Consider the following 57,671-nt stretch of genomic DNA (forward strand, 5'->3'; position numbering starts at 1 on the left):
ATGGTAGCAGAGTCCGTAGATATCTATAATCAAATGAGGCCTCATACGGCTTTAAAATACAAAACGCCCGATGAAGTACATCGAGCGTTTTAGTTAAAAAGTGTCAACCCATATCAGGACGGGTCAAGCTGTGTGAGGTAACCGTTTTCTAAGGTGTGTAGTATGTTGCTGCGCCAGGGCCTACTGGTAAACCAAATACGAATACCCATAGGTAGAACAGCACACTCCAACCTACAATGAAGCAGATTGAGTAAGGTAGCATGGTCGCGATCAGCGTACCGATACCTAAGTTCTTCATGTAACGAGTCGCTACGGCAAGAATCAAACCAAAGTAGCTCATCATTGGAGTAATGATGTTTGTCGTCGAGTCACCAATTCGGTAAGCAGCCTGAATCGTTTCCGGTGCATAACCAACAAGCATCAACATAGGAACAAAAATCGGAGCCGTTACTGCCCACTGTGCCGATGCCGAACCAATCATTAGGTTGATAAATCCACACATCAGGATGAAGGCAAAGAACAACATTGGGCCAGTTAAGCCAATTTCTTGCAGGAAGCTAGCGCCAGCAACCGCGAATACCTGACCGAAGTTAGTCCATTTAAAGAAAGCAACGAACTGAGCCGCAAAGAAAACTAATACAATGTACATGCCCATAGAAGACATAGATTTCGCCATTGCATCAATTACATCGCGATCCGTCTTCATCGTGCCAACAACTTTACCAAACACAAAGCCTGGAATAGCAAAGAACACAAAGATGAATGCCACGATACTTTTCAGGAATGGTGAACCTGCAATTGTACCTGCATCAGAACGTAGAATGCCGTCTTCTGGAACAACCGTCCAAGCAAGCAGCGCTGAAACAACCAGTACAGCAACACCTGCTAGTTTTAGGCCTTTCTTCTCAATGTCTGTTAAGCCACCCATTTTGTCGTTCGACAAATCTTCTGAGGCTTCTTCTTCACTGTATTTGCCAAGCTTTGGCTCAACAATTTTTTCAGTAACAAACGCACCTGTGATTGCAATGAAGAATGTCGACACAAACATGAAGTACCAGTTAACTTCAGGACCAACAGTGTAAGTTGGGTCGATCATTTGCGCCGCCGTTTCAGTAATGCCTGACAACAGCGGGTCAACCGTACCAATAAGTAGGTTTGCTGAGTAACCACCAGATACACCAGCGAACGCCGCAGCAAGACCGGCAAGTGGGTGACGACCTAAAGAATGGAACAGCATTGCAGCCAGTGGAATAAGTACCACATAGCCAAGCTCTGATGCCGTATTTGAAATGATACCCGCGAAAACGACCGTCACTGTTACCATGCGTTGTGATGCACCCATGACTAAGCCACGCATTGCTGCAGATAGCAAGCCTGAGTATTCAGCAATAGCAACACCCAACATCGCAACCAATACCGTACCCAAAGGTGCAAAGCCGACAAAGTTTTTCACTAGATTGGTAACGATTAGTTCAAGGCCATCAGCGTTAAGCAAGCTAACGACATGAATCATGCCATCCGCGGCACGACCTTTTGCACCCTCAGGACGAGGATCAACTACGGAAACTTCGAAGTATCCTGCAATACCCGACATCACCAGAATGGCTAAACAGAAAATGGCAAATAGTGTGATCGGGTGGGGTAATAAGTTCCCCAAATATTCGACAGTATCCAAAAAGCGCGTAAACAGCGGCTTCTTAGGCGAGTTTTGTTTAATTGAATCAGATGAACTCATCTGTTCCCTCCTTGTTTTTATTCCTATGCAAATGTGACAAAAATGTCAAAAAGCGTGCGAAGGGTACTTGAGTAGAAGGTCAAATAAAAGCCCTAAATGTTACAAACTGTGACGAACAGAGGCATTTATAACCAACATCGAATAAAAATGTAGATATTTCATCCATGTAAGATAATTAACTCAACATTATCAATTAAACAAAACCATAAGTTAGACATATGCAGGCTGATTACTTTTGCACAGCTTTGAATCTCGGGTTCGTTTTACAAATGACATAAAGACGCCCTCTCCGTTTTACAATCTGACAATCCGGATGACGACTTTTTGCACTTTTTAATGATTTTACTACCTTCATGATTTATTCCTTTTCGCTCTTAAATTGACCAAAACGACGGTTGAAGTTCGCAATGCGACCTTCGGTTTGTACAACGCGCTGTTTACCGGTGTAGTACGGGTGAGAAGCTGACGACACATCTAACGTAAAGTAAGGGTAAGTTTTGCCATCTTTCCATTCGATGGTTCTCTCCGTTTTCAACGTAGAACCAACGACAAAGTACTTATCTACACTGGTGTCGTGGAACACCACAGGACGATATTCAGGATGGATTCCTGGTTTCATAATACTTTTCCTTTCAATTAAATCGTTATGTTATAACATTTTAATTAATAATCATTATCAACAAGAAAAGCAAGAGAAATTTGTGATACTTTCATCTCAATGAATTCTTAAAGATGTCCACCATGTATTCCATCGAACCCATCGGCGTCATTGAGACACCGTACAAAGAAAAGTTTGCAGTTCCGCGCCAACCACGCTTAGTACCAGAGGCTAAAGCACGCGTAAAACTGTTAGGTGCAGCAAATAGCCCTGAAGCAGTGCGTGGGCTAGAACAGTTCTCTCACGTTTGGTTGTTGTTTCTATTTGATCAGAATCTGGAAGCTGGTTGGAAACCAACTGTACGTCCGCCACGATTAGGCGGCAATGAACGAATTGGTGTCTTTGCCTCGCGCTCGACTTTCCGTCCAAACGGAATCGGAATGTCAGCCGTTGAAGTGAAAGGAGTCACTAAGCAAGGCGATCAAATCTATCTTGATTTAGGCAGTGTAGATCTCGTGGATGGGACACCGATTGTGGATATTAAGCCTTATATTCCCTATTCGGATTCTATTTCGGAAGCACAAGGCGGATACGCAGACCAAGAACCAGAAAAGTCACAAGTCACCTTTTCTGCTCAAGCATTAGCAACGATAGAACATCGATCCGATACTGACTATGTAAGATCAGTCATTGAACAAGTTCTGGCACAAGATCCTCGCCCTGCATATAAGAAAAACAAGCCGGACGACAAAGAATATGCGGTAAATTTGTTCGACTTGAACGTAAAGTTCACAGCAACAAGCAACTTAATAACGGTTACCGCTATTGAAAGCTTTTGACAAACGCAATTGGCTGATATTATAGACGGCTAACAAATTTCCCTTTAGGGAACTCCCATACTCCTGCTTATTCAAGCTTGAGTATCTAACTTAAATAAACGGATAAATTTAATGCGTACCAGTAATTATCTTCTTTCTACTCTGAAGGAGACTCCAAACGACGCAGAAGTAGTGAGCCACCAGCTCATGCTACGTGCAGGTATGATCCGTAAGCTGGCTTCAGGTTTATACACCTGGCTACCTACTGGTCTACGTGTACTGCGTAAAGTCGAAAACATCGTTCGTCAAGAAATCGACAATGCAGGCGCAGTCGAAACTTTGATGCCCGTTGTTCAGCCGTTTGAACTATGGGAAGAGACAGGCCGCAGCGAAAAGATGGGTCCTGAGCTACTTCGCTTTACTGACCGTCATGTTCGTCCGTTTGTACTTAGCCCAACCGCTGAAGAAGTGATCACTAGCCTTGTTCGCAATGAAGTGAGCTCTTACAAACAGCTTCCGCTAAACCTGTACCAAATCCAAACCAAATTCCGTGACGAACGTCGTCCACGCTTCGGTGTAATGCGTTCACGTGAATTCTCAATGATGGATGCGTACAGCTTTGACATTGATAAAGACGGCCTACAAAAATCATACGACGCAATGCATGATGCTTACTGTAAAGCATTCGATCGCATGGGTCTGGATTACCGTCCTGTACTTGCAGATAGCGGTGCTATCGGTGGTAGCGGCTCTCAAGAGTTCCACGTACTGGCTGAAAGCGGCGAGGATATCATCGCATTCTCTAGCGAGTCAGATTACGCGGCAAACATTGAAAAAGCAGAAGCACTAGCTCCAGCCTCTGAGGCTGCGGCACCAACACAAGAAATGACGTTGGTTGATACGCCAAACGCGAAAACAATCGCTGAATTGGTTGAGCAGTTCGAACTACCAATTGAAAAAACAGTGAAAACACTGTTTGTGAAAGCATCTGACGAAGTTGATGCGCCAATCATCGCGCTTATTATTCGTGGTGATCATGAACTGAACGAAGTGAAAGCAGAAAACCTTCCTCAGGTTGCAGCTCCATTGGAAATGGCATCTGAAGAAGAAATTCGTGAGCTTATAGGTGCAGGCCCTGGTTCACTAGGCCCTGTTGGCCTTAAACTGCCGTTCATTGTTGACCGCAGCGTTGCGGTAATGAGCGACTTCGGTGCGGGCGCGAACATCGATGGCAAACACTACTTCGGTATTAACTGGGGTCGTGATGTAGAGCTTGGCCAAGTTGAAGACCTACGTAACGTTGTGGAAGGTGACCCAAGCCCATGTGGCAAGGGCATTATCCAGCTTAAGCGTGGTATCGAAGTTGGCCATATCTTCCAACTAGGTAACGCTTACTCCGCAGCGATGAACTGTGGTGTACTGGGTCCTGATGGTAAGAACGTCATCCTAGAAATGGGTTGTTACGGTATCGGTATCACTCGCGTAGTAGCGGCTGCTATTGAACAAAACCACGACAAATACGGCATCATCTGGCCAGATGCAATCGCACCATTCCAGGTAGCGATCGTTCCAATGAACATGCACAAGTCAGAAGAAGTGAAAGAAGCCGCTGAGAAATTGTACGCTGAGCTAACGGCAATGGGCATCGAAGTGCTATTTGACGACCGTAAAGAACGCCCAGGCGTAATGTTCTCTGACATGGAGCTTATTGGTGTACCGCATACAATTATTATCGGTGACCGCTCAATGAAAGAAGGCAACTTCGAATACAAGAACCGTGCTACTGGTGAGAAAACAGCAGTCGCAATGACTGACATTGTTGAGCACGTAAAAGCTCAACTAAAGTAAGCACTCGACGAGTTCGTATTTGAAGTAGTTTCAAATAGTTAAAAAGGGTTGGCTTCGGTCAGCCCTTTTTTATTACAGCTCAACATCCTCCCTCCACCTTTTTCGAACTATTCACTTTGTTAATCTTTGGTTCAGCTTCTTGCTATTAAACTGATTTCATCATCTAAAGGAGGTCAGTTATGGATTTAAAAAGTCTTCTAAACCAAGCACTCAAATCAGACTTACTTAAGCAAGGTGCAGATGCATTGGGCAAACAAACCAACAACATCAAATCCTCATCAAATTCAAGTAGCCTAAAAACGCTAGGAGCAGGTGCTGTAGGCGGAGGCCTCATCGGTATGCTGATGGGCTCAAAGAAAAGTAAAAAAATGACTAAAAAAGTAGGGTCAAGCGCATTAAAAGTCGGTGGCGCAGCTGCGCTTGGAGCCTTGGCCTACAAAGTGTATAACGACTGGCAAGCCAAGCAATCCGGTCAAGGTGTTCAAGAAACCTTTGACCCCGATGACAGTAAACACAGTGTCTTAATTTTAAAAGCAATGATTGGAGCTGCAAAAGCTGATGGTCACGTTGATGAAGAGGAAATGGCGCGCATTGAACAAGCTCTCGCGGATATGGGCGCAGATGAGCACGTTCGTCACCTCGTTCAGCAAGAGTTAAACAAACCGCTTGATCCTGCTGAAATTGCTAATCAGGCGACCTCTCCTCAACAAGCGTCAGAAATTTACCTAGCGTCTTTGATCGTCGCTGATGAACAAAACTTTATGGAAAAAGCGTATCTGCAAGAACTAGCAAAACAACTTCAACTTTCACCAGAAGTCACTCAGCAGTTAGAAGCACAAATGCAGTGATTAAATCTCGCTCAAGCAAACCTTCAACTTGAGCCAAAACAACTCTGTACTTTGAGTTTCAAATCCGCTGTGTGTATATTGAGATAAGTTATCATTTAGTGGAAAGAAAACATGCAAGTATACGGCTGTTGTGAACTGGTTCGTGAGCTTTATGCTCAGATTGGTAGTGGCGATCAAGCTTATATTCCCCAAGCAATTTCATGTGCAGTTAAAGCACTGAACGATGTTGCAGCGGATGAGTCCCTGCCTAAAGAAGTGCGTGAAAAAGCGGCATTTGCTGCGGCAAACCTACTGATTTCAGATTTTGAGGATAAGTAATGAATCTAGCGAACTTTGAATCCATGGATCCTGTCATGCTGATGAGCATTGTGAATATGAAGCTACGCGACGACTTCGGTGGTGACTTAGATAAACTGGTGGCTTTCTTCGATATCGAACGCACAGCACTGGAGACAAAACTGGCTTCTGCTGGTTTTGACTTTCTTCCAGAAGCAGGACAATTCCGTTAATCAACACCATTCTTGGCGGATAACCGAAACGAGAATAACCAATATCAAAAAGGGCTTGATGAGTTACCATCAAGCCCTTTTCTTTTATTCGATAGGCGTCTCGGTTAGCCAAATGAAGCCCAGATGACTGTCGCCACAAGAATTGGACATACGAACTTCACATACGCAGGCCATAACTTACCAAACCAACCTTGCGTAAACTCCGGGCAACCTTGCTCAAGTTCTTTGATTTTTGAGTTGCGATTCCATACCCAACCACCAAATAAGCAGAATAAGAGCGCAGCGGTTGGTTGTAGATATTGAGTAGCAACCGTCGCGACCATACCAAACAGAGCGCCAAAGTTATAAACAATCACCACACTGAACAAGGCAATGAGACCACCTAAAACCCAGCTCGTTGCGCTGCGCTTAGTATTGAAGCGCTCACTCACTAAAGCCACTGGACACTCTAACATTGAAATGGAGGACGTTAGCGCCGCAATCGTCAGTAATAAGAAGAACACAATAGAGAACAATTGACCAAGCAAACCTAAGCTATCAAACATCAATGGCAATACGGTAAATACCAACGTATCAGAGCTTAATAGAGAGCCATCTTCTGCATAGATCTGAACGCCCTTTTGCATTGCCACAAACATCGCTGGCATCACCACTAATCCTGCAATGAAAGCAACGGCAGTATCTACCATGGTCACGTTCATCGCCATCTTTGGTAGGTTCTCTTTCTTACTCAAGTAAGAGCCATAAATCAGCATTGAACAGCCACCGATCGTAAGCGAGAAGAAGCCCTGCCCCATTGCGGCAAGAATCAACTTGCGGTCCCATACCTTTTCGAAATCCGGTACCAAGTAATGCTTTAGCCCTTCCATCGCACCGTTTTGCGTCATGATGTAAGCAAACAGTAGAGCAAACAAAACAAACAATGCTGGCATCAAACGTGTGGACCACTTCTCAATACCTTGTTTTACGCCACCTTGTACGATGAGAATCGTCAGTACATAAAAAGTAATGGTTCCGAACAAGTTACGTTCAACACTAAAGCCCTTTAGCCATTGAGTTGCAGCTTCTAACCCCATTAGATCTGTGATTGCACCCAGTAAAAAGCAGATCAACCAACCACCAACAATTGAATAAAACGCTAAGACAGCGCTTGGTACGCTTAAACCAATCCAACCCACAATGCCGCCGAGCTTTTTACCGGTAGGGTTATCTGTGATTGCACGCATACTGTCTACAGGGTTGGCTTGACCATGGCGACCAATCGCCATTTCAACCACCAGCATCGGAAATGCGACGATAAGAATCATCACCAAATAAACTAACAGGAAAGCACCGCCACCATTACTGGCTGCTTGAGTTGGGAAGCCCCAAATATTGCCAAGGCCAACTGCGGCACCTGCGGCAGCTAAGATGAACCCGAGACGAGAGCCAAAATGCTCGCGAGGCTGAGAAGAGGTTTGCTGTGTCATACTACTCACACAAAAATATCATTGAACTAGCTAACTAGTACACTATAGCAATATTCACTATTCAACAAGAGCACCTCGGTTAAATCCTCGACAGTTGAAACAATTTGTAGTCATTCAGCTTGTAAATTTTAACGTACATCTCATATTCATCGCTCAAAAGCCTCGCGACTGTTGTTCGTTTTACGTGGCTGAATTTTACCACTCCTTCTGCCGTGAAGTGAGCCGAAAAATAATGAGCTCTGGTGTAAGGGACGAACTGTTCCTCGTGATACTGTGTCGAAAAGCAGAATATTGTGCTTCGCTTTTTCCCCCTAATGTCTATTTATCAGCTAGTTATTACTCTGTTCTCATTTATACCCATGATTCAAGGAGAGGAAAATGAAGGTCACCCTACTTCACGGAGCGATGATTGTAGCACTCAGCGCCAGCTACCAAGCTCAAGCCTATAACTGTCAAAGTCTACTCGACTGGGACAGCACTGCGACTTATACATCGGGCGCTTTAGTAAAAACGCAAGGAGCCGCTTATGAGGCTGCATATTGGACGCAAGGCAATGACCCCGTGACCAACTCAGGATCTTGGGAAGCATGGAAAGCGTTAGGGCAATGCGATGGTGGAAGCAACAACTTATCACCAACGGTGTCGTTCTCCTCTCCAATAAACAACGCACAAATTCCCGAAGGCAGTGCGATCACTTTGTTAGCCAACGCAGCAGACGAAGATGGCCAAATCACACAAGTTGAGTTTGTTGCAGGCAACCAAACGGTTGCTGTGGTAACTCAAGCACCATTCGAAGCTTCTTGGACCGCTATTGAAGGGATCTCGCAATTGACGGCAATTGCGACCGATAATGAGGGAGCCGTTAGCACCACGACGATTTCTATCCAAGTTCAACCACAAGTCGAATTACCGCCACCAAGCATTTCATTGACAAGCCCAGTAGGCACAGAAGTGCTTAATGTAGGCGATAACCTAACCGTAGCCGCTCAAGCTGACGATATTGATGGTGTGGTCACACAAGTTGAGTTCTTCGTAAACAATCAATCTGTCGCCATTGATACTAGCGCACCTTACGAATATCAATGGACCGCGAGTCCAGGTACATACTCGTTCAAAGCACAAGCGACTGATGATACAAACCTCGCAACGATGAGCCAAGAAGTAGCGCTGGTTATTAGTAATGCAGAAACCGGAACAGGCGGATGTGCAGATGCAGTACCTTATGTGGCAGGCACAAGTTATCAAGCTGGCGACCTGGTTTCTCACTTCAACCAAAAATATCGTTGTGATGTTGCTGGTTGGTGCTCCTCGGATGCGACATGGGCTTACGAGCCTGGTGAAGGGCTATACTGGCAAGATGCTTGGAGTGGCCTAGGTGCTTGTTCGACACCACCGCAAGTTACCATTACGGCACCAACGGATGGACAAGTCGTGCTCGCTGGCAGCAATAACGAAATCACGGCAAATGCAAGCGATGCTGATGGCACAGTCACGCAAGTTGAGTTTTTTGCGAACAACACTAGCTTAGGGGTCACCACTCAAGCACCATATTCCGTTACTTGGAACGCCACACTTATTGGCGCTAACCAGCTTAAAGCCGTCGCAACCGATAATGATAACAACACGTCAGAGTCCCTGGTTGGTGTGGAAGTCAGCGATAAAGATTTGGTCGTCTCTCTGGCTTCACCAAGCAGCGGTCAAACCGTCGGATTAGGCGAAAGTCTCGCATTAAGCGCCGATGCAACGTCTTTAACTTCAGGTATTAAGCAAGTTGACTTTATGGTCAACGGCGCCGTTGTCGCCACAGATACGACTGCACCTTACTCTGCGAACTGGACACCAGCCGCAATCGGACAGTTTAACGTAAGCGCTCAAGCCGTCGATCTTGCTGGAAGCACCGCATTATCTGACGCAGCAGCGGTGACAGTTGTAGAGCAGACAGAAAAACGTCATAAACTGATTGGTTACTGGCACAACTTCGTGAACGGTGCGGGTTGCCCAATCAGACTGGCAGACATGGCTGATGCTTGGGATGTGATTGATATTGCCTTTGCTGAAAATGATCGCAACAGTGATGGCACCGTGCACTTTAATCTATATTCAGGCGATATTTACAGCGATTGTCCAGCACTCGATCCAACACAATTCAAGCAGGACATGGCAGCGCTTCAAGCTAAAGGTAAGAAGTTTGTTCTCTCTCTTGGCGGCGCAGAAGGCACGATTACGCTGAATACCGACCAAGATGAAGCCAACTTTGTCTCTAGCCTAACAGGTCTTATCGCTGAGTGGGGCTTTGATGGTCTAGATGTGGATTTAGAGAGTGGATCTAACCTAGTGCACGGTTCACAAATTCAAGCTCGTCTTGGTCGTGCTTTGCTGCAAATTGAGCAAAACATGGGGGGCGATATGTACCTAACCATGGCACCTGAACACCCTTATGTTCAAGGCGGTTACGTCGCTTACAGCGGAATTTGGGGAGCGTACATTCCAGTGATCAACGATACTCGCAGCACGCTCGACTTGCTTCATGTTCAGCTATACAACAACGGCGGTCTACCAAACCCGTACCTACCAGGTTCTGCACCAGAAGGCTCTGTTGATATGATGGTCGCTCAATCTAAGATGCTTATCGAAGGTTTTGAACTAGCCGACGGCACTCAGTTTGCGCCATTGCGTGATGATCAAGTCGCGATCGGTTTACCTTCAGGCCCAAGCTCGGCAAACTCAGGTCAGGCTCCGACACAAAATATTCTTAGTGCGCTAGACTGTTTAACAAAAGGCACATCCTGTGGCACCGTTAAACCAGCGTTCAACTACCCGAATTATGCTGGCGTAATGACGTGGTCTATCAACTGGGATCAGCATGATGGTTTTAACTTCTCAAAACCTGTTGGTGATAAGTTAACTCAGATGAACGCGCAATAAGCGCCTTTAAGCCGGTTAGGTGCGTTTGGTCAAACCCTCGCAACTCGACCAAAAGATGGAACCACTGAAACGAAAAGAGAGCGCCACACGGCGCTCTCTTTCTTTGTATTTTTAGATGTTGTTTCTACGCGAAGCGATTCATCAAATGGTAAAGACTCGATAGTCTTTCAACTCAGGGATTTTCTTCAACAGATCGTCTTCTTGCCCTGCCATGTCATCCAGCGAATCGCACAAGTCTTCTGCTTGTTGCTCTACCTCTTTCGAATGCTCGGCTAAACGCTCTTCTACTTTCGCGCTGAGTTCAGCCATACTCTCTGATAATGCAGTGAGGTTTATCCCTCCCTCTTCCTTCATTTTTTTCGATAAAGCATCCAACGAACTGGCTAAAAACTCTTTATTGAAGATCTCTTGTGCTTTTGCAAAGTCTGTAGTCCACCCTTGTGTCATAGACTCAAAACTCTCCGCCGGCAGGATGAAATCACCATCTTTGTAGTAACGTGATTCAACATCAGCGAAAAAGTCCTTTACTGCGACTTTTACATTATCAAACGCGCCAGGTGCGTCTAGGCTTTCCGCGACATCATCGATGATGTCATTTGCAAGCGCTAAACCATCACTCGCCAACTGCTTTGCTTGTGGAATATACGCGTTCATTTTTTCGCGATAGTCTTCAATTGCCGCTTTTTGGTCGGCATTGAGTTCAATTAACTCACCTTTGATGAATAGATTGTTATCTTCATCCACGACAGCTTTATCACCTGTCGTTTGGCGAATTTCCAAGCTTTGCCCATCCATACGGACTTCATTATTGATGTCCACACGACACTGCGCTGCATAACCAGTAGCACTGACCATCAGCAATGAGAGTGTAAAAAGCTTTTTCATGTCATTCTCTTTTATTTAACATTACTCGTGTTAAACATAACACTGAGTGATACATGAGATGTCAGCAAACCGTCACGACTTCGTAACAAGTTGTTTTATCTCCTATTTTCACGTCAACCTCATCACCTTCTTCTTTTCCGAACAACGCTCGACCCAGAGGAGATTTAGCTGTTAAGACAAAGACTTCCTGAGCCTGATATTGAACAGTCAAACCACCAGAGCAAGGGCCTACAAAGAAGTGCTTTTCAAGCAAATTCTCATCTGCGAGAACGACGTAAGCACCTACACCAACAGGTGCATTCTTAAAGTCGCGAGTCACTAAAGAACGATATTGACGCAATTCCTCTTCACTATCTTGGATTCGCATGGCTTGTCCATGAGCAAGATACGCGGCTTCAAGTGCCAATGTATCGTACTTGTGCTCGGGAACAGTTTCTTCATCTGTCGCGGCATCGATAGCTCGTTGAGCCGATGCATGGGCAACTTGAAGTTTTTCTTCCAGATGTTGGATGATAATTGGGACTAAGTCAGCTTTGTTCATACTTTTAGGACGCGCGTTTAGTATTCGGGGTGTGTTAATGTAGCCAAGTTTACCATCAAAGAAAGGTTTCCCTATTATGCAAAGTGACTCGCTGCATCAAACACTTCAATCTGTATTTGGTTTTGACTCATTACGCCAAGGTCAGCAACCCGTTATTGAAGCCGTTATGAATGGTTACTCTGCTGCGGCAATCTTTCCTACAGGCTCGGGGAAGTCACTCTGTTATCAACTACCTGCAACCATATTACCCAACCTTACGTTGGTGATCTCTCCGTTGTTGGCGTTAATGAAGGATCAACTGAGCTTTTTACAAAGTAAAGGAATCGCGGCCGCTTCTATCGATAGCAGTCAAAGTAGAGAAGAAGCACAACAGGTCATGGCTGGCGTGAAGAATGGACAAATCAAAATCTTGATGATTTCTGTTGAGCGACTAAAAAATGAGCGTTTTCGTGAATTCATTCGCCAAGTACCGATTTCTTTGATGGTCATTGATGAAGCGCACTGTATTTCCGAATGGGGGCATAACTTTCGTCCAGACTATCTCAAACTACCGCAATATCAACGTGAACTGAACATCCCACAGTCTTTACTTCTCACCGCAACGGCAACGCCTGCAGTTATTGAAGACATGCAAAAAAAGTTCGATATTGCCAGTGAACATATTACCGTTACAGGCTTCTACCGCCCCAATCTGGATATCTCGGTGATCCCGTGTGAGGAAACAAAGAAACAAGAACAGCTCAGTGAGATCATCGTCTCTTCACCTAAGCTTCCGACCATCGTATACGTGACGCAACAGCAAACAGCAGAGCGAGTAGCAAAGTCATTAATCCATATTGGCATTAACGCTCACGCATACCACGCTGGCATGAAAAGCGACGTTCGTGAACAAATCCAACAGCAGTTCATGGATGGCCAAATTGACTGTATTGTTGCAACGATTGCATTTGGTATGGGGGTCGATAAATCTGATATTCGCCGCGTCATTCACTTCGACTTACCCAAATCAATCGAGAACTACGCACAAGAGATTGGACGTGCAGGTAGGGACGGGCAACGCTCTGAGTGCATTCTGCTAGGCAATACGTCCGGATTAACGGTGTTGGAGAATTTTGTTTATGGTGACACACCAGAATTTACGTCAATTAACTATGTAGTCGAGCAAGCGAAAGAACATGCTCCACAATGGGAGGTAGTGCCACTGCGTTTGTCGCGTGAAAGTAATATCCGCCAATTGCCACTCAAAACCTTGTTGGTTTATTTGGAGCTACATAACGTCATTGAAGCAAAGTACAGTTACTTTGCGGAATATCGGTTTAAGTTTTTGCACGATCAGCAATTTATTGTGAATCAATTTCAAGGCGAGCGACGTCAATTTGTGGAGGCTATTTTTTCCTGCTCACAAAAAGCCAAAGTGTGGTGCCAAGTTGATCTAGAAGCGCTATGGATGAACTATCAATCGGAACGCAGCCGAGTTGTCGCAGCGCTCGACTATTTTCACCAGAACGGCTGGATAGAACTAGAGAGCAAACAACTGACGGACGTGTACTCAGTTATGCCAACCAAACAGAGCTCGGATGTTTTAATCCAACAACTGTATGAACTGTTCCAATCCAAAGAAAGCAAAGATATCGAAAGAATCCACACCATGCTGCACTTGTTCCAGTCCGAGCACTGTTTGAGCTCACAATTGGCGAACTACTTTGCGGATCACGATGCACCAAAGCAATGTGGTCACTGCTCCGTGTGTCGTGGTCACGTCGCCACATTCACAGCACCAGAACCTGAAGATATTGAACAATCTCAAGTATCGATATGGGCGCAGGAGTTTATTCAGCTTTCCCCATCGGCCATCAGTAATGATTCCGTTGCTCGCTTCTTGTGCGGAATCAGCACTCCTTTGATTAGCCAGCTAAAAGCCTCAAAGCTAGCAGGTTATGGTGCAATGGCAAACGTAAGTTTTGAGCAGGTATTAACGCAGGTAGAAACGGTAAGGGCCTAAAAAAAGCTCAATTGACGCGCTTGGTCTTCGGGCTTGAGCATCACGTTCAAGCCTAAAAGGCGAATTTCCCGTCCATTTTGGCGTTTAAGAATATCTCTTAGCAAGATCTTGAAGTCCTCAAGCTCTAATTGCGGATGGATGTGCTCAATTGTTGTCAGTTGAAAGTCGGCAAATTTGACTTTAATACCTTGTTTAATAATCGACTTATCTGGGCTTGCACGCTCTAAACGTTTCTCGAGTTCAGGATAAAGTTTCTCCTCAATCACTTGCCAACATTCATCATAGGTTGCGATGTTCTGGCTGAATGTCCTTTCCACACCGACGGACTTTCTCTCGCGCTCAACAACGACTTCTCGATTATCAATTCCATGGCTTCGCTGCCATAAGGAGGCACCTTGACGACCAAACTGCCTCAACAACTCTCGATAGTCACTGTTTTTAATGTCCTCACATCGATAAAAACCGGCTTGGTGGAGCTTCTCAAGACTCACCTTCCCCACGCCAGGAATATTCTCTAACGGAAGACTATCGATAACCTCTTGGACTTTCTCCGGCGGAATCACAAACTGACCGTTGGGCTTGTTCATGTCTGACGCGACCTTGGCAAGAAACTTAATCGGAGCAATGCCCGCCGATGCCGTCAACCCAAGTTCACTCCAGATATCGCGGCGAATTGACTCTGCGATCAACGTTGCGGAGCCACGGCAAGCTGTCGAGTCCGTGACATCGAGGTATGCTTCATCCAATGAGAGAGGTTCAATGATAGGCGTATAACGCTCAAAAATAGCACGAATCTGCTGAGAGACTTGCTTGTATACATGCATTCTACCGGGCACAACCAACAAATGAGGACAGAGTTGCAGCGCGCGCGCCGTTGACATTGCACTGCGAACACCATATTTACGCGCATCATAATTACAGGTGCTAATCACTCCACGCTGCTTTTCATGTCCGCCAACAGCGAGTGCAATGCCACGGTAACTGGGGTTATCTCTCATCTCTACGGCAGCATAAAAACAATCCATATCGACATGAATAATTTTTCTAATTCGATCTGACATAGCCATCAAAGCACTGTTCAAAAAAACAGTATAAATCAAATCTACCTGAAGAGAAATGGGCGTGTTTAAACGAACGTCAATCTCGAAGCATTACGTCCAATTGATCGACCAATTCGGCCCAATCTGCATCTTCTTCGATGGCTTGTTTTAGAAAGTTCGCCTGTGACATCGTCCAAAAGCTAGCTTCATGTAAAGGCGCAGAATCTCTTTTGTGTCGATGTTGATTAATAAAATCTTTCATTTCTTGAGGAGAGCTACCGAGGCCCAGTTGTTGAAATAGCTCAGCCATACCATGTTGATGCATTTCCATACTACTTTCTCCCTACGTTAGCTAAACATAATTATATAACTAAGACAGGAATAATGATGTGATGTTAACGGATGCGTGTCAAACATTTGAGTAGTTGTTCTACTTTTGGTTGACATGTGTTTTTTGATGGCGATAAGTTTAATTTTAGTTATCATTGATTTTAAACAATTAATTTTGGGGACTGCGCTTGAGTAATAAGATTCTGGTTGTTGAAGATAGTCGTGCATTTAAAAACTTTCTTTGCCAAACAATAAGCCAAGCTGGTTATGAGGTCATCGCAGCGGAAAGCTACGCGGAGGCAAAGAACTTGTTATCTTCAGCACAGGACCTCTTCTGTGCGGTTTTAGACTATTGTTTACCGGATGCTCAAGATGGCGAGATTATTGATCTCGTTTTGGAACATGGTCATCGTGTCATTGTTTTAACGGCTCGATTTCAAGAAGACACTCGCGAAAAGATGCTTGCAAAAGGTGTCCTCGACTATATTTTGAAAGACAGCATGGCGTCCGTTTCCTATCTATTACCACTCCTCAAGCGACTAACCAACAATCAACAACACAAATGCTTAGTCGTTGATGATTCTCACACCGTAAGAAGACACATCGCCCAACTTTTGGAGCATCAATATATTCAAACGTTGGAAGCTGACAATGGGCAAAAAGCCCTAGAGCTTGTCGAGCAAAATCCAGATATCACTCTCGTTTTAACCGACCATGACATGCCCGTTAAAGATGGCATTACTATGGTGCGTGAATTACGTCGGAAGTGGGATAAAAATCAATTAGCCATTCTCGGCTTGTCGGGTAGTAACTCTAAGACCATGACGGCTAGGTTTCTAAAAGCAGGGGCCAATGACTTTTTATACAAGCCATTTAATCAAGAAGAATTTTTTTGCCGTATTCACCAACTGTTAGATATCAAAGACGCAACATCTGAACTGTTTAAAATGGCAAATCAAGATGCGCTAACGGGCTTATGGAACCGCCGCTTTCTGTTTGAGCAGCCCCATGTAGAAAACGCTCAAAGAAACATCGCGATGCTTGATATCGATTTCTTTAAGCAAGTAAATGATACACACGGACATGAGGGCGGCGATGCCGTGCTAGTCATGATAGCGAATATTCTAAAAATCTATTTTCCAAATGATATTGTCGCTAGGCTTGGTGGCGAGGAGTTTTGTATTCAAGCCAGTGGCGACTATGACGGCTTTCTAACACGCTTAGAACAAATGAGACAGCGCATAGAAAAAACGCCAATAACTTATTTGGACAAAAACATTCTTGTGACCGCGAGTATTGGTGTAAGCAACATCGAGGGGGAGCTAGAACAACAAATAAAAGTGGCGGATGAGCGACTTTACATAGCCAAAGAGAACGGACGCAACCAAATCATTTCTTCGTTCTAATGATTATCGGTGTGGTCTTGCTTTCTAACATGAGAGAAAGAAACAACAAAACACGGTATTGGGCTCTTTCTCGGACATTTGAGTTTTGGTTAGCCGCCTAAAAATAAAGCTCAGCAGATCGCTGAGCTTTATCACTTTCTTAGTACGATTAACCAATACTAAGCAATTCTATCTTTTTCCCACGCCGCCAATTTCTCAGCACGCGCAGCCTCGCGCGCTTCACGTTTTTTACGCGCATCGCAGGGTTCTGGACAATTACACACTTTTTCGATGCCAACTGCCCCTAAGCCACCACAGCTACCTTTCACGACTTTCTTTTGGAAAATGTATCCGACAGCCATTGCAGTGATTACCGCGACAAACACAGCAAAGGTAATTAGAAATGTATTCATAAAAACATGCTCACTTCTGTTGTTATTTCTTCATGAATGGCTTGTATGCTTCCGAAGCCAACTCTTTAAAACCATCTTCCGTTTTCACAATCATGAAAACAGGAATATTATTTTCGTTCGCAATTGCCATGCCTTTGTCTTCACCTAGCACCATAAGACCAGTTGCAAGACCATCAGCAGTCATCGACGATTTATCTAATACCGTTACAGACACCACTTTATGATGAATTGGTTTGCCTGTTCGTGGATTAATAATATGAGAGTATCTCACACCATTACTCTCAAAGTAATTACGATAGTCACCACTTGTTGCAATTGCCATGTCGCCTGGTTCAATAATTTCTTGAATTGAACGTTCATCAACGGTCGGTTTTTCAATTGCGATACGCCAAGGCACACCTTCACGATTGACACCTTTGAGACGCATTTCACCGCCAACTTCGACCATAAAGTTCTGTACCCCTTCAGATTGAAGGTAGTCAGCAACCACATCAACCCCCCAACCTTTCGCAATCGTCGATAGGTCGACGTACAAGTTAGGAAGATCTTTGGACAGTGTATTACCATCAACAGATAGGTGGTGAATACCGGTATTTGCTTTGCGAGCAGCGAGTTCTTCATCGGTTGGAACTACATCTGGACGAGCTTCTGGACCAAACCCCCACAGGTTAACTAGAGGGCCGACCGTCACATCCAATGCACCTAAAGTAAGACCGTTAAGGCGAATTGCTTCTTTCACTACCGTTGCAGTTTGTGTCGAAACTGTAAATGGCTCGCTCGTTTGATGCTGGTTAAAACGACTTAACTCTGAGTCGTCACGATAGGTCGACATTTGATCATTAACCTCTTCCAATAAGCGATCAATTTCTGTCTGCATCGCTTTTGGCGTTGGAATACCATCTTGCTCGATATACTTGATGTTGTAAGAAGTCCCCATGGTAGGGCCACTTAAATGAATTTGATCGGCAGGCTGCTCACAGCCAGCCAAAATCAATAGAGAAGCGAATGCAACAAGCCACTTTTTCACTTGTTAACTCCCAATGTTGTTGAATTGATATGGGAAATAGGACCAATCCTTTCAATCCGATTACCTATATCAACTGTTGAATATCAGTTTTATGTCTATAAAAAATAATGGCTAGCTCTCTTGGAGAGCTAGCCATAGATTCAATCACTTGGAGGAATTAACCACCGAAGTCATCTAGTAGGATGTTTTCATCCTCTACACCTAGATCTTTTAGCATGCCGATTACAGCAGCGTTCATCATAGGTGGACCACACATGTAGTATTCACAGTCTTCTGGCGCTTCGTGATCACGTAGGTAGTTCTCGTAAAGAACGTTGTGAATAAAGCCAGTGTAACCATCCCAGTTATCTTCTGGAAGTGGATCAGACAGTGCACAGTGCCATACGAAGTTGTCATTCTCAGCTTGTAGCATATCGAAGTCTTCTACGTAGAACATTTCACGCTTAGAACGTGCGCCGTACCAGAAAGACATCTTACGCTTAGAGTGCAGACGCTTAAGTTGGTCGAAGATGTGTGAGCGCATTGGAGCCATACCAGCACCACCACCAACGAATACCATTTCTGCATCTGTATCTTTCGCAAAGAACTCACCAAATGGACCAGAAATAGTACACTTGTCGCCTTCTTTTAGAGACCAGATGTACGAAGACATGATGCCTGGTGGTACGTCTGGGTTGTTCGGCGGCGGAGTTGCGATACGAACGTTAAGCATGATGATACCGTGCTCTTCTGGGTAGTTAGCCATAGAGTATGCACGAATGGTCTCTTCATTAACTTTAGACTCGTAACGGAAAAGGTTGAACTTCTCCCAGTCTTCACGGTATTCCTCAGGAATATCGTAGTCTGCGTATTTCACGTGGTGAGCAGGAGCTTCAATCTGGATGTAACCACCAGCACGGAAAGGTACTGATTCGCCATCTGGAATTTGTAGCTTAAGCTCTTTGATGAATGTCGCTTTGTTATCGTTAGAGATAACAGTACATTCCCACTTCTTAACGCCGAAGATTTCTTCAGGAAGCTCGATATCCATGTCAGTTTTCATTGCAACCTGACACGCTAGACGCTCACCTTCACGCGCTTCACCTTTAGTAATGTGGTCAAGCTCGGTTGGTAGGATGTCGCCACCACCTGATTTAACTTTTACGCGACACTGACCACATGAGCCACCGCCACCACAAGCAGAAGATACGAATACACCAGCACCGGCTAGAGCACTCAGTAGCTTACCACCTGGTTGTGTAACGATCGCCAGAGAAGGGTCATCGTTCACAGAAATTGTAATGTCACCTGTTGGTACAAGCTTAGACTTAGCGAAAAGAATCACTAGTACTAGTGCAAGTACGATCAGAGTAAACATCACTACACCAAGAATAATGTCCATTGACTATTCCTTAATTGTTGCGGTTTACCCGACTTACAGTTGAACACCAGAGAAAGACATAAAGCCTAACGCCATAAGACCTACAGTGATAAATGTGATACCAAGACCACGTAGACCTGGAGGTACGTCAGAGTACTTCATCTTCTCACGGATACCTGCAAGAGCAACGATTGCTAGCATCCAGCCCACACCAGAGCCGAAACCGTAAACGATCGATTCAGCAAAGTTGTAGTCACGTTGTACCATGAAAGATACACCACCAAAGATTGCACAGTTTACTGTGATCAGCGGTAGGAAGATGCCTAGCGCGTTGTACAAAGGTGGGAAGAAACGGTCTAGGACCATCTCTAGAATCTGTACAAGTGCTGCAATTACACCGATAAAGGTGATGAAGTTTAGGAAGCTAAGGTCCACGCCCTCAACTAACGCGTTCTCTCTCAGAACTAGGTTGTATACCAGGTTGTTCACAGGAACAGCGATAGTCAGTACTACCACAACTGCAACACCTAGGCCGAAAGAGGTCTTAACCTTCTTAGATACGGCAAGGAAAGTACACATACCTAGGAAGAAAGACAGAGCCATGTTTTCGATGAAAATCGATTTAACTAACAGACTAATGTAATGTTCCATGACGTCCTTACTCCTTCGCTTCTACTTGTTCTGGTTTCAGAATACGGATTACCCAGATAAGGAAGCCGATTAGGAAGAATGCTGATGGTGCTAGTAGCATTAGGCCGTTAGGCTGGTACCAACCACCGTTGCTCACTAGAGGTAGAACTTCTAGACCAAATAGTTTGCCTGAGCCAAATAGCTCACGGAAGAAACCTACAGTGATAAGAACGAAGCCGTAACCTAGACCGTTACCAATACCGTCAATAAGAGATGGTACTGGCGCAGACTTCATTGCGAATGCTTCAGCACGACCCATTACGATACAGTTAGTGATAATCAGACCAACGAATACAGATAGCTGTTTAGAGATATCGTATAGGTAAGCTTTTAGCACTTGGTCTACCACGATTACTAACGATGCGATGATTGCCATCTGAACGATGATACGCACACTGTTAGGAATGTGGTTACGGATCAATGAAACAGAGAAGTTAGACAACGCAGTTACAAATGTTACCGCTAGTGTCATTACAAAAGCTGTTTCTAGTTTAGTTGTTACTGCAAGAGCAGAACATACACCAAGAACTTGTAGCGCGATTGGGTTGTTATCCAATACTGGCGCTAGAATGCTCTTTTTAACGTTTTGTGCACTAGACATTAGTTAAGTTCTCCGTCACGAACTTTTGCTAGGAAAGGACCAAAGCCCATATCACCTAACCAGAAGTCAAATGTGTGTTGAACACCATTACTAGTGAGCGTCGCTCCTGATAGGCCATCAACACCGTGCTCAGAACCTTGCGGTGCGCCGCCTTTCACGACCTTAATCGCTGGCTGGTGATCTTCATTGTACAATTTCTTGCCAATGAATTGATCGCGCCATGAAGGGTTCTCTACTTCACCACCAAGTCCAGGAGTTTCACCTTGCTCGTAGTAAGTAATAGCAGACACAGTGTTACCATCAGTTTCAACGGCTACAAAGGCATACATCATCGACCATAGTCCTTTACCGTGCATAGGCAGGATAACTTTTTGGACTTCATCTTGATCTTTTACAAGGTACACCACTGCTGTATTCGCGCGACGACGGATATCAGCTACGTCTTCTTCTGGTGTCAATGCGATTGAACGTTCTGCATCTTTTGATGCTTCACGTTGATCGTACGTAGATGCATTACCCTCAGTAAAGTTACCTGTTTCAAGGTCTACTAGACGAGGTTCGATGTACTCAGCAAATAGCTCTGGTACTTTCTTACCGTTTGCGTCAATGCCTGCAACTTCAACGATCTTTGATTGCTTATCTAGGACAGCGTTAGCTTTTTGCTTATCACGCAGACCTACTGCTGCTGTTGATACGATGATTGAACAAACAAGGCTCAACCCGATAACAACACCCAGCGTCTTTTTAATGCTGTCGTTATTACTTGCCATAGCGTGCTAGTCTCCGCTTGATGTTCTTCTCAATCACTACATGGTCGAACAGAGGTGCGAATAGGTTCGCGAATAGAATCGCCAGCATCATACCTTCTGGGTACGCTGGGTTAACTACACGGATCATCACACACATTGCACCAATCAGGATGCCGTACCACCATTTACCTTTGCTAGTAAATGACGCTGATACTGGGTCCGTTGCCATGAAGAACATACCGAATGCAAAACCACCTAGAACTAGGTGCCAGTGCCATGGCATATTAAACATTGGATTAGTGTCAGAACCGATCACGTTAAACAGAGTCGATACTGCGATCATACCGATCATTACCCCCGCAATGATGCGCCATGAAGCGATTCGCATGTAAACGATCATCGCTGCACCGATCATTAGAGCTAGAGTCGATACTTCACCAATTGAACCAGGGATGTTACCGATGAACGCGTCCATCCAAGTGATAGGAGCGCCAGTTACTGTGTTAACTAGAGCACCGTTACCACCTTGAGCCCATTGGCTAAGAGCAGTAGCACCAGAGAAGCCGTCAGCTGCAGTCCATACTACGTCACCCGAAATTTGCGCTGGGTAAGCGAAGAATAGAAATGCACGACCTGCAAGTGCAGGGTTAAGGAAGTTACGACCTGTACCACCGAAGATCTCTTTTGCTACAACAACACCAAATGTGATACCTAGCGCCGCTTGCCATAGAGGTAGCGTTGGTGGAACGATAAGTGCGAATAAGATAGAAGTTACAAAGAAACCTTCGTTAACTTCGTGCTTACGCACCATACAGAACAACACTTCCCAGAAACCACCAACAATAAATACTGTTGCGTAGATTGGCAGGAAGTAAGTCGCACCTAGTAGCATCTTACTGCCAACACCCGCTTCCGCACCGATAGTGCCGCCAAGCATTTCTGTTAGCCAGTAGTGCCAGTTACCTGCGATAACTGTCGCTAGTTGGTCACCAGCGTACATGTGGTTAAGTGCTGCAATAGCTTGGCCACCTGCGTTGTACATACCCCAGAACATTGCTGGGAATACCGCAAACCAAACCATGATCATGATACGTTTTAGGTCAACGCTATCACGAACGTGCGAGCTTTTATTTGTTACGATACCTGGCGTGTAAAAAACTGTTGCTACAGCTTCGTACAGGGCAAACCATTTTTCGTGTTTGCCACCAGGCTCAAAATGATGCTCGATGTCTTCAAGAAACTTTTTAAGAGCCATGAAAATTACCCTTCCTTCTCGATAGTATCTAGGCATTCACGAAGTAACGTTCCGTACTCGTACTTACCTGGACATACAAAGGTACACAATGCTAGATCTTCTTCATCCAGTTCAAGCGCACCCAGTGCTTGAGCACTGTCTGTGTCGCCGGCACATAGATCACGAAGCAGCAAAGTAGGCTCCATATCTAGAGGCATTACGCGTTCGTAGTTGCCAATTGGAACCATTGAACGATCACTACCATTGGTCGTCGTTGTCATATTGAACAACTGACCTTTGAATACGTGACCAAGGAAAGATCGAGTTACCGAGAACTTATTCTTACCAGGCATTGCCCAGCCAAATAGTTCTTTTTCACGGCCTTCACGTAATACAGAAACCTGTTGATGGTAACGGCCAAGGTATGCGTGTGGACCAGTTGCATGTGTACCTGTTAGTACTGAACCAGAGATCACACGAACTTCGCCAGGCATCAGCTCGTTATCTGTTAGGTCATCTAAGCTTGCACCCATTACGGTACGAACTAGACGAGGGTTATTCACAACTGGGCCAGCTAGAGACACAACACGATCTGTGCATAGCTCACCAGTTAGGAACAGCTTACCGAACGCGATAACGTCTTGGTAGTTGATGCTCCATGCCACATTCTCTGCATTTACTGGGTATAGGAAATGCATGTGGGTGCCAGCAAGACCTGCTGGGTGAGGGCCATCGAAGACGTGTTCTTCTACGTTAGACTGTGAAGAGCGTGGCAAGCTAGTGCCAGATTTACATACGTAAACCTTGCCTTCTGTCAGGGCTGAAAGAATGTCTAGACCAGCAATGAATGCTTCTTGTTGCTCATTAATGATCAACTCAGGCTTAGCTGCTAGTGGATTAGTATCCATTGCAGTTACGAAAATAGCCTTAGTAGAAGACTCGATTGCAGGAACCTTGCTAAACGGACGAGTACGTAAAGCGGTCCATAAGCCAGAGTCAACCAACTGAGTCTTGATCACTTCACGATCTAGACCTGAAAGTTGAGCGGCTTCGAACTTATCAAATGTCACCTGCTCTTCACCTGCCACTTCAATCACTACAGATTGAAGGACACGTTTAGCGCCACGGTTAACTTCGATCACTTTACCGGCTGCTGGTGCAGTAAATTTCACGCCTGGGTTCTTTTTATCTTCAAAAAGAACTTGCGCTTTTTTCACTTCATCACCAACGCGGACATGCATGGTAGGTCGCATGCCAACGTACTCTTCGCCAAGCAAGGCGACTTTTTTGATGGTCTTACCATCATTAATCACCTGGGATGGAGTTCCTGCGATAGGAAGATCCAAGCCCTTCTTTATTGTAATCATACGCACTTGCACTACTTTTATCGGGAAAAAGATTCTTTTGATTGCGTAACTTTTAGACACGACATCAGTGTCCGGTTTTGATGTTGTTTTAAACATCAAAATCGCAACATCCTATTAAAAATCTCGTCACAAGGAATACGCGAGATTTATCAGGTGCCGTAGTCTAGCATTTTTTAGGAACTTGATGCCATGATCAATCATTAGAATAGAGGGGTTATTTCGGTAGAATCAGGTCTAAAAGGTCAAAGAATAGTCATAACTTTGACCCATCGCACAAATGCCATATTCCATACATATCTTATGGAAAAGTGATATTCATCGCCTGAAATATTCTGCAATTTCCATTCATTTGTTGAAACACTGTTAACACATTTTTTAACCAGAATTTGTGCCACGTTAACGTCCCTAAAGAATGTAAAACGAAAAAAGATGGCCTTAAGCCACCTTTCTCTGCACCTTTATATCTTGCGTTTTTAGTGACCGCCACCCATACACATCGGGCTATCAGGGGCGCCATCTTGTTCACGCTTCCACTCTTCATCAGTGTATGTATGAATAGCTAATGCATGAATGTGGTTATCCAGTTCATCTGCCAAAATTTGATGAACTTGACGATGGCGCCCAATCAAACGCTGTCCCGCGAACGAATCACTCACAACAATCACTTTGAAATGACTCTCTGAGCCTGGTGGCACATTATGCATGTAGCTCTCATTAATGACTTTGAGATAGCTGGGTTGCAGCTCACTGTGTAGTTTCTTCTCTATGATTTCTTGGATCATATTCGTTCCTCATTGATGCGAATTCCATAAGTATATACCTAAGTAAAGCAGACATGCATCACTCAAACGTCACTCTCATTATTGACGCACTTTGTAGACATATTGTCTCAAGGCGCTCGACTCCATGAACTGCCTAAAGAGCAGCCATCACTGAACTCGTAAAATTTGACAGCTTTTTGTATCTCGACACGTCATCATTTGCGACAATAACACTTAATTTCTAAATCAACTTACATTTAGCTATGAAAACCGAACTGAACCTTCACGAGCGAAGCTTAACACTTCATCGTTTCCCAAAACGTAGTAACGAAACGCTACAAGCGTGGGATGCCGGTGATGAGTATCTTATTAATCATGTTGAAGAGCTTGCTTTGCCAGACAATCAAAACATCCTCGTGATTAATGACAGCTTTGGTGCCCTCTCCTGCTGGTTTTCGGAAAAGCACCATGTAACGCTAATGAGTGATTCATTCATCTCACATAAAGGTGCACAGCAAAATCTCGAGCAAAACCAGTGCAATAAAGTAGCATTTGCCACCACGATGGCCCCTGTTCCTGCCAATATTGATCTCGTCTTGCTGCAACTGCCCAAAAGTAACCGCCATCTAGTGTGGATACTAAGCCAATTAAGAAAGGCGCTACCGGCTTCCTGCCCCGTCATTGCAGTCAATAAAGCGAAAGACATTCATACTTCGACGCTAAAACTGTTTGAAAAATACTTAGGCGAAACAAAAACATCTTTGGCCTGGAAAAAGCACAGATTGGTGTTTTCTCAAGCAACAGTTGAGCCTCCGATTGAAGTAATGCCTTTCACGACTTGGCGCGTTGATGGCGAAGATATCGAACTCAAGAACATGCCAAATGTCTATTCAGGAGAAAGTTTAGATTTAGGTGCACGCTTTATGCTGCAGCACCTGCCTCAAGACCCTTCGATAGACAATGTCATCGACCTCGGCTGCGGCAATGGTGTTCTGTCTGTTAAATTTGGTCAGTTGAATCCAAATGCTCGGCTAACATGTGTTGATGAAAGTTTTATGGCGCTTGAATCAGCAAAACAGAACCTACGCGACAACCTTGGTGAAAATAGAGACATACAGTGCATAGCGAACAATTGCTTGGACGGTTTTAAACACAGCAGCAGCTCTATGGTTATGTGTAATCCACCGTTTCATCAACAACAGGCAATCACCGATCATATTGCTTGGCAAATGTTCTGCGATGCTAAACAAGTATTAAGTGAAAATGGCCGTTTACTGGTTATCGGAAATCGTCACCTCGGGTACGACGCAAAACTCAAACGTCTGTTTGGCGATAAAAATGTGAAACTTATCGCTTCCAACAATAAGTTTGTGATTTTACAGGCTACAAAAAATCCTGCTAAATTAAGCGCAATATAAGCTTTAGCAAAATAGTTAAAAGGAATAATAAAATGAGAAAATTGGTACTTGCGGCTTCGGTTGCGTTGCTTGCTGCGTGTTCAGCCCCTCAACAACCTCAGCTGAACCTGATGCCAGAAAGCACATTGAGCACCAATCCAATTGTTCAAGGCAAGACTTACAGTTTGACCAGCAAAGATGTACGTGCAGCGCAGTACGTGGCGTTGGTGGATAACGGCCGTTCGAACATTCTTCCTCTTCATGCTAAACAGAATTTACGTATTGCGTTAGAAGAAGCATTAGAGAAGCAATTCTCATCTCAAGGTTTCCATGCGGATCTAAACAGCAACAACGCGATTGAATTGAGCGTTCAAGAAGCGTTGGTCAACGTGAAGCATTCGGTGATGGAAAATGAGATGGATGCTAAAGTTGTGCTGGAAATCACAGCAGAGACACCTGAGGGCAAGCTAGTCAAAACTTATACGGGTACAGCAAAGCGATCTGGCACATTGAGTGCTTCTGATGCCGATATTGAAGAGACATTGAATGATGTGGTGACATTGACGCTTAAAGAAATTGCCAATGACCCTGAGCTTCGTCAATACATGCAGGAGCGTTTCTAATGTTACGCAAAGCGATTCTGTCTTTAGCATTACTCAGCTGCAGCGTTTGGGCTGGACCAAAAGTAGCGTTTGAAACGACACTTGGCTCATTTACGGTTGAGTTAAACGAAGAGAAAGCACCTATCACTGTCGCTAATTTTCTGAAATATGTAGAAGATGGGAGCTACGAAGGTACTATTTTTCATCGTATTATCCCAGGCTTCATGGCACAAGGTGGCGGCTTTAACCAAGATATGCAGATGGTGAAAACATACGCGCCAATCAAAAACGAAGGAAATAATGGTCTAAACAATGACCGTGCTACCATCGCCATGGCACGAACTAATCCACCAAACTCTGCAACTCGTCAGTTTTTCGTCAACTTAGTCGACAATAACTTTCTCAACTATGGCGCTCGACCACCAGGTTATGCTGTATTTGGTGAGGTTACTGAGGGGTTCGACGTTATCCAGAAAATGGCTCAGCAGCCGACCACGACAGTAGGCCGAATGCGTGATGTACCAGAGACGCAAATCGTCATCACCAAAGCTACACTACTTAAATAGCCAAAACGATAAGCCCTTTGAATAATCGAAGGGCTTTCTCTTTCAACGGCTTCATTTTATTGGATTGATTTATGTCTTCATTACCTTCCATCACTTGGTTGGATACGGTAAAAAGTTACCTCGATAAACGACTCATGTGGGTTTTCATGCTGGGCTGCTCTAGCGGCTTTCCGTGGGTTCTTATCGGTTCAAACATGTCAGGTTGGCTAAAAGATGCCGGCTTGACCCTCTCCGCAATTGGCTATTTTGGTAGCGTTTTTGCGGTCTATGCGATCAACTTTCTGTGGGCACCTCTGGTTGACCGCGTGAAGCTGCCAGTCCTCTTTAGACTGCTGGGGCAAAGACGTAGCTGGATTTTCTTTTGCCAAAGTATCGTACTCGTCGCTACCCTATTTATTGCCGGCGTTAATCCAGCGGAAAACTTGGTGTTTGCGTCACTACTCGCCTTGTGTATTGCAACGGCTTCAGCGACACAAGACATCGCAATTGATGCTTTTCGTATTGATACTTTCCCAAAGTCAGAAGAGTCTAAACTGCCTCAAGCTTCTGCAATGGCGGTCATTGGCTGGTGGACAGGTTATTCACTACCGGGTTATTTAGCGTTTGTTAATGCTGACAGTGTCGGTTGGAATGGTGTGTATTACGGGATGGCGGTGATAGTCGGCATTCTAATGGTCTTTACGATTTTAGTCGGTGAACCGAAGACTCAACGCGAACAACTTCAGTCTGCCGCTGAACAACGCCACAAAGAAGTGGTTGGTTCAAAAGTCGTAGCTTGGTTTACCGTGACTGTTGTAGAACCTTTCCTTGATTTCTTTAATCGCAATGGCGTCCGTGTTGCGATTACTCTGTTGCTGTTCGTTTTCCTATTTAAAATTGGCGAAGCGTTTTTGGGCAGGATGTCGATCGCGTTCTATAAAGATATTGGTTTTAGCAATGAACAAATTGGCTATTACTCCAAACTGATCGGTTGGGGAGCCACCATCTTCTTTACTTTTGTCGGAAGCATGTTCAACGTTAGGTTTGGTATTGTACGTGGATTAATGATCGGTGGTATTGCTATGTCTGCCAGCAACTTGATGTTTGCTTGGATTGCTTCGGTAGGCCCAAACGAGCACTTGTACTTAGCCACGATTATTGTCGATAACTTTACGACTGCTTTCTCAACTGTCGCTTTTGTTTCATTTTTGACGATTCTAACCGGACAAGCATTTTCGGCAACTCAGTATGCGTTGCTTGCCTCTCTAGGAAACTTCGGACGGACGACTCTTGCTTCTTTCAGTGGCGAGCTAGTGGATTATCTTAATGATTGGAGCACATTCTTCGTGCTTACCGCTGTCATGGTCGTGCCAAGCTTGATTATGTTGTACTCGCTACGACATTACTTTGATGCTCTATTGGAAAAAGCACGTCACAAGCATTAACGAAACATATAAAAAACCACCGAATTCGGTGGTTTTTGTTTTGCGAGATATAAGATAAGAGGTCTATGGGTATAACCCTTTACCAAACATATTAAATATACGTGCCACGCCTTGAGTAAAGATCATCGGCTCAGTCAATACGGTTAAACACAAGCAGTCTTCTCCGGCCTTAGTGTAAGGGCTGTGCTTCACTGATGCGTCTCTAATCATCAAATCGCCCTCTTCATATTGGCCATCCTCGTCACTAAATCCACCATGTAGGATCAATGTAGACTCCAGGCCTTTGTGCGTATGTTGAGGAATTTGCACATCTTCCCCGATGTACATTAAGCTGACACGAGCGTCTTCCCCTAGGTCAATCTGAGCACTGAAAACCTTGCCTCCGTAACTTCTCCATGACCCTACGAGGTCAGAGAAACGCGCTAGAGTTTTAGGAAGAGCGAAACTTTTTCCTGCCACATTAACAGCAGCAGAGTCGCGGATCATGATGTTATCAGTCGCTGGCTCCGCGTTGATGATGTCATTGAACATGTCGTCAAATTCAGAAACATACTCAGAAGGTATGTCACTTACGATGTTCGCTTGACTTGCTTCGACTTGGTTCACATAAGCTCGGCACTTGGTGCATGTTTCTAAATGGGTTGCGACCACAAGACCAGAAACTGCATCAATGCTTCCCGAAGCGTATGCTTCTAACAAGCTGTTATCTGGGTGTTTGTTCATAGTTGCTCCGTATGCATTGAATGCCTTAGCTTTTCTACTGCAAGCCTCAGCCTGGATTTTACGGTACCGAGGGGTATATCAAATAATTCCGCGACCTGTTGATGAGGTAGCTCTTCAAGATATACCGCTTGTAAAACATCTCTCTGGTTTTTCGGTAATATATCTAAAAACTTAACCACCTGTTCTTTCAACATATCTTGCTCTGGTGAATAGTGATCAACAAGATCTGGTGGATAATACTCTGACGGCCAAATGTCATCAGAATGAATGTGTAATTCCTTGCCTTTCTGTTTTCTCAGCAAATCAAAACAAAGGTTTCGGATTATGGTATATATCCAAGTCGATAACGCGCTCTTTTCCCCATCATAGAGGTGCGCTTTCTGCCAAACTGTCGCCATGGTCTCTTGCACCATCTCCATAGCAACTTGCTCATTACCAACATGTTTGTAAGCGAATTGCTTCAGCTTGGGTGCGTAAAAACGGAATACAATAGCGAACGCGTCTTTGTCTCGAGCCTTCACTTTATCCATGTAATCGTTCCAATCACTGCGCCCCAGTTTTTTCGGGCTATCACTCATCATAATCGGCCTTAATTTGTGGGAGGAGTCTCCTCCTCCCATTCTTCCTAATCGGTCACGTCATCGACCAACAAGTTGAAACCACCGTTGTTCCCATCATCAATGGCAACGACTTGGTACACAACACCGTTCATTACATTGACTGGTGCTGAGTCAACCGCAACAATACTTGGGTTACCAGCCACTGTTACCGTTACATAATATGTACCTTCAGCGACATATAATCCTTGTACGCTATCTTTATACGCAAAATTAGCAATAGTTGGATCACTTCCATCTATTCCTGCACTCGTAGTGAGGTAAATATCCACCATTTCCGCTATAGGATTAGCCGCCGCGTGTGTCACATTCAACGTCGCGCTAGTCGCCACAGCGCGTCTCATATCTTCAACAACCAGAGCTTCGATATCAATCGCTGGGCTAACAACACCGACTGCGTAAACACTGTAATCCATTCCACCCGCAACCATTAAACCGTCAACATCTATGATCGGATTAGTTGTTGTGCCATCCACGTAAACGTCAATATCGTAAGCGCCAGCAGCAAGATCCAAATAACCACGAATCTCTTTGAACGCTAAGTCGGCAAGAGGAGCGAAGGCCGCCCCGTTAACGTTAACATCGACGACTGGCGCTCCATCAACAAGGTGTCCGACTCTTACTTCAGCTTGGCTGCCCATATCTTCAATTATAGAAGAGCCCGAACCGTCCAACACCAAGAGTTTGACAGGTGACGTGCTATTCGAATCTCCTGTGCCGATAGCGGCAATCGTCAAGTTGGAATTAGCCGCAAGAGATACTGTGCCCGAGTCAAAAGCAACGCTGTCTCCTACGGCAAGTCGAACTTGATACTCACCAGCTGGGATGTTCAATACGTCGGTAGAAGCTTTGTAAGCAAGGTTAGTTATTGGAGTCGCGCTAGCAAGAGCAACACCTGGCTCAGTGACATAAAGATCAACAGCAGGAACGCCTGAAGCTGCATGAACAACTTGAACATCTAAACTATTGGCATCAGCCATTGAATCGGCGCTGCGAGTCACAACTAAAGGCTCAACTGGGTTTGGCGAACCATCGGCATCGCCAACAACGAACACGTTATAATTGAGGTCGGAATCAAGGTCTAGTTCTGTTTTAGGTATTACGGTCGCGGTTTCATTACCTGGGAGCTGAACATCGACCTGAATCGAATTCATCCCCTCTCGCAATTTAACGTAGCCAGATCCCACACCATAATCAACATTCGTTAATGATGGTTTATCGTTTATCCACACATTTGCAAGCGGCGCATCAGAAGACGCATGTACTGCTTGCAAATTGGAATACTCGATGGTGTCGCTGTCGGAGCCACACGCCGCCAGTCCTAATGCCGCAACAATAGTTAGCGCAGCTTTATTAAATCCTTTCATATCCTTGCCTCTTTGTTAGTCGGGGCTTCTATGGCTTCTGTCAGAAATTGCAACGCAGGAATGCAGTTCTCTGCGCCAACGAGCTGTTCGAACAGATTGCAGTCTAAAGGAAGTAATTCAAGCCAGCGCTGGGTCACCCAAGCTGAGTCATCGTAAAAACGATGCTGGTAGAGGTTTCCAAGTTGAGGAAACTCTTCATAAACATGGGATAACTGCTGGCTTAAATAGAAGAAATCTGGTGAGTTGTCTGGATGTTGCCAATTGTCTAACCATTCGACCTCTGCATGGCGTAAGCCGTCCGCATCTGCACGAACTCGTTTGACAACAAAGCGTTTCTCACCAGCGACTGTAATACCAAGAAGACCATCACTGAGCGTTTCAAAATCAACGATCCTGACCAAAGTTCCGATAGATGAAACATTTCCCACGTCTTTAGGGTCACCTTCACTACCTACTAGGCAAACTCCAAAACCCACATTTTGTAGGCTGCATTCCTTTACCATTCGCTTATATCGTGGCTCAAAAATGCGCAGATTCATTTTACCTTCAGGGAGTACAACTGAAGTGAGTGGGAATAACATGACTTCTTTCATTCAAACGTCCTCTTTGATTCACGGATACATACGAATCCCTTATCACTCCGATCACTAACGATTTATGTTGGTTAATCGACTGGCTTAAAAAGTCATAAAATCGCTTACGCAAACGATCCAAATCACATATTTATTGCAATCAAATGCAACAAACAAAAAGTTCCGTAAATAAAGATAATTTCGTGACACAACTCACCAAAAACGTTCAATTTTGCACCCTTTATCACTTTCATTTGGGATTTTTATCGCTATTATTCCCGCCAATTGGAAAGCGCAGCATAGATTGCGTGTTCTGAATCATTACAAACATAGAGAGTCCCCTTATGCGTAAATCACTTTTAGCTCTTAGCCTTCTAGCGGCTACTTCAGCTCCAGTTATGGCGGCAGATTACTCTGACGGCGATATCCACAAAAACGATTACAAGTGGATGCAGTTCAACTACATGTACTCAATTGATGAAATGCCACGAGTTAAAGGCGCTGACGACAACGCTCACGATTACCTAGAAATGGAATTTGGCGGTCGCTCTGGTATTTTCGACCTATACGGTTACGTAGACGTATTTAACCTAGCGACTAAAGATAACCAAGATAAGTCAATTGAGAACGGCGCTCCTGACAAGATGTTCATGAAATTTGCACCACGTATGTCTCTAGATGCAGTAACTGGTAAAGACCTATCTTTCGGTCCAGTTCAAGAGCTATACATTGCATCTCTAATGGAATGGGGCGGTAACAACGGTGGTGTAAACAACCAGAAAATCGGTTTAGGTTCTGATGTAATGGTTCCTTGGTTAGGTAAAATCGGCCTAAACCTGTACAGCACTTACGATGGCAACAACAAAGGTTGGAACGGTTTCCAAATCTCGACTAACTGGTTCAAACCATTCTACTTCTTCGACAATGGTTCATTCATTTCTTACCAAGGTTACATTGATTACCAATTCGGTATGGATGATGATGCTGGTAACAAATTTGGTACTACCGCGTCAAACGGTGGTGCAATGTTCAACGGCATTTACTGGCACTCAGATCGCTTCGCGGTTGGTTACGGCCTGAAAGCATACAAAGAAGTATATGGCGTAAAAGACGGTCTACAAGTCGCTCCAGGTGTTGAGCTAGAATCGACTGGTGTAAGCCACTACCTAGCTGTAACTTACAAGTTCTAATTGAACCACTAAGTTTGCTCAAAAATGGCGCCTTTCGGCGCCATTTTTATTTGCTTTCCTTTTTTCCCTCATTATCCTTGCAGCAAACCTTTTTAATGAGAGCGTTTGGTGAATATCCTTATCCTCGGTCCAGGTGCGGTCGGCTCACTCTGGGCAACAAAATTTAAGCTTGCCGGGCACAATGTTTCATTGTGGGGAAGAAGTTCAGAGAGACAACAATCACTTCAGTTGGATGACACACCCGCAATCGTATTCAGTAATCAAGATATTTCTTCCGTAAATAAAGCAGATCTCATTTTGATCACGGTAAAAGCTTGGCAAATGGAAGACGCCATTCAGCCTTTACTGCCTCATATCAACGCAGACACGATTATCATGCTGATGCACAATGGTATGGGTACCGCCTCTGGCGTGGAGAAGGCTCTGCCAAACAATCCTATCGTGCTCGCCACAACGACGCACGGCGCATACAAACCAGATAACCAACACGTACTGCATACCGGTCACGGAACAACGCAAGTGGGTGGTTATAATGACAAAGGAATGCAGTGCGCTTTTCTGCAAGATGTTATGCATCATGCTCTTCCAGAGGCCATTTGGAATCCACAGATCCAATCTGCGTTATGGACTAAGTTAGCAATTAACTGCGCGATTAACCCACTGACTGCGATTCAGCAGTGTAAGAATGGTGAGCTTGCGCAGCCCGAGTTTAAGATACAACTCGAAAGCATCACTCAAGAACTGGTTGAAGTAATGAGTAAAGAAGGTATTGCTATCGAGTTTCGCTCTCTTTTCGATACGGTCATGCAAGTGGTGAACGCCACAGCTGAGAACTATTCTTCAATGAGACAAGACGTATTCCATCAGCGTCGAACGGAAATTGATTTTATAACCGGATACTTGTTAAAGGCTGCCGAGAAACATCGCATCAATACGCCTGAGAATTTAAAACTTTACCAACGCATCAAACAAATAGAACAAAGCTGGACAGAACAATGAGTAAGAAAATCTTAGTGCCAATCGCTCCGGGCACCGAAGAAATGGAAGCCGTCACCGTTATCGACATGATGGTTCGCGCGGGTTATGACGTTACGGTAGCGAGTGCTGCTTTTGATGGCTCATTGACGATGAAAGCTTCTCGCGGAGTCACACTAACAGCCGATTGTAAACTGGTCGATATCGCTGATGATGAGTTTGACGCCATAGCGCTTTCTGGTGGTGTTGGTGGTGCAGAAATTTTTCGTGATAGCACGGTGATGATAGAAATCCTTAAGCAGCACATCTACGAGGGAAAATTGGTCGCTGCTATCTGCGCAGCACCGGCGTTGGTATTGCAACACCATGATCTTTTCCCACAATCACTGATGACCTGTCACCCGAGCTTTCAGTCACATATCCCGGAAGAGAAGTGGCGCAGCAAACGCGTGACCTTTGATATCAACCACAACCTGATCACTAGTCAAGGTCCGGGTACAGCTTTAGAGTTCGCGATGGAAGTAATCATTCAACTCTCAGGTAAAAAACACGCATGGTCAGTTGCTGAACCAATGCTCCCTCTGCCTACTCTACACTACCACAAGCTTGGTGAAGAATAATGTTTGACGTAAATGTTGTACGTGAGCAATTTCCCGCTCTAAATCAATCCGTCAACGATACGCCCTTAGTGTATCTAGATAGCGCAGCGACAACGCAAAAACCGCAATGTGTGATTGATGTCATCAGTCATTACTACAGTGCGCAAAATGCCAATGTTCACCGTGGCAGTCATAGTTTAACGGCTAATGCCACCAGCCAATTTGAAGCGGCACGAGAACGAGTGGCAAACTTTATTGGTGCAAACAGCTCTAAAGAGATCATTTGGACACGGGGCGCAACCGAAGCACTGAACTTAATTGCTCAGACTTACGCCCGCAGCACGTTACAACCGGGTGATGAGATCTTGATTAGCGAGATGGAGCACCACGCTAACATCGTGCCTTGGCAAATCGTGGCAGAGCAAACGGGCGCCAAAGTCATAAAAGTTCCAATGACATCAGATTGCCAGTTCGACATCAGCGCATTTAAGGTGCTTCTGTCTGACCGCTGTAAAATTGTTGCTTGCGCACAAATAACCAACGTAACAGGCACACGCCAACCTATCGAAAAAATCACTGAACTGGCGCACAACGTTGGCGCGGTTATTGTAGTTGATGGCGCGCAAGGCATCGTACATGAGCAACTTGATTTATCGGCATCAGATATCGATTTCTACGTTTTCTCAGGTCACAAACTTTATGCACCAGCAGGCATTGGGGTTTTATACGGCAAGCTTGAACTTTTGGAAGCTATGCCACCATGGCACGGCGGCGGTAAAATGGTTGAACGTGTTTCTTTCGAGAAAACGACGTTTTCTGCACTTCCTGGTAAATTTGAAGCGGGCACACCAAACGTTGCGGGCGCGATTGCTCTAGCGAAAGCCATTGAGTGGTACCAAGGTTTTGACCATCACGAAGTAGAGGATCATCTCCATGTGCTTCAGGATAAGGTCTACCAAGCACTAAGCGCGTTGGATGACATCCATATTCTAGGCTATCAACCGAATGCCTCTGTACTGACGTTCGTCATGGACGGCGTTCATCACCAAGATATTGCGACGCTGCTCGATCAACAAGGCATTGCGGTACGAGCAGGACACCACTGCGCTCACCCATTGATGGATGCACTAAATGTGAAAGGCACGGTACGCGTTTCTTTTGGTATTTATAACACGGCTGAAGATGTGGATAAACTCATCGCCGCCGTAGAGAAAGCCGTCGACATGCTATAACGCCAACGGTTTGATTTGGAGTAACCAACAAGGTTACTCCATCTGCCTATCCAGAGTCGCCACGCAATTTCTGCCATTTCTTTTCGCAGCATAAAGCGCTTGATCTGCATGCGCATACAAGCGTTTGGTGGTTTCATTTCTGCCTATTTCCACCACGCCTACACTCACCGTGACCGGAATTTCAATCTTTTCAAATTCGAACTGACAATTTTGAATGTGGGAACGTACTTCCTCTCCTACCTCTTTCGCCGCCGACATAGAAGTTTCAGGCAAAATAATCGCAAACTCCTCCCCTCCGACTCTTGCAAAAATTTCGTCTTTGACGAGTAAGTGAGAAACCAAATCAGCTAAGGTCTCTAAGACATAATCCCCCGCATCATGACCACGTTTATCATTGATGACTTTAAAAAAGTCCAAATCAAACAATAACAACGCGGAGTGATAATTCGGCTCTTGAGCTTTAATGACCTCTTCTGTGAGCTTTTCGAAAAAGACACGTCGATTGTAGATGTTGGTAAGAGCATCAATTTGGCTTTGATGGCGAAGAAGGGTTTCAACTCGGTGGCGATTGGAGATGTTGCGTGTAAGAATAAGGACAACGCGACGACCCCGGTATTTTATAGCGAGTGGGCAGATCTTGCCTTCGTAGTATAGGTCGCCTTTTGGCCCACTGTTCGCATCTATTCCCTGAATGCTGTCGGCGCACATCTTGTACTCGATCGTCACAATACTGTCTTGATTGAGTGACCGATTGATCTGTTCGATAAACCAGTCGGCTTGCTCTTTCTCAAGTACACTGTGCAGCGTCTTACCTATCAAATTGCTTCCATCGTGATAGGCTTTTTTGTCTGTTCCTCCAAAAACATCAATATAGATACCATCTTCACTCAGAATAAAAGTGGGGTCTGGCATTCCGGATAACACGTCTTGCGCATGTTCCAAGGTGAATTGCATACAGGGAGGTTCCTAGCGTTTGTATCTAAGTAACCCAATCGCCTCCAAATGTGTTTCAACATTGGGGAATAGGAGCGGATGGGGCATATGTCTATTATCTAATATAGACATATTTTAAATACAATTGAGTTTATAAAAACCAAGTGGGCAATATAATGAACCAGGATCAATAGAATGGTTAATTAACGCTAAAATAGTCGACCATTTGCATACTTTTTATCCATATGCAAAAAATATCTCAACTCAGATACAAAAAACGCCAAACAGTTAGGCTATTCGGCGTTTTTTAAGAATTGGGAAAATGACTCGTTACACGGCGGTTTGCTTAATCTGCTCTACAATAGCTTTCAAGCCATTACCACGTGACGGGCTTAAATGGGAGACAAGCCCCAGCTGATCAAAATAAGCATCAATATCAAATGCTTGAATTTGATCGGCCGTTTTTCCGTCATAAGCCGCCATCACCAAGGCAATCAATCCACGGACGATACGCGCATCGGAGTCCGCACAAAAATGCCAAACGCCATCTTGCTCTTGGCTCACTAACCACACCAAGCTTTCACAACCCGAAACGGTAACTTGTTCTGATTTCAGCTCTTCTGGCATTTGTGGCAGCTTTTTACCCCACTGAATAACCTGACGGTAGCGATCTTCCCAGCCTTGAAATTGTTGCATAGTCGCTACAATATCTTCGCTGGTGATATCTGTACCAAATGGAGAAACGGGAAAATCTGTCATGATGCGCTCTTCTTCTAGTTTACTTCTTATATTTTGAAATCAACTTCTCAACGATTCGCGATACCGCGACAAAGCCAAACGTTGCAGTTACAACAGTCGCCGCACCAAAACCGCTAGCACAATCCATACGTTTTGGGCCTTCCGCTGTCGACTTCACACCACACACTGAACCGTCTGCTTGAGGATACTTCAGCTGCTCGGTTGAAAACACGCAATCAATACCAAACTTACGAGCCGGATTCTTAGGGAAGTTATGATGACGACGCAAAGTGTCTTTGATTTTCTTCGCTAGAGGATCTTGGATCGTTTTCGTTAAATCAGCGACCATGATCTGCGTTGGGTCAACCTGACCACCAGCGCCCCCCGTAGTGATCACTTTGATCTTGTTGCTGCGGCAATACGCCAACAAAGACGCCTTCGCTCTTACGCTGTCAATCGCATCTAGCACGTAATCAAACTCTTTGCTTAAGTACTCATGTTGATTGTCTGGCGTGATGAAATCATCAATCAGATTGACTTTACACTCTGGGTTGATCAATTTGACACGCTCGGCCATCACTTCAATTTTGCTTTGGCCAACGGTGCCCGTCATCGCATGAATTTGGCGGTTAATATTCGTGACACAAACATCATCCATATCAATCAGAGTCAACTCACCGATCCCAGTACGGGCCAGCGCTTCGACCGCCCATGAACCCACGCCACCAATACCAATAACACAAACGTGTGCAGCGCGAAGAATGTCCACTTCACTGTTGCCATAAAGACGACGAGTGCCGCCAAAGCGTTGATTGTAGCTGTCAGATGCTGGGGTATCGAGTTCACGCATATTGAAGTCCAGATGATCGATAGAAAAACAAAGAGTGCGATTTATACGCACTCTTTGATGAAATGTCTAGATAAGAGGCGGTTCCTCTTTCTTGGGTCGCTATTGTAGCTTTTCTGGCGGTAAAGCCCAAGGCGCTTGAGTTGGTGAGTTTTCCAGCCCAAGTTTCCACACTCGACCAAAATGCTTGTAGTGCCCTGCTTCCGTTCCCGCTCTCGCACCAATACCATGATACAGATCCAAATGGTTCTGTTTTACCGCACCACCAGTGTCTAAAACGATCAGCATTCGCAGTTGATGCGCACCGCTCCACGTACCATCCGCATTCAGCAATGGTACTTCCGCCAAGATTGGTGTGCCCATTGGTAAGATAGAACGGTCACCCGCGACCGCGGCCATTGGCAACAAAGGAATACCAGCCGACCCCGTTACTGGCGCTTCCGCTTTTGGCGCAAAGAAGACGTAAGAAGGGTTTTGCTCCAACAACTCGCGTACTGTTGCGTCGTCGTTGTCCATTACCCATTCTTTAATCGCTTTGAGAGACATTTTTTCACGCGGCACTTCACCACGTTCAATCAAAATGCGGCCAATACTAACGTAAGCTTTATTATTTTTCCCTGCGTACGCGAAGTACTCCAACGTATCATCATCTTCAAAATGCACATAGCCACTGCCCTGCACTTCCATCATAAACGGGTCAATACGGTTAGGCGCATAACCTAGCACTAAACCTTGGCCATCTAATGCCCCGTTGTAGATCTCCGCACGAGTCGGACAATCTGATGAGCAGTTTGGCTTGCCATAAACTGGGTACTTAAAAATGTCGTTTGGTGTATGACGCAGCTCCATCACGGGAGAAAAGTATCCGGTAAACAGCACATTACCTTTTTTATCACCACCACCCAATTGCGCGGCTTGAATGCCAAACGCACTCAACGCACTGGTATCTCCGCTCTGTTGCGCCCACTCACTTAATCGTTGATATAGCGGTTGGTACATCTTCGCCATGGATGGTGACTTTATCACCACTTGCTCAGCTTGCTTGTTAAATTCAGTAAAATCGCGTGGTTTGTTAGACTCAACCACATCCACTTGATTGAGGATCTGAGGAAACTCACCATCAAGATATTGCTGAGCACGATCATTTTGTTGAGCACAGCCAAAGAGTAGGCTCAAAGAGATAATAGGAAGGAGTTTTTTTAACACGTGTCTTTTCCGTAAAAGAGAATAGCAAAAGGATGGCAAACAAATGCTTACGGTGCAATTGAAAAGCAACGACAAAATGTTTCAACGCTAAGCCAATCCGTTTACTCGTTGTAAATTCATTCAGTTAATGCAACATGATAACAGCGGAAGAATTACGGAATTGTCCGGATTATGTTTGGAAGTAAAATTTACTGATTGAGAGATGAAATTGTGATCATCCATATGGCTCACAGACGCAAGAGAGCTCTGCTTAAAAGACAATAATAAAAACGACTATCTTACCGCTATCCTTGCACGCCCCTCTAAACGGAATACAGGTAGATAATGAGCATTGGCATCCAGCTTCATTTCTGCATGCTGCTTACCCACAAAATTGAAGTGCCGCTCATTTGAACCCACTCGATACGAAAACGAATCCCCATCGAATTCAAAACTGGTCGCCACTGTAGAACCATTTACGGTAACACCGCGCTCACTCAACACAAATTCTTCACGAGCATAAGGCGCAACATCTTGCTCAACCCAGCGACCATAAATTGTCGATTTGGGAATGGGCGGATTAATGGTTCGAGTAATCAAATCACTATACAGCATGCACACGACAACGGTTCCAACTATCGCTATAAGCATGAGAGAACGCTCTAGCCACTTACGAAGCATTGATTTAGATGACGTTTTTGACAGATTTGAAGCAGTGATCGCAGCATTCTTATTAACAGCAGAAGACATGAGGTTCACGTATTGAGGAAAGACGCCACCATTGTAACCTTCCCTCTTAACGGGACCAAGAACCTACCTCAATATGTTTGTGCTTTATTCCAAAATTTCACCTTGCCACCAAGTGAATAAAAAGGCATTATTTTGACATAATTAAACAAAGGAATGGCTGTAGTGAAAATTCGTAGTACTGCTCTCGTAAAAGGATTCCGTCAATCAACACCTTATGTCAATGCTCACCGCGGAAAAACCATGGTGATCATGCTGGGCGGAGAAGCCGTCGCACACAAAAATTTTGGCAATATTATAAATGATATCGCACTCATGCACAGCCTCGGAATCAAAGTCGTTGTGGTGTATGGTGCACGTCCTCAAATTAATCAGCTGCTAGAAAAACAAGACCTCACTACGCCTTACCACAAAAATATCCGCATTACGGATGAATCGGCTTTATCTGTTGTTATGCAAGCTGCCGGACAACTTCAGCTTGCAATTACTGCGCGCCTATCAATGAGCCTCAACAATACTCCGATGGCAGGTACCCAGCTCAATGTCGTTAGCGGAAACTACATCATTGCTCAGCCACTCGGCGTTGATGATGGTGTGGACTATTGCCATAGTGGACGCATTCGCCGCATTGACACCGATGCTATCAACCGCACTCTTGATCAAGGTTCAATTGTTCTGCTAGGTCCCATTGCTAGCTCTGTGACTGGCGAGTGCTTTAACTTACTTTCTGAAGAAGTCGCCACCCAACTAGCGATAAAGCTGGGTGCGGATAAGCTGATTGGTTTTTGCTCCGAACAAGGTGTCATTGATGACAACGGCAATGCTGTCGCCGAGTTACTGCCAATTGAGGCGGAGCATGTCATCAAAACGCTCTCTGAAAATACGTCTCCTGATCTAGATTACAACACAGGAACACTGCGCTTTCTTAAAGGCTCTATTGCAGCTTGCCGTGCCGGAGTACCTCGTAGCCACTTGATCAGTTATAAAGTAGATGGCGCCTTAATTCAGGAGTTGTTCTCTTTCGACGGTATCGGAACCCAAGTCGTTATGGCGAGCGCTGAACAAGTGAGGCAAGCTAATATTGACGATATTGGCGGTATCTTAGACCTCATTCGTCCTTTAGAAGAACAAGGTGTACTCGTTAGGCGCTCTCGAGAGCAGCTAGAGCAAGAGATTGGAAAATTTACCATCATCGAAAAAGACGGTTTGATTATTGGCTGTGCTGCCCTTTATCCATACCCAGAAGAGCGTAAAGCTGAGATGGCTTGCGTAGCGATTCACCCTGACTATCGTGATGGAAACCGAGGTTTGTTACTGCTCAACTACATGAAACATCGTTCTAAATCCGAAACCATTGATCAAATTTTTGTCCTCACGACACACAGTTTGCATTGGTTCAGAGAGCAAGGTTTTTACGAAGTCAGTGTCGACTATTTGCCTGGAGCCAAACAAGGGTTATATAACTTCCAGCGTAAGTCCAAAATCTTAGCGTTAGATTTATAGCTTAACCTTAAATCAGGGAGCGAAACTTAACGTTCCACTATACCAACTAACCTCAAAGGGCAGGATTCAGTTCATTGACGCTCAACCCTGCACATCGAGCTTGTTTAGGAACGAGTTTGTTTAGGAGTAAGGCCACACATAAACCCTATTCCGGACTAGCGGGTCATCATGTAAACCCAACTTAGAAATGCGCAAACCATTGCTTGATTTTTGTTCCAATTTTATCTTTTAAATATACATTTGGTTGGCTATACTCTGCTCGCTAGTGATTGGTTTTTAACCAACACGAATGGATCTAGGTGATGTTATGTAGCCTTCACCCTAAAATACTGGGCAATTAAAAAACTAGTTAGCTCCGTATTGCACACCAAGGACAGTTGTTAATCTGACTTTAAATAAGCCGAGACGAGCACTGTTATGAGAACAATCATTTGTAATTCGCTTCAAAGCTTCTGGGATATGGCTGACAATCAGTTTTTAGAAGGCCTAGACGTCCACTGTGTTTTCCCCGTAAATGACGCTATCCGAGATTTTATTCTTGCTTATCAACAGCAATACAAAATACGCAGCGTGTCTTTTACCAATGCGTTTGCAAAACATGCATAAAAGAAGACCGAGCCATAAGCTCGGTCTTCTTGTTTTAGTTAGTAAGCCGCTGTACTAACCCACTCGCACGAGTGGTTTTCACCTTAATGCCTCGCTTCAGAACATTAAGTTCGGCGTAAAGAGCTAAACGCTTTTTCGCGCGGGTAATGCCTGTGTAAATCAACTCACGGGTTAATATCGGGCTAAAGTCTGGTGGCAAAATCATCAGGGTGTAATCAAATTCACTGCCTTGCGATTTATGGATGGTCATGGCGTAAGCCGTTTCATGTTCAGGTACTCGGCTCGGTAAGACCGATTTCACACTGCCGTCAGGTAACTCAAAAAAGACTTTCAAACGCGGTTCTTCTTCACTGTCATCTCGCATGCAAATACCAATATCACCGTTATACAAACCTAAACCGTGATCATTACGCGTAACCATGACGGGTCTGCCGTGATACCAAATTTCATCCTGAACTTGAATGAACTTGCGCGCCGCGAGCGCTTTCTCGATGCGCTGGTTTAGCCCAGCCACACCAAAGTCACCTTCACGGATCGCGCACAGCAGTCGGCATTGGTTGAAAGTATCTAACACCGCTTTGGCTTTGTGCGTTAGCGACTCTGGCTTTCCGGTTTTAGGATCAGTTTCCTGTTGTCCAATGCGTTTGAGGTAACGACCGTATTCCTGCACCAACGTCTGCATCATTTGGTTGTAATGTTGACTACTTAGCGCGAAATGTTCGATGTCAGAAAAGTCACGCGCCCAGACGTTATCTACGCTCGCAGCAGAACCTGAGTTAACCGCTTTTGCCAACTGACCAATGCCTGAGCGAGCATCAAATCGGTAGCTCTTTTGCAGCATACATAAGCTATCGGCAATGCTGGAGGCACTGTTCCCCGTATGGGCTAAAGTATCGAAACCCGTCAGTTTTGCGATGGCTGACGCCTGCTCTTTGCCATAACCCAATGCATGGAACGAACAGATATCACCCAACACTGCCCCTGCTTCAACTGAGGCAAGTTGGTCTTTATCACCTAGCAAAATCAGCCGCGCATGTTTCGGTAAGGCATCGACCACTTTGTACATCATTGGCAAATCGACCATCGACGCTTCGTCGATAACCAAAATATCCAAATGCAGTGGATTTTGCTTGTTGTGACGAAATTCTGCGCTATTAGGAATCGCGCCCAGCAACCTATGTAAGGTACTAGATTCAGTCGGAATTTTGGCTTTTAGCTCCGGAGAAACTGGCAGTTCTTGCACTGCTTTACCAATGGACTCGGTTAATCGCGCCGCCGCTTTCCCCGTCGGGGCCACCAGCTTGATGGTTAGATTTTTCTCGTGCGTCGCCTGTTCAATCAAAGCAGCAAGCAATTTGGTTACTGTCGTCGTTTTACCCGTACCAGGGCCACCAGAAATCACAGCAAATCGACGGGTTAACGCAACTGCCGCCGCGACTTTTTGCCAGTTCACGCAAGCCGTGAGTGGTACGAATTCATCCAGTATTTGCAAATCCTGAACCTTGCGCGCATTGCTAAGCACGGAATCAATGGCGTGCCAATCCAACGATTCGCTTGCGACCACATCAAGGTGGTCACACACCAATTGTTGACGCAACACTTGGTTGCTGCTTCCCGCTTCTACTGCTTTGCCTAACGCGTTAAACAGAAAATGGTATTGACGTGCAAACAAATGGTTGAGTAACTCGGATAATCGCGCAAACTCTTGTGGTTGCAAGTTAACTGCGGCGCCCAACTGATTGAGCTTTTCCGCCAGTGTCACTTCATAATGCCAATAGCGGTGCAGATACAGACGCTCGCCATCGAACATCAGCGGTAAGGCTTCTCCTTGCGCGCCGACCACTGTGGAATTTTTTAATACTTGAATCCAGTCTATGCCTTGCAACTGTGTGTTGAGGGCCAATGCCGACTCACCAAACAGCCCTAGCTTACTGGCTAAATCCGTAGATTGCCCTTGTGCATCGCACAGAGACAGACAGATATGTCCTTTACCAAGCTCACTACTGACAACACCAGCGATAAACGCCAGTGCTTGGCTGTCCGACTGTTCATCATGCGTTTGAGAATCAATAAAACAGGCGAATTGGTAGTCGAGCTGACGAATAGCACCTTTGTGCGCCAAGCGTTCCAGCACTACCAATAGGCTATCTTGGTCAGCATGAAGATTGTGATTTGTCGTCATTATAGTAGCTCCATCTGCCCGGCTTGAGTTGAGCGCGTTTCAAGTGCTTGACCATCAATCAAACGATCCATCTCTTGTAAGAACTCTAAGGTTGGTTTCGCGGCAAAAATGCCGTGGTCACTCTGCCCGTCCATGCCGCGCAAGAACAAGTAATACACGCCACCGAAGTGCTGTTCATAATCATAATTGGCCAATCGGCTACGTAGGAAACGATGCAGGGCTAACGCATAAATCTGGTACTGCAAATCGTAGCGGTGATCTGCCATCGCCGATTTCAGAGCCTCACCATGGTAGCTCGTTACGTCGTCGCCAAGATGATTCGATTTCCAGTCAAGTACGTAGTATTTACCTTGATGTTCAAACACCAAGTCGATAAAACCTTTGAGCATGCCTTGCACGGTTTGGAAACCTAAATCCCCCGCTTTCGCCGACAACGGATCGTGACGTTGAATGACTCGGTTTAACGCCGGTGCAGACAAAACTTCAATCGGCAACAAAAATTCCATCTCCACCAAACGTTGCGACGGTGCTTTTTGATTCAGCAGCAAAGACTTACCATCCAACGGCGTTGCGAGTACGGTATCAATCAATTGCTGTAAAATGGGTAACCACTCTTCATCGAGCTGTTCGCTTTCCATCAAACCAAGGATGATTTGTGTATTCTCTTCCGTCGTGGCTGGCTGAGTAAATTCAATTTCCTCAAACAGGCTGTGCAGGAACGTACCCGGACGCGCACCACGAGGGAAGGTAAAAATCGAACGCTCTGGCTCCACCAAATCCGCTTCGTCTTGTTCTTCAGATGAGTCGATATCGAAACCTGTAATCTCAATCGTGGCATCATGCTCGGCGTGATGGGAGCCTTGCTTGACCAAGCCAGAGTAACTGGTGATGCGCCAGTTTCTGTCGATAGGGTTTTGCAGTTCTTTCGCACTAAGATCGTGTACTTCTTCTTGTGGCGCTACGTACTTGTCTTCGAGTTGCTGCGGCGGATCGGCCACAACGACACAATCAAGCTCGTCTTGTTGCTTTGTTAAACCTTGGTGCAAATCGTTAATGCCACCTTCTTGACCATTCTGAATCAAATAGCCAATCGCACTGCGGTGTACGCCAGTTGGCTCTTTGGTCGAACGACCATTGCGCAAAGGCGAGGCTCCAATAAAACACGCATACACAGCACGCGTTAGTGCCACGTATATCAAGCGTAAGTCTTCCGCCAAACGCTCTTTATCCGCTTGCTTCATGGACGCATCGTTGCCAGTGATATCCAGTACCGTGCGGTCATTGGCTGCATCGTAATATTTGGCTTCACTGGCTTCTCGATAGCTGAACACAAACGGCAGAAATACGAGGTCATACTCCAAGCCTTTTGATTTGTGAATAGTTACGATCTGCACTAAGTTACGTTCCGATTCTAAACGTTGGATTTGGTCATCACTGCCACCCAAACCGTTTTCCGCATCACTGATGGACTGAGCGAGCCAACGCAGCAGACCGTGGTCGCTATCCAGTTCATTACTGGCTTGTTGAAGCAGTTCACCGATGTGCATTAAATCGGTAAGTACTCGCTCACCATTCTCACCCTGTGAACTCGCGCCTTCTTCTAGTAATCGCTCGGCGATATGGCGTTTGCTGATCACCGCGCGCAACATCGGCAGCACACCACGTTGAACCCAAAGTTTGCGATATTCTTTGAATTCGTTTACGGCGTTTTCCCACACAATTTCATCGTTATTAAGTGCATCCAAACTTGCTGCGTCGAGGGCAAACAGCTCAGAAGCAAGACTTGCACGCAGCGCACGGTCATTTTCTGGCGTCAGCACCGCTTGCAGCAGACGCTGTAGATCCTGCGCCACCGAACTGGTAAACACACTGTCTCGGTTAGACAGGTACACGCTGGCAATACCTTGGTCTGCCAACGCTTGTTTGATCATTCGACCTTCGCTACCTGTTCGAACCAACACCGCAATATCGCCCGCTTGAACCGCTTTCTGTTTTTCGCCATTCACCAGACACGCTTGCCCCTGTTGAGCCTGCGTCAAAATGGTTTGGATTTGGCTTGCGGTCGCCTCTGCCATTCGAGTCAAATACTCGCCTTTTGGTAGCGGTTTATCGTCCGCTTCTTGCAACCAATAAGTCAGCGCCGGTTGCTTTTGGCCACCCATAGTCCAAATGCGTTTTTCGGCATTGGGACTGTACTTAACGGGTAAGAACGGAATATCCGAATCGTAGATAAATGGACTATCAGGCAAGGCAAATACTTGGTTTACCGCCTGCACCATATCTGCGCTAGAACGCCAGTTGGTCCCAAGCGTGTAGTGGGCACTTACTTGGTTACGCGCTTTGATATAGGTGAAAATGTCTGCGCCACGAAAGCCATAAATCGCCTGCTTGGGGTCACCGATCATAAACAAACCACATTCCGGGTTGTTCAGATAAATACGGCTGAAAATACTGTATTGAAGCGGATCGGTATCTTGGAACTCGTCAATCATTGCGACAGGATACAAAGTACGAATACGCGCCGCTAAAAGCTCGCTTTCGTCCGTATCGATAGAAGCAGAAAGTTGCGTCAGCAAATCATCAAAAGAGAGCCACTGTTTTTGATTTTTCGCGTTAGCCAGCATCACACGACAATGTTCAATCGCATGAGCAAGCAGTGGCACTTTTAAGCTGATTGGGTTGGCAAGAAATGTTTCAATGGCTTCAAATACCGCATGCTGCGGCGCACTGCCTTTCGGTGTTTTTTCCAACAAGACGTTTTGCGCGAATTTCTCCAGCTTGTCTGGATAATCGTAACCTGTAGTTTCCGTTGCCGCCCAAGCGTTTACCGCCTCCAACCACGTCGGCAGAGACTTTTTGGTGTAGCTGCGTTTGTTAATATCTGAATCTGAAATCAGCGTTAAGAAGTCATCTTGGCTTTCTCGCCACTGTGCTTTTAATACATCAATTTTTTTCAAATTTTCAGTATGAAGATCAGCCAAACTGCCTTTCATTGCAGGAACAGAAAGGCTTAACGGCGCACCGGTTAAGTAATTGCTGATGTCAGACAACAACGCAGATGGAGAGCCCCATAGCTGGCGGATTTCTCCCGCCAAAGTAAATGGCAATGGGTAGAAATTGCGGCGCCAGTAATCGGCTACAACTTGCGCTTTTAGGTGGCTTTCATCGGTCACAAACTCGTTATTAAATCGGCTGCCAGATTCAAACGCATTTTGCGTTAGCATACGTTGGCAAAAACCGTGAATGGTGTAGACCGCCGCCTCGTCCATCTGACGCTCTGCCTGCAATAAAATTTCTGCGGCTTGCTTGTGATCGTCAAACTCATTAAGCAAAGGTTGGATCACCGGATCGGAACTCTGTCCACGCGCAAACGCGATTCGCGCATCATGGATTCTTGCCCTGATACGATCGCGTAATTCCGCAGTTGCCGCTTCGGTAAAGGTTACGACCAGAATTTGGTCGACCGTAAGCGGTACGCGATGTCGAGTTTCCACGCTGCCATGACCAAGCAAAAGACGCAGATATAAACCTGCAATAGTGAAGGTTTTACCTGTACCTGCTGATGCCTCGATTAACCTCGCACCGTGCAGAGGAAACGTCATCGGTTCTAGTGGCGTTGGTTGAGGTTGCTCTGTGCGGTCTAACGTATGTAGAGGACACTCTGCACCTGACATTTGATCCATAACGCTGAATCTCTCCGGATTATTTACTAGGACGTATCACCTAATAAATGTGATCTATAGTTAAAAATTCTATTAATATGTTTAACAAGTTGGATAATTTAGAGCTTTGTGAGATCTTTCTCACGGTTATCCATAAGACGTACCGTTAGTATGCGCCCCACGAGATAAGCCAAACCTTTTTGGCAACACAACTCAAATGAATTAAACAAAAGTATCATGGTCCCTCTGACCTTGTGGCCGTACAGCGAACGCCCTACAAAAAATAATGATTTTCTGGCGGCCACCCTACTCTTCCTTCTCTTTATCCAACTGTCTTTATTACGCTTTTACGTCATCAGCGTCTTGAACCGCTAAGCGCGCACCTTGCAAAACTAATGCTGTCAGCACACGAACTTCTGAGGCCAACTCATCATTCCAAGCAGGCCAAATTCGAGAGATGTACGCGTTATTGCCTTCGCCCGGGCTCATGAAGCCATCATTGAATGCGTCAGCCATTTTCTTCAAAGATTTCTCTTCGTCATCGACCCACTGACCGCGGCTAAAGCCCGCTTCAACACAAGCCAACGCCGTTTTCGGGAAATAAGGCAAAGGCTTAGTCATGCCTTCGAAGAACAAGCGAACTAATTCAGTCAGTAGCTGTTTGGCATACTGCGCATCGGCAATGTCTGGGTAGATCAAATGCAGCGCGCCTTCTTTACGATCGTAGCCAATCAGATGGGTTTTCTTAGCATGACCCGACGCCGACATGGCAAGGTGATCGATCCACGCTGCAAGGTAATCCTGCGAGCGAATCTTACCGCTTCGGTAACGAATCAACCCAGATTGGTAACACTGGGTTAGCCAACCTGTTAGGCGAACGTTTTTCTCTTCGCCTTCATTTCGCTCAAACAAGGAATCAAACGTCAGGTCGATTTCCAAATCGTCTTGAGGCGCACCAGATAAAAACGCCAGTTTGTCCACCAGCTCTTCCGCCTGAACTCGGTTGGTTTCAAATTCGATATCACCAAACGCCCCCACCGGCAGTTTGCCTTGCGCACGCTGTTGACTCATAAAGTGTTTAAGCACCTCTGTTTTTTTCTCTGGCTGCATCAATGTCGTTTCAAGCAAGGTTTCTAACAGCTCATCACGCATTTGATAACTTTCCAAACCACCTAAAACAAAGGGTTCGTCGTCTTCCATCACCGGCAGTGGCGGCTCAAAGATTACTTTTAAGCGACGATTGAAAAAATACTGCACCGGTAAGCGCCAGAAACGTTGCAACTCGACTAAGTCGAGCTCAAGCGGGAACGTCGCTCCTAACAGATAGTCGTCTAATGCCCGATTAAAATCACGACGAACATAGCCTTGCGATTGACTACTTTGAGTCAATGCCGCTGGAATCCACTCTTTCGCGTAGCTGGCGTGCATGCCTTGGAACGCACTTGGGCTAAACGGCACCATGGCGTGGGTATTCACCAACGCATTTAATAAGTTGTCGCCAGACTCATCAACGGGCAACGCTTCATCACCACTTAAACAATAGTTTTGGTGGCAGTATTCCATCAGCTCAGAAACCAGAACCGAAGGTACTCGCTCGGTGTTGTCTTGGATTGAACGGCCAACATAACTGATGTAGAGCGTTTGCTGTGCCGATAGCATTGCTTCGAGGAATAGGTAACGGTCATCATCTCGACGCGAACGGTCGCCCGGTTTGGTTCTTCCGGTCATCAAGTCAAAGCCTTCTGGCGGCATGGAGCGTGGGTACACGCCGTCATTCATCCCCAGTAGACAAACGGTTCTAAACGGAATAGAGCGCATCGGCATCAGGGTACAAAAGTTCACTTGACCAGCCAGGAAGCGCTGGCTGACTCGTGTGCCAGATAATTTGTTTTGAAGGTATTGGCTGATGATCGACGGCGACAACGCATCATCAAATGCGGCATCAGCTAATTGCTCTTTGAGTTGGCTGAGCGTATCGCGAATGGATTTGAGCGCCATTTCGCCTTCTAACTCAACTGAGAAGAAGTCATCCAGCAGTGAAACCAAAGTCTCTCGCCAACCATCAATAGTCTGAACATGAGAAAGTTTGCTTCGATAAGTGCTAATTTGTTGGATAAAGTGTGCCAACTTGCCCGCCAGCTCTGCACCCATGCCTTGCACTTCGTTGTACGGAGATAAACTGCCTTGCTCGGTTTCAAACAAACCTGCGGATTCTGGCATCGCGTAGCCAAGCAACATGCGTTGAATACCAAATTGCCATGTGTTTTGACGGGTTTCCGGCAGTTCAAATTCGCGTCCGGTATTGGCATCCAACCCCCAGCGAATTCCCGATTCTTCAACCCATTGTTTGGCTTGTAAGAAATCATCTTCGCTGAGTTCAAAACGCTTTAATATCGCCGGAGTTTCCAGAAGTTCGAGTAGTTCTGATGCCAAACAGCGCGTACTGGGTAAGTTCACCAACTGCATAAATGCGGCCAGAATTGGGCTCTCTTGATCGGCGGTTCGGTCAGAAATCGAATAGGGAATAAAACGCTCACCCGGCGCGTTACCAAAGACCGCCTGAATCGCAGGGCTGTAAGCGTTGATGTCCGCGACCATCACGATAATATCGCGCGGTTTTAACGTTGGGTCAGCATCGAACATCGCCAATAGTTGATCATGCAGCACTTCCACTTCGCGCATCGGGCTGTGACAAGCGTGTAGGCTCAGTGATTTATCACCCAAGCTAACCACTTGTTTGTGATGACTGTTTTCAATCTGTTGGTCATCTTGATGTTCTTCAAGATTGAGAATATCCGCTTGCAATTGATGGAGCAGACTGTCGCGCTCAACATCAACAAAGGCTTCAATTTCATGAGATTCCAGCTGAGACAACAGATACATATTGTCACGCCCGAGTTTACCCATGGATGCCAACAGACTGTTTCCGACCACATCGGTGTGCAGCTCATCGATCACATTATCTTCCAGTGATCCTTTCAGTTGCTCAGTTTCACCTTGCACTTCCGAGTGATCGTCCTGCCACACAACGTGCTGACGATGTTTCGCCGCCAAACGAGCCAGATATTTGCGATCTCGAACTTCACCCCAGTAATAACGACACGGGTTGGTGAACATCAGATGCACGTCGATGTGTTCACCAATTGCTTTTAGCGCATCCATATAGCGAGGCGGCAACGAAGAAATGCCAAAAACAAACAAACGCTTGGGTAAATGGTCAAAATTGCCGTTAAAACTCTCTAACGTGTCGATAAAGTGCTCATAAAGGTTGGCACGGTGATATGGAGACTGTCCTAATGACACAGTGTGATCATACAACGCTTGCCATAAGATCGGCTGCCACGGATGCTCATCTTCCAGCTCTGGCACACTCTGCCCAGCTTCCCAACTTGCGATCCACTCCGGACGATACACCAAGTAACCATCGAAAATATCGGCAATTTTCTCAGCCAGCTGATACAGCTTAGAGTGATCACTGTCATCTTTGAGGTACTGCGCTAACGGCGAAAACACGTCTCGGTTGAGAAGCCCCGGCAGCAGATGCATCAGCTTCCACGTCATCGCTTCTTTGTTAAACGCACTGCGTTTTGGCACGTCTGGCAACACCTGCGTAAACATTTCCCAAATGAAGGTTGCAGGGAGCGGAAAATCAATGTTTGCGGCAACACCAAACTCTTTGGCCAATTCCATTTTTAGCCATTGGGACATGCCCGGACTTTGAACCAGAATTTGTTCTTTTTCGAACGGGTTTTCCAGCGGACTGATTCGAATCAGTTCGACAAGGAGTGATTTAAGAACGTCAACTTGGTTGGAGTGATAAACAGTAAACAAATTGGGAATACCGAGCGCCGATTGAAACTGTTAGCTAGCTTAGCACAGCCCCATTTAAACCCGCAGTGATCTCGCGTTCGGAAAAAACAAAAGGTTATATATCACTCAAATAGAGTATGAATCTTCTGAATTTTCACATGTCAATCAAGTCTGACACTTCCATACAAAACGTGACATTCGTCGCAACTATTCCATAATAAAAAACACTGTTTTATACTCCCTCTACCCATAATTTATAAACAAACAAAAAGTATGTTTCGCAAACTGTCTTCCAACAGCGCTTGGCTGATTGCTTTTTTTGCTTGCTTTGCAGTGTACCTGTCGATCGCTTGTTATCCTTTTGTGTTGTCTAACAATCAGAATGAACCACTAACCTTTTTGCAAGGTTACTATTTGGTTTCGACTCAATATGGCTGGCTGGGCTTGATCGCTCTTCCATTTATGTTGTTGAGTTTATTGCTCTCTTTTCTACCGACTCGAGCATTCAAAGGTATCGTGATCGCTATCGCGGTCTGTCTATTGATCATGTTTAAAGTCGATATCCTCGTTTTTCAGCAATACAAACTTCACATCAACGCCCTATTAATCCGTATGTTTTTCGAAGGTGGCGGTGATGTCTTCGATATTTCGTGGATGAGTTGGCTTATCTTCGTCAGTGAAGTTGCCGTTCTGGTGATCGGGCTCGCCTGTACCGTTTGGGTAAGTAATAAACTGGCACAAAGCCGAGCTAAGTTCGTTTTGATCAGCGTTTGGTTTGCTGTATTGCTTAGCACGCAGATGATTCATGCGTACAAAAACGCACTTTACGACGATGAAGTCAGTCAGTTTTCGAATAACTGGCCACTTTACTACCCGCTGACGGCTCGTAAATTCATTTACAAACACGACCTAGTGGATGAGAACATTGCATCGAAGAACCGCGTAGAGTTAACCAACATTGAACGTAGCTCACTCAACTACCCGCTTGCGCCGATTCAAGTGCAAAGCAAAGAGAAACAGCCCAATGTTTTGTTTATCTTGGTTGACGCGTGGCGCTACAGTGATGCGACGCCGGAAGTCATGCCAAATGTCAGCAAGTTCGCCGAAAAAACGGTGAATTTCACACAACATATGAGCGGCGGCAACTCAACTCAAGCGGGTATTTTCAGCCTGTTTTACAGCTTGCCAGCGACCTACTGGGAAAGCTTTTACGCAAGTCAACGCTCTCCTGTGTTTATGGATACGCTGCAAGCAGAAGGCTACCGCATGGGCATTTTTGGCTCAGCACCGCTCACCAGTCCGCCACTCTCTCGCACGGTATTCAAAAAAGTGTCGGACTTGACCCTGAAACAAACTGGGGAAACAGCTGTCGAGCGCGATCAGCAGATAACAGACAAGTTCATCGAGTTCCAAAAGCAGGACAGCGACAAGCCGTACTTTGGTTTTCTGTTCTACGATGCCGCCCACGGCACGGTGTTTCCTGAACCTGAATTTGCGAAATTCAAACCATACTGGGAACGCGTTGACCACATTTTGCTCAACAACGATTTTGACGCTTCGCTTTACCACAATCGATACAAGAACTCGTTGTACTACATCGACAGCTTGATTGGTGATGTGCTGAAAAATGTCGACTTAGACAATACCATTGTGGTGATTTCATCAGATCATGGTGAAGAGTTTAATGACCATAAGATGAACTATTGGGGCCACACGGGTAACTACAGTGACGTTCAAGTACATGTGCCTCTTTACGTGTACATGCCAAATCGTCAGCCAGAGCAAGTTGATTACCGCACGACCCATTTTGACGTCGTGCCAACCATGATGAATACGCTGTTTAACGTTCAAGGCACAACGAGTTCATACAGCGTTGGTCATAACTTGTTTGATAGCTCTGCCTCTCGCGATTGGTATATTGCAGGCAGCTACTACAACTATGCATTGGTCGGCAAAGAACTGATGCTTGTGGTCAACCCTGGCGGGCACTCTCAGCAACTGAATCGCCAGTTAAAAGTCGAGAAAGAACAGAAAGTTCCTGTCGATATCATTCGTCATTCTCTGGATGAGATGTCGCGATTTTACAAAAAAGGCTAGCGTCCAACATCGACGCCGATTGAAATAAAAAAGCCTCTTGGTTGTAAGACCAAGAGGCTTTTTCCTATCTGCTATTTAAGCGTGATGAGCGTGCATCAAGCGTGGCTGAATCAATAAGTTGTTGATGTATTGTAAAGCCACATAAGAGACAACAAATGTTGCCACAATCAACTCAAGACCAGCTAAGCCTCGCACTTGTTGAACATAGTGCGCAGCCAATCCTTGCAACTCCATCCAATTCGCCATTTTAAACAGCGCCGTCGCACCGATCACCATCGGGAAAGTGAACGCCGCATAGCCTGGGCTAAATGGCAGTCTAAGCAATTTAAAGAATGCGAGGTAAATGATGGCTGTCATCAATACCGCGATACCAAATAGCATAGCGATGATCACTGGTGATGGTGTCGCAGTGACCGTTAAGTACCCTGCCAATGATAGACTTGCTGGCGCTGCCATGATTGCCATTGTTGGTTTCGCTGCATCCGGAATTTCATGGGTGAACATGAAACGGTAAATCATCATCGGCAACATGATCGCGTACGCCACCATACCAAACATCAATGCACCTTGTGCCACTGGTGCTAACATCGGGTTGCCAGAGAAAGACACATCCGCAACGATGATACCCACAGGCGGTACAAACCAACTAGGAACCATGTGGTGCAATTCAAAATCTTTGGCGCGATGGTAAACAAAGCTCACCAAGAACACGATGTGCAAAACCACCGCAATCAGCCAAAGCGCATCGCCAGCTAATGGGTAAAAATGGCCGAGAGAGTTCGATACCACCATAGTGCCCATCGCAAATGTCGGAACCACGCTGCCCACAACCGGATGAGCAAGATCTTGTCTCAACAGATGATTATGTAGCAAAAACTTGGTTGCCAATATAGCCAACAATATGCTTGCGATACCCGCACTAATCCACTGTCCGTAGCCATGTAATTCGGCGAAGTTTTCCCAACTCCAGCCCAAGCTTGCAATACCAAGAGCCAAACCCGCCATTGGAGTTGGCGCTCCCATTACTTTTGCTTTTGTTCTTTGAATCATGATGACCTCAACCAGACTCACTCTTGATGGGACGTATAATACGCTTGCACTTCGTTCCGATATATCTAATTATTTAAAACAAACGTTCAGAATTACTTAACGGTGGGGTATGGCAAGTCACATTTCTCTTAAACAACTGAAAGTGTTTACGACGATCACGCAGCACAAAACGCTCACAGCGGCTTCTGATAGTCTCTTTTTATCGAAAGCCGCAGTGAGCATGGCACTCTCAGAATTAGAAAAACAGATCGGCCATCACTTGTTTGATCGTGTTAATAACCGACTGATTTTGAACCAAGAAGGTCAAAAACTGCTACCACTGGCGGATGAGTTACTCAACCGAGCCAAAGACATCGAGAGCATTTTCGATGGTGACCAAGCGCTATCGGGCCAACTTCGCATTGGTGCCAGCGACACCATTGGCAACCAAGTCGCGCCCTATTTGCTTAGCGAATTTCGTCAGCAAACGAACCATCGTTCTCAAAGCCTGTTCATTTCTAACTCCGCACAAATCTGCGACATGCTGACCGATTACGAGTTAGACATAGCCCTCATTGAAGGCAAAACACTTCACCCTGAATTGCAGTCTACCCAGTTTAGCGAAGATGAAATGTGCGTGATTTGCGCGCCCGATTACCCAGCCGCGCATGAAGGGCCAGTAAACTTAACCGAGCTAGAAAACAGTGAATGGATATTGCGAGAGGCAGGATCTGGTTCACGCGAATTTTTTATGCGCGTTGTCGCACCGCGCTTAGAACATTGGCATGAAGCTTTTCAGCTCAATACCACCGAAGCGTTGATCAACTCAGTGTCTGCTGGGCTGGGCTTGGGCTGCTTGTCACGTTTGTCTGCAGAACCTGCTATTCGTGACGGCCGTGTAAAACTGCTCGACATGCCTTTAGATATGAAACGTCGCTTCTGGTTACTGGTTCATAAAGAGAAATATCAAAGCCCATTGCTCAAAACGTTTATCGAATTTTGCCAAGATTGGGAACGACCAACCAACCTTCCTTTGGGGAATAAATCCGCAAAGTGAAACCAAGATAGTTTAAATGCTAGTCAGTTAGTTGTACGTGTCTCTCATTCTGGGGCTTGTCGCTAGACTTGATTGGTCAAAAACTGTATAAAAAGCCAGTATCAATACACCAAATTAGGGGACCAACCATGGCTGTAATCGTCAAGTACGTGGTAGAACGCAATGGAGAAGAGAAAATGACTTTTACCTCTAAAGCGGAAGCTGACGCATACGACAAAATGCTGGATATGGCGGACGAGTTATTCTCACTGCTAGGTAAGAGTGAACTTCTAGAAGACGAAGGTAAGCAAGAAGATCTTGCAATGTTCCTTGCGCAAAACAAAGAAGAAGTGCTTTACGCTCTTGGTGCAAAACGTAAACCTGCACCAAAAAAAGCAAAGAAGCTTGAAGCTGTTGAAGAAGATAGCGAGCAAGAAGACGCTGCATAAGCCTCTCATTTGTTTAGAAAAAACGTCGCATTATGCGGCGTTTTTTTTATTCCTTCCGTTTATCTCCATATATCTCTGAGAATATAAAGAACCGATTTAATATCCCAAATTGCTCTAAATTTCATGTTGCAGATTAGTGTGACTTAGATCTAGTCTAAATGGGTTCGGTGATGGGGTACCACCGGAATCGAAAGATTCGAACCGCTGTTAAAGCTAATGACTCCTACAGAAACGAAAACAGGTCAGCCCTGTTGGAAGTGCTTTCGCTTATGTTGTGAAAGCGAGAGTTCTGTAGTGAGCAATTCAACTCTTCTCCAACCCCGCTCCTGTTTTCTCAAAAAATAAAAATACACTGGGAAAACATTATGCAATATTCACACGAAATCCAATCAATGTGCCCGATTCAACGTGGCGATCTTCATGCATCTGCACCGATCCCTGTTGAAGG

53 protein-coding genes and 1 riboswitch (1 of these 54 running past the window's edge) are annotated in these 57,671 nt (G+C 45.4%); of the genes, 23 read left to right on the forward strand and 30 right to left on the reverse strand.

The annotated features are described in order from the left end of the window. A partial coding sequence (locus L3V37_RS16385; RefSeq protein WP_155489908.1) for an integrase core domain-containing protein occupies window positions 1–93 on the forward strand: 93 nt, incomplete at its 5' end. 55 nt (window positions 94–148) lie between these two features. On the opposite strand, the gene L3V37_RS16390 is transcribed toward L3V37_RS16385, so the two are convergent. The 3 genes from L3V37_RS16390 to L3V37_RS16400 form a co-directional block, all read right to left on the reverse strand. Next, the gene (locus L3V37_RS16390) at window positions 149–1,735 is read right to left on the reverse strand and encodes an AbgT family transporter (protein WP_005380301.1); all 1,587 of its coding nucleotides are present in this window, start codon (window positions 1,733–1,735) and stop codon (window positions 149–151) included. 229 nt (window positions 1,736–1,964) lie between these two features. Further along, window positions 1,965–2,090, reverse strand: coding sequence for a type B 50S ribosomal protein L36 (ykgO, locus tag L3V37_RS16395; protein WP_005380299.1), 126 nt, complete (start codon window positions 2,088–2,090; stop codon window positions 1,965–1,967). 3 nt (window positions 2,091–2,093) lie between these two features. Next, window positions 2,094–2,354 (reverse strand): type B 50S ribosomal protein L31, encoded by a 261-nt coding sequence (locus tag L3V37_RS16400; protein ID WP_005380295.1) that lies wholly within the window; start codon window positions 2,352–2,354, stop codon window positions 2,094–2,096. A gap of 122 nt (window positions 2,355–2,476) precedes the next feature. Between L3V37_RS16400 and tsaA the strand changes: the two genes are divergently transcribed. The 5 genes from tsaA (at window position 2,477) to L3V37_RS16425 (ending at window position 6,356) form a co-directional block, all read left to right on the forward strand. Continuing rightward, window positions 2,477–3,172 carry a tRNA (N6-threonylcarbamoyladenosine(37)-N6)-methyltransferase TrmO gene (gene tsaA / locus L3V37_RS16405; RefSeq protein ID WP_237306614.1) on the forward strand — a complete coding sequence of 232 codons (696 nt, stop codon included), beginning with the start codon at window positions 2,477–2,479 and terminating at the stop codon, window positions 3,170–3,172. A 111-nt stretch (window positions 3,173–3,283) separates the two neighbouring features. Further along, on the forward strand, window positions 3,284–4,999 hold the full coding sequence (locus L3V37_RS16410; protein WP_054577581.1) for a proline--tRNA ligase: 1,716 nt from the start codon (window positions 3,284–3,286) through the stop codon (window positions 4,997–4,999). Between the two features lie 179 nt (window positions 5,000–5,178). Further along, complete coding sequence (locus tag L3V37_RS16415; protein ID WP_017820764.1) at window positions 5,179–5,847, forward strand: tellurite resistance TerB family protein; 669 nt, start codon at window positions 5,179–5,181, stop codon at window positions 5,845–5,847. 111 nt (window positions 5,848–5,958) lie between these two features. After that, entirely contained in the window at window positions 5,959–6,165 is a 207-nt protein-coding gene (locus L3V37_RS16420) for a YaeP family protein (protein WP_005391765.1), read from the forward strand. Further along, the gene (locus L3V37_RS16425; protein ID WP_005380289.1) at window positions 6,165–6,356 is read left to right on the forward strand and encodes a DUF4250 domain-containing protein; all 192 of its coding nucleotides are present in this window, start codon (window positions 6,165–6,167) and stop codon (window positions 6,354–6,356) included. The genes L3V37_RS16420 and L3V37_RS16425 overlap by 1 nt, the downstream gene beginning before the upstream one ends. Window positions 6,357–6,460: 104 nt before the next feature. Here the strand turns inward: L3V37_RS16425 and L3V37_RS16430 are convergent, their stop codons facing one another. Further along, the gene (locus tag L3V37_RS16430) at window positions 6,461–7,825 is read right to left on the reverse strand and encodes a sodium-dependent transporter (protein ID WP_033905531.1); all 1,365 of its coding nucleotides are present in this window, start codon (window positions 7,823–7,825) and stop codon (window positions 6,461–6,463) included. Window positions 7,826–8,203: 378 nt separating this feature from the next. Between L3V37_RS16430 and L3V37_RS16435 the strand changes: the two genes are divergently transcribed. After that, complete coding sequence (locus tag L3V37_RS16435; protein ID WP_237306615.1) at window positions 8,204–10,750, forward strand: Ig-like domain-containing protein; 2,547 nt, start codon at window positions 8,204–8,206, stop codon at window positions 10,748–10,750. A gap of 141 nt (window positions 10,751–10,891) precedes the next feature. Here L3V37_RS16435 and L3V37_RS16440 read toward each other — a convergent pair whose 3' ends face one another. Both L3V37_RS16440 and L3V37_RS16445 read right to left on the reverse strand, forming a co-directional pair. Beyond that, entirely contained in the window at window positions 10,892–11,635 is a 744-nt protein-coding gene (locus tag L3V37_RS16440; protein ID WP_130545995.1) for a YggN family protein, read from the reverse strand. Window positions 11,636–11,696: 61 nt separating this feature from the next. After that, on the reverse strand, window positions 11,697–12,176 hold the full coding sequence (locus L3V37_RS16445; RefSeq protein ID WP_165401692.1) for a GreA/GreB family elongation factor: 480 nt from the start codon (window positions 12,174–12,176) through the stop codon (window positions 11,697–11,699). Window positions 12,177–12,252: 76 nt separating this feature from the next. On the opposite strand from L3V37_RS16445, the gene L3V37_RS16450 reads away from it, so the two are divergent. Beyond that, window positions 12,253–14,178 (forward strand): ATP-dependent DNA helicase RecQ, encoded by a 1,926-nt coding sequence (locus tag L3V37_RS16450; protein WP_130545997.1) that lies wholly within the window; start codon window positions 12,253–12,255, stop codon window positions 14,176–14,178. Here the strand turns inward: L3V37_RS16450 and dinB are convergent. Together dinB and L3V37_RS16460 are read right to left on the reverse strand one after the other, a co-directional pair. After that, entirely contained in the window at window positions 14,175–15,203 is a 1,029-nt protein-coding gene (dinB, locus tag L3V37_RS16455; RefSeq protein ID WP_230238387.1) for a DNA polymerase IV, read from the reverse strand. The two genes, L3V37_RS16450 and dinB, sit on opposite strands and share 4 nt — an antisense overlap. A gap of 112 nt (window positions 15,204–15,315) precedes the next feature. After that, entirely contained in the window at window positions 15,316–15,549 is a 234-nt protein-coding gene (locus L3V37_RS16460) for a DUF2789 domain-containing protein (RefSeq protein ID WP_005380277.1), read from the reverse strand. Between the two features lie 187 nt (window positions 15,550–15,736). Between L3V37_RS16460 and L3V37_RS16465 the strand changes: the two genes are divergently transcribed. After that, window positions 15,737–16,954, forward strand: a complete 1,218-nt coding sequence (locus L3V37_RS16465) for a response regulator (RefSeq protein ID WP_171344499.1) — start codon at window positions 15,737–15,739, stop codon at window positions 16,952–16,954. A 158-nt stretch (window positions 16,955–17,112) separates the two neighbouring features. On the opposite strand, the gene nqrM is transcribed toward L3V37_RS16465, so the two are convergent. From nqrM to bolA, 9 genes are all read right to left on the reverse strand, one after another. Beyond that, window positions 17,113–17,346 carry a (Na+)-NQR maturation NqrM gene (nqrM, locus tag L3V37_RS16470; protein WP_005380273.1) on the reverse strand — a complete coding sequence of 78 codons (234 nt, stop codon included), beginning with the start codon at window positions 17,344–17,346 and terminating at the stop codon, window positions 17,113–17,115. Window positions 17,347–17,368: 22 nt separating this feature from the next. After that, a complete protein-coding gene (locus L3V37_RS16475; RefSeq protein ID WP_005380272.1) occupies window positions 17,369–18,373 on the reverse strand; it encodes an FAD:protein FMN transferase in 1,005 nt (334 codons plus the stop codon). Between the two features lie 157 nt (window positions 18,374–18,530). Then, window positions 18,531–19,754: an NADH:ubiquinone reductase (Na(+)-transporting) subunit F gene (nqrF, locus tag L3V37_RS16480; RefSeq protein WP_005380271.1), complete on the reverse strand. Its 1,224-nt coding sequence runs from the start codon at window positions 19,752–19,754 to the stop codon at window positions 18,531–18,533. A 33-nt stretch (window positions 19,755–19,787) separates the two neighbouring features. Continuing rightward, window positions 19,788–20,384, reverse strand: coding sequence for an NADH:ubiquinone reductase (Na(+)-transporting) subunit E (nqrE, locus tag L3V37_RS16485; protein WP_005380270.1), 597 nt, complete (start codon window positions 20,382–20,384; stop codon window positions 19,788–19,790). A 7-nt stretch (window positions 20,385–20,391) separates the two neighbouring features. Then, entirely contained in the window at window positions 20,392–21,024 is a 633-nt protein-coding gene (locus L3V37_RS16490) for an NADH:ubiquinone reductase (Na(+)-transporting) subunit D (RefSeq protein WP_005380269.1), read from the reverse strand. Beyond that, entirely contained in the window at window positions 21,024–21,794 is a 771-nt protein-coding gene (locus L3V37_RS16495) for a Na(+)-translocating NADH-quinone reductase subunit C (protein ID WP_005380267.1), read from the reverse strand. Before L3V37_RS16495 ends, L3V37_RS16490 begins: the two co-directional genes overlap by 1 nt. Beyond that, entirely contained in the window at window positions 21,784–23,028 is a 1,245-nt protein-coding gene (locus L3V37_RS16500) for an NADH:ubiquinone reductase (Na(+)-transporting) subunit B (RefSeq protein ID WP_005380265.1), read from the reverse strand. Before L3V37_RS16500 ends, L3V37_RS16495 begins: the two co-directional genes overlap by 11 nt. A gap of 5 nt (window positions 23,029–23,033) precedes the next feature. Further along, window positions 23,034–24,374: a Na(+)-translocating NADH-quinone reductase subunit A gene (locus L3V37_RS16505; RefSeq protein WP_005380264.1), complete on the reverse strand. Its 1,341-nt coding sequence runs from the start codon at window positions 24,372–24,374 to the stop codon at window positions 23,034–23,036. A gap of 473 nt (window positions 24,375–24,847) precedes the next feature. Beyond that, on the reverse strand, window positions 24,848–25,156 hold the full coding sequence (gene bolA, locus L3V37_RS16510; RefSeq protein ID WP_005380262.1) for a transcriptional regulator BolA: 309 nt from the start codon (window positions 25,154–25,156) through the stop codon (window positions 24,848–24,850). 242 nt (window positions 25,157–25,398) lie between these two features. On the opposite strand from bolA, the gene L3V37_RS16515 reads away from it, so the two are divergent. The 4 genes from L3V37_RS16515 (at window position 25,399) to L3V37_RS16530 (ending at window position 29,124) form a co-directional block, all read left to right on the forward strand. After that, entirely contained in the window at window positions 25,399–26,553 is a 1,155-nt protein-coding gene (locus L3V37_RS16515) for a methyltransferase (protein ID WP_237306616.1), read from the forward strand. Window positions 26,554–26,585: 32 nt separating this feature from the next. Then, complete coding sequence (locus tag L3V37_RS16520; protein ID WP_005380259.1) at window positions 26,586–27,155, forward strand: YajG family lipoprotein; 570 nt, start codon at window positions 26,586–26,588, stop codon at window positions 27,153–27,155. Further along, a complete protein-coding gene (locus tag L3V37_RS16525) occupies window positions 27,155–27,700 on the forward strand; it encodes a peptidylprolyl isomerase (protein WP_237306617.1) in 546 nt (181 codons plus the stop codon). Before L3V37_RS16520 ends, L3V37_RS16525 begins: the two co-directional genes overlap by 1 nt. Window positions 27,701–27,771: 71 nt before the next feature. Next, a complete protein-coding gene (locus tag L3V37_RS16530) occupies window positions 27,772–29,124 on the forward strand; it encodes an MFS transporter (RefSeq protein ID WP_237306618.1) in 1,353 nt (450 codons plus the stop codon). Between the two features lie 63 nt (window positions 29,125–29,187). Here L3V37_RS16530 and L3V37_RS16535 read toward each other — a convergent pair whose 3' ends face one another. Genes L3V37_RS16535 through L3V37_RS16550 form a run of 4 tightly spaced genes read right to left on the reverse strand, consistent with a single transcriptional unit; the run spans window position 29,188 to window position 32,424 of the window. Further along, on the reverse strand, window positions 29,188–29,847 hold the full coding sequence (locus tag L3V37_RS16535; RefSeq protein WP_237306619.1) for a ChrR family anti-sigma-E factor: 660 nt from the start codon (window positions 29,845–29,847) through the stop codon (window positions 29,188–29,190). Then, on the reverse strand, window positions 29,844–30,428 hold the full coding sequence (locus tag L3V37_RS16540) for an RNA polymerase sigma factor (protein ID WP_167415401.1): 585 nt from the start codon (window positions 30,426–30,428) through the stop codon (window positions 29,844–29,846). The genes L3V37_RS16535 and L3V37_RS16540 overlap by 4 nt, the downstream gene beginning before the upstream one ends. Window positions 30,429–30,472: 44 nt before the next feature. Next, the gene (locus tag L3V37_RS16545) at window positions 30,473–31,831 is read right to left on the reverse strand and encodes a DUF4397 domain-containing protein (RefSeq protein WP_237306620.1); all 1,359 of its coding nucleotides are present in this window, start codon (window positions 31,829–31,831) and stop codon (window positions 30,473–30,475) included. Further along, a complete protein-coding gene (locus L3V37_RS16550; protein ID WP_005380253.1) occupies window positions 31,828–32,424 on the reverse strand; it encodes an LON peptidase substrate-binding domain-containing protein in 597 nt (198 codons plus the stop codon). Before L3V37_RS16550 ends, L3V37_RS16545 begins: the two co-directional genes overlap by 4 nt. 323 nt (window positions 32,425–32,747) lie before the next feature. Between L3V37_RS16550 and L3V37_RS16555 the strand changes: the two genes are divergently transcribed. From L3V37_RS16555 to csdA, 4 genes are all read left to right on the forward strand, one after another. Beyond that, window positions 32,748–33,593 carry an outer membrane protein OmpK gene (locus L3V37_RS16555; protein WP_005391741.1) on the forward strand — a complete coding sequence of 282 codons (846 nt, stop codon included), beginning with the start codon at window positions 32,748–32,750 and terminating at the stop codon, window positions 33,591–33,593. 108 nt (window positions 33,594–33,701) lie between these two features. Further along, a complete protein-coding gene (gene panE / locus L3V37_RS16560; protein ID WP_237306621.1) occupies window positions 33,702–34,592 on the forward strand; it encodes a 2-dehydropantoate 2-reductase in 891 nt (296 codons plus the stop codon). Further along, window positions 34,589–35,188, forward strand: coding sequence for a DJ-1 family glyoxalase III (locus L3V37_RS16565; RefSeq protein WP_046874990.1), 600 nt, complete (start codon window positions 34,589–34,591; stop codon window positions 35,186–35,188). Before panE ends, L3V37_RS16565 begins: the two co-directional genes overlap by 4 nt. Continuing rightward, complete coding sequence (gene csdA, locus L3V37_RS16570) at window positions 35,188–36,399, forward strand: cysteine desulfurase CsdA (protein WP_237306622.1); 1,212 nt, start codon at window positions 35,188–35,190, stop codon at window positions 36,397–36,399. Before L3V37_RS16565 ends, csdA begins: the two co-directional genes overlap by 1 nt. A 33-nt stretch (window positions 36,400–36,432) precedes the next feature. Here csdA and L3V37_RS16575 read toward each other — a convergent pair whose 3' ends face one another. The 5 genes from L3V37_RS16575 to L3V37_RS16595 all read right to left on the reverse strand — a co-directional run bounded on the left by L3V37_RS16575 (window position 36,433) and on the right by L3V37_RS16595 (window position 40,852). Next, the gene (locus L3V37_RS16575; protein WP_237306623.1) at window positions 36,433–37,353 is read right to left on the reverse strand and encodes a sensor domain-containing diguanylate cyclase; all 921 of its coding nucleotides are present in this window, start codon (window positions 37,351–37,353) and stop codon (window positions 36,433–36,435) included. A 309-nt stretch (window positions 37,354–37,662) separates the two neighbouring features. Further along, entirely contained in the window at window positions 37,663–38,091 is a 429-nt protein-coding gene (gene csdE / locus L3V37_RS16580) for a cysteine desulfurase sulfur acceptor subunit CsdE (protein ID WP_017636016.1), read from the reverse strand. A gap of 19 nt (window positions 38,092–38,110) precedes the next feature. Further along, complete coding sequence (gene tcdA / locus L3V37_RS16585; RefSeq protein WP_237306624.1) at window positions 38,111–38,920, reverse strand: tRNA cyclic N6-threonylcarbamoyladenosine(37) synthase TcdA; 810 nt, start codon at window positions 38,918–38,920, stop codon at window positions 38,111–38,113. A 99-nt stretch (window positions 38,921–39,019) separates the two neighbouring features. Next, window positions 39,020–40,123 carry a murein transglycosylase A gene (gene mltA, locus L3V37_RS16590; RefSeq protein WP_012841480.1) on the reverse strand — a complete coding sequence of 368 codons (1,104 nt, stop codon included), beginning with the start codon at window positions 40,121–40,123 and terminating at the stop codon, window positions 39,020–39,022. A gap of 273 nt (window positions 40,124–40,396) precedes the next feature. Then, complete coding sequence (locus L3V37_RS16595) at window positions 40,397–40,852, reverse strand: DUF2850 domain-containing protein (RefSeq protein WP_005380234.1); 456 nt, start codon at window positions 40,850–40,852, stop codon at window positions 40,397–40,399. A gap of 162 nt (window positions 40,853–41,014) precedes the next feature. Here L3V37_RS16595 and argA point away from each other — a divergent pair, with 162 nt between their 5' ends. Together argA and L3V37_RS16605 are read left to right on the forward strand one after the other, a co-directional pair. After that, complete coding sequence (gene argA / locus L3V37_RS16600) at window positions 41,015–42,352, forward strand: amino-acid N-acetyltransferase (RefSeq protein WP_012841478.1); 1,338 nt, start codon at window positions 41,015–41,017, stop codon at window positions 42,350–42,352. Window positions 42,353–42,769: 417 nt separating this feature from the next. Next, window positions 42,770–42,958 (forward strand): hypothetical protein, encoded by a 189-nt coding sequence (locus tag L3V37_RS16605; protein WP_005380230.1) that lies wholly within the window; start codon window positions 42,770–42,772, stop codon window positions 42,956–42,958. 34 nt (window positions 42,959–42,992) lie between these two features. Here the strand turns inward: L3V37_RS16605 and recD are convergent, their stop codons facing one another. The 3 genes from recD to recC form a co-directional block, all read right to left on the reverse strand. Beyond that, complete coding sequence (gene recD, locus L3V37_RS16610; RefSeq protein WP_237306625.1) at window positions 42,993–45,140, reverse strand: exodeoxyribonuclease V subunit alpha; 2,148 nt, start codon at window positions 45,138–45,140, stop codon at window positions 42,993–42,995. Beyond that, complete coding sequence (gene recB, locus L3V37_RS16615; RefSeq protein ID WP_237306648.1) at window positions 45,140–48,814, reverse strand: exodeoxyribonuclease V subunit beta; 3,675 nt, start codon at window positions 48,812–48,814, stop codon at window positions 45,140–45,142. The genes recD and recB overlap by 1 nt, the downstream gene beginning before the upstream one ends. Window positions 48,815–49,141: 327 nt before the next feature. Continuing rightward, window positions 49,142–52,633, reverse strand: a complete 3,492-nt coding sequence (recC, locus tag L3V37_RS16620) for an exodeoxyribonuclease V subunit gamma (protein WP_237306626.1) — start codon at window positions 52,631–52,633, stop codon at window positions 49,142–49,144. Window positions 52,634–52,885: 252 nt separating this feature from the next. Between recC and L3V37_RS16625 the strand changes: the two genes are divergently transcribed. After that, window positions 52,886–54,709, forward strand: coding sequence for a DUF3413 domain-containing protein (locus tag L3V37_RS16625; RefSeq protein WP_237306627.1), 1,824 nt, complete (start codon window positions 52,886–52,888; stop codon window positions 54,707–54,709). A 75-nt stretch (window positions 54,710–54,784) separates the two neighbouring features. Here L3V37_RS16625 and L3V37_RS16630 read toward each other — a convergent pair whose 3' ends face one another. Further along, window positions 54,785–55,759, reverse strand: coding sequence for a TDT family transporter (locus L3V37_RS16630; protein WP_017636010.1), 975 nt, complete (start codon window positions 55,757–55,759; stop codon window positions 54,785–54,787). 109 nt (window positions 55,760–55,868) lie between these two features. Here L3V37_RS16630 and L3V37_RS16635 point away from each other — a divergent pair, with 109 nt between their 5' ends. The 3 genes from L3V37_RS16635 to L3V37_RS16645 form a co-directional block, all read left to right on the forward strand. Further along, window positions 55,869–56,795 carry a LysR substrate-binding domain-containing protein gene (locus tag L3V37_RS16635; RefSeq protein WP_005482339.1) on the forward strand — a complete coding sequence of 309 codons (927 nt, stop codon included), beginning with the start codon at window positions 55,869–55,871 and terminating at the stop codon, window positions 56,793–56,795. 128 nt (window positions 56,796–56,923) lie between these two features. After that, window positions 56,924–57,223, forward strand: coding sequence for a YebG family protein (locus L3V37_RS16640; protein ID WP_005380208.1), 300 nt, complete (start codon window positions 56,924–56,926; stop codon window positions 57,221–57,223). A 157-nt stretch (window positions 57,224–57,380) separates the two neighbouring features. After that, window positions 57,381–57,456: riboswitch (Fluoride riboswitch) on the forward strand. A gap of 132 nt (window positions 57,457–57,588) precedes the next feature. Then, window positions 57,589–57,671: the 5' end (the start) of an iron-sulfur cluster assembly scaffold protein gene (locus L3V37_RS16645; RefSeq protein ID WP_237306628.1), read on the forward strand. 610 nt of this gene lie beyond the right edge of the window; only the first 83 of its 693 coding nucleotides appear in the window; its start codon is at window positions 57,589–57,591; the stop codon falls past the right edge of the window.

This window comes from Vibrio sp. D54, from assembly GCF_021728075.1.
In the GTDB taxonomy this organism is placed as follows: domain Bacteria; phylum Pseudomonadota; class Gammaproteobacteria; order Enterobacterales; family Vibrionaceae; genus Vibrio; species Vibrio alginolyticus.

Coding starts and splice junctions, on each gene's coding strand:
- L3V37_RS16390 (WP_005380301.1), bottom strand. CDS start 1,735: ATGAGTTCATCTGATTCAATTAAACAAAACTCGCCTAAGAAGCCGCTG.
- ykgO (WP_005380299.1), bottom strand. CDS start 2,090: ATGAAGGTAGTAAAATCATTAAAAAGTGCAAAAAGTCGTCATCCGGAT.
- L3V37_RS16400 (WP_005380295.1), bottom strand. CDS start 2,354: ATGAAACCAGGAATCCATCCTGAATATCGTCCTGTGGTGTTCCACGAC.
- tsaA (WP_237306614.1), top strand. CDS start 2,477: ATGTATTCCATCGAACCCATCGGCGTCATTGAGACACCGTACAAAGAA.
- L3V37_RS16410 (WP_054577581.1), top strand. CDS start 3,284: ATGCGTACCAGTAATTATCTTCTTTCTACTCTGAAGGAGACTCCAAAC.
- L3V37_RS16415 (WP_017820764.1), top strand. CDS start 5,179: ATGGATTTAAAAAGTCTTCTAAACCAAGCACTCAAATCAGACTTACTT.
- L3V37_RS16420 (WP_005391765.1), top strand. CDS start 5,959: ATGCAAGTATACGGCTGTTGTGAACTGGTTCGTGAGCTTTATGCTCAG.
- L3V37_RS16425 (WP_005380289.1), top strand. CDS start 6,165: ATGAATCTAGCGAACTTTGAATCCATGGATCCTGTCATGCTGATGAGC.
- L3V37_RS16430 (WP_033905531.1), bottom strand. CDS start 7,825: ATGACACAGCAAACCTCTTCTCAGCCTCGCGAGCATTTTGGCTCTCGT.
- L3V37_RS16435 (WP_237306615.1), top strand. CDS start 8,204: ATGAAGGTCACCCTACTTCACGGAGCGATGATTGTAGCACTCAGCGCC.
- L3V37_RS16440 (WP_130545995.1), bottom strand. CDS start 11,635: ATGAAAAAGCTTTTTACACTCTCATTGCTGATGGTCAGTGCTACTGGT.
- L3V37_RS16445 (WP_165401692.1), bottom strand. CDS start 12,176: ATGAACAAAGCTGACTTAGTCCCAATTATCATCCAACATCTGGAAGAA.
- L3V37_RS16450 (WP_130545997.1), top strand. CDS start 12,253: ATGCAAAGTGACTCGCTGCATCAAACACTTCAATCTGTATTTGGTTTT.
- dinB (WP_230238387.1), bottom strand. CDS start 15,203: ATGGATTGTTTTTATGCTGCCGTAGAGATGAGAGATAACCCCAGTTAC.
- L3V37_RS16460 (WP_005380277.1), bottom strand. CDS start 15,549: ATGGAAATGCATCAACATGGTATGGCTGAGCTATTTCAACAACTGGGC.
- nqrM (WP_005380273.1), bottom strand. CDS start 17,346: ATGAATACATTTCTAATTACCTTTGCTGTGTTTGTCGCGGTAATCACT.
- nqrF (WP_005380271.1), bottom strand. CDS start 19,754: ATGGACATTATTCTTGGTGTAGTGATGTTTACTCTGATCGTACTTGCA.
- nqrE (WP_005380270.1), bottom strand. CDS start 20,384: ATGGAACATTACATTAGTCTGTTAGTTAAATCGATTTTCATCGAAAAC.
- L3V37_RS16490 (WP_005380269.1), bottom strand. CDS start 21,024: ATGTCTAGTGCACAAAACGTTAAAAAGAGCATTCTAGCGCCAGTATTG.
- L3V37_RS16495 (WP_005380267.1), bottom strand. CDS start 21,794: ATGGCAAGTAATAACGACAGCATTAAAAAGACGCTGGGTGTTGTTATC.
- L3V37_RS16500 (WP_005380265.1), bottom strand. CDS start 23,028: ATGGCTCTTAAAAAGTTTCTTGAAGACATCGAGCATCATTTTGAGCCT.
- L3V37_RS16505 (WP_005380264.1), bottom strand. CDS start 24,374: ATGATTACAATAAAGAAGGGCTTGGATCTTCCTATCGCAGGAACTCCA.
- bolA (WP_005380262.1), bottom strand. CDS start 25,156: ATGATCCAAGAAATCATAGAGAAGAAACTACACAGTGAGCTGCAACCC.
- L3V37_RS16515 (WP_237306616.1), top strand. CDS start 25,399: ATGAAAACCGAACTGAACCTTCACGAGCGAAGCTTAACACTTCATCGT.
- L3V37_RS16520 (WP_005380259.1), top strand. CDS start 26,586: ATGAGAAAATTGGTACTTGCGGCTTCGGTTGCGTTGCTTGCTGCGTGT.
- L3V37_RS16525 (WP_237306617.1), top strand. CDS start 27,155: ATGTTACGCAAAGCGATTCTGTCTTTAGCATTACTCAGCTGCAGCGTT.
- L3V37_RS16530 (WP_237306618.1), top strand. CDS start 27,772: ATGTCTTCATTACCTTCCATCACTTGGTTGGATACGGTAAAAAGTTAC.
- L3V37_RS16535 (WP_237306619.1), bottom strand. CDS start 29,847: ATGAACAAACACCCAGATAACAGCTTGTTAGAAGCATACGCTTCGGGA.
- L3V37_RS16540 (WP_167415401.1), bottom strand. CDS start 30,428: ATGATGAGTGATAGCCCGAAAAAACTGGGGCGCAGTGATTGGAACGAT.
- L3V37_RS16545 (WP_237306620.1), bottom strand. CDS start 31,831: ATGAAAGGATTTAATAAAGCTGCGCTAACTATTGTTGCGGCATTAGGA.
- L3V37_RS16550 (WP_005380253.1), bottom strand. CDS start 32,424: ATGAAAGAAGTCATGTTATTCCCACTCACTTCAGTTGTACTCCCTGAA.
- L3V37_RS16555 (WP_005391741.1), top strand. CDS start 32,748: ATGCGTAAATCACTTTTAGCTCTTAGCCTTCTAGCGGCTACTTCAGCT.
- L3V37_RS16565 (WP_046874990.1), top strand. CDS start 34,589: ATGAGTAAGAAAATCTTAGTGCCAATCGCTCCGGGCACCGAAGAAATG.
- csdA (WP_237306622.1), top strand. CDS start 35,188: ATGTTTGACGTAAATGTTGTACGTGAGCAATTTCCCGCTCTAAATCAA.
- L3V37_RS16575 (WP_237306623.1), bottom strand. CDS start 37,353: ATGCAATTCACCTTGGAACATGCGCAAGACGTGTTATCCGGAATGCCA.
- csdE (WP_017636016.1), bottom strand. CDS start 38,091: ATGACAGATTTTCCCGTTTCTCCATTTGGTACAGATATCACCAGCGAA.
- tcdA (WP_237306624.1), bottom strand. CDS start 38,920: ATGCGTGAACTCGATACCCCAGCATCTGACAGCTACAATCAACGCTTT.
- L3V37_RS16595 (WP_005380234.1), bottom strand. CDS start 40,852: ATGTCTTCTGCTGTTAATAAGAATGCTGCGATCACTGCTTCAAATCTG.
- L3V37_RS16605 (WP_005380230.1), top strand. CDS start 42,770: ATGAGAACAATCATTTGTAATTCGCTTCAAAGCTTCTGGGATATGGCT.
- recD (WP_237306625.1), bottom strand. CDS start 45,140: ATGACGACAAATCACAATCTTCATGCTGACCAAGATAGCCTATTGGTA.
- recB (WP_237306648.1), bottom strand. CDS start 48,814: ATGTCAGGTGCAGAGTGTCCTCTACATACGTTAGACCGCACAGAGCAA.
- L3V37_RS16625 (WP_237306627.1), top strand. CDS start 52,886: ATGTTTCGCAAACTGTCTTCCAACAGCGCTTGGCTGATTGCTTTTTTT.
- L3V37_RS16630 (WP_017636010.1), bottom strand. CDS start 55,759: ATGATTCAAAGAACAAAAGCAAAAGTAATGGGAGCGCCAACTCCAATG.
- L3V37_RS16635 (WP_005482339.1), top strand. CDS start 55,869: ATGGCAAGTCACATTTCTCTTAAACAACTGAAAGTGTTTACGACGATC.
- L3V37_RS16640 (WP_005380208.1), top strand. CDS start 56,924: ATGGCTGTAATCGTCAAGTACGTGGTAGAACGCAATGGAGAAGAGAAA.